Here is a 56565-nt window from a genome sequence, read left to right as displayed (position 1 = left end):
CGGATCGTCGATCCGGTCGCGCAGTTCAGCGTTCGCGATCGCGGCCCTGGCGGCTCGGTACTCCTCGGCCGTCAGGGATCGCCCGAGCTCGTCGAGCGTCCGCAGCACGAACCGTTGCGTGACGACGCGGCGGTTCAGCACGTCGAGCGCGGCGGCTTGCCGCCACACCTTGCGCTGCAGCCAGCGGGTGGCCGTTGGCAGGTCCCCGACGAGTTGGGCGCGCAGCGCGTCCCGCTCGGCGGCGAGCTCGACGAGCTGGGCGCGCAAATCGCTCAGCTAAGTATCGATGGAATCAGTCATGTTCTCACCTCCCCTCGTTCAGTGCAGGCGAGAGGGAGGTCGGCGACCAGCCGACGGGCGGCTGGTTCGAACGCGGCGGCGGTCAGCGCACCGTCGAGATCGGGCTCGTTGACTCTGACCAGCCGGTGACCGGCCGCAGCACCATCCGTGCACAGCCAACCGAGAGACAGCTCGTCAGGTGCGGCGAGCACCACCAACACGTTCGAGGTGGTGTGCCAGTCGACGACCAAGTCGGGATGCGCGATGGCGAAGTCGAGCGCGGCATGTGCCGCCTGGGCAACCTGTATCCCTGGCGCCAGATCGGCGCGGGTCACCAGGTAGAGGCGGCGGGGAGGAACCTAACGGTGTGGCATGAGTTCAATGGTAGCCCAAACCGGCCATCGTGCCGAGCCCCCCGATTCGGGGGCTTCAGTCCGCTCCGATCTCCGAAACGCAAGCGGCAGTGGGGAACTGGGGCGAAATATGACGATCGTATGAATCCTCCGTGCCAAATCCATTCCGAATGGCAGCATCTGGGTAGCCCCCACTGCCGATCGGGGGTGCGGATCTCGAAGGAGCCTCGATGAAGATGTCTTACGTCGCAGCCGCCGGCCTCTTGCTAGCCGGTGTCGTCGGTACGGTGCCCAATGCTGGTCCGGCCCAAGCAGATAGCTTGTCACAAGCGGACATTGATCACGTACTGGAGTTACACAACACCAAACGAGCCCAACACCACGCTCCGGCGCTGACATGGAGCGCCGAGGCCGCCGACTTCGCCCAGAAATGGGCGAACCGGTGCGAGTTCGAACATTCGCCGGACCGCAAGTACGGAGAGAACATCGCCTGGGGCTACCGCTCCTGGGACGAGGTGATGAAGGGGTGGGTCGACGACGAGGAACCCAAATACGACTACGACGCCGGCGAATTCTCCCCCGAGACCGGCCATTTCACACAGGTCGTATGGAAGGCAACCACCCAGATCGGCGTCGCCGTCGCCCAATGCCCCGACGGCCCGTTCTACGTGGCCGAATACTCACCCCCTGGCAACGTCCAAGGCCAGTTCAAGAAGAACGTCCTCCCCAAGTAACGACCCACTCACCACCGGGCTGACCGACCCCACTCGCACTTCGGCTCCCGGTGACTGTCGGGTGCGGCCAGGCCGAAAGTCTGGCCGTCAACCCGACCTCTAAGATCGACGGCAGCGAAGGGCGGGATATGCAGCGGCACATCGAGTTCGAACGACTACACAACTTTCGCGACCTCGGCGGCTACACCGCCGCCGACGGCCGAACGATCGCATGGGGCCGACTGTACCGATCCGACTCGCTAGGCAAGCTACGCGGCTCCGATTGGGACCGCTTCCTGGAGCTGGGTATCCGAACAGTCATCGACCTGCGCTATCCGTCAGAGATCGCGTCCAGAGGTGCGGTGCCGGAGCCGGAGCGGTTCACCTACGCCAACTTCAGCATCGAACACCGCCCCTACGACCAGGCGGCGATCGACCCCGCCGTCGACCCGTGGCGCTACCTCGCCGACAGATTCGCCGAGGTCGCCTCCGACGGTGTCGAAGAGATCCGCCAGGTGTTCGAAACTGTCGCCGACAGCGATGGACCGACGGTATTCCATTGCGCCGCAGGCAAAGACCGCACCGGCTTCATCGCAGCCATGGTGCTGTCCGCCCTCGACATCTCCGAAGACCAGATCCTGACCGACTTCGCCCTCACCGAACTCGCGACAGCACAGCTCATCGCCGAGTGGAAGGCCGCGAACCCGAACCGCGAACTCACCTGGCCCGGCTACGGCCGCGCCCCCGCCGCCGTCATGCGACTCGTCCTCGAAGACCTCACGGCAACCCACGAATCCACCTCGCGGTACCTCACCCGGAATGTCGGAATCGACCAGAAGGTCCTCGATCGGCTACGCGACCAGCTGTTGATCACCGGATAACCTTGCCCCGATGTACGTTCCGTGTTCGGTATTTCGGCGGACGCCGCTGGAGCGGGTCGACCAGGAGCTCGCGTGGTTGCCCGGTTTGCCGACTTGCCGGATGTGTTGGGGGCGTAGGATTTTCGGGGTTGTCTCCGTATGTGCACTGTTGTAGGTTCAACCGCCAGCACGGGGCTTTGCGTTTCAGCGGGCCCGGCTCGGAGAGGGAGTACCCGAGACAATGAACATCAAGCTTGCCGTTGCTGCCACGTTCGCCGTGTGTGCGGCTGCCGTCTGTAGCGCCGCGCCAGCGTCTGCCTTCCCGGTCAATTGGGGTGCTATTTCGTTTTCGCCGGCGTCCGGAAGGCTCGGCTACGCAACCAATTTCCCGAGCGAGGATGCCGCTGTTCAAACAGCGAAGGCGAATTGCACGGGTGCGATCCACAGCGCGGGCTCCGGCAACTACGCGGCCGGCGATTGCGTCACCCCGGTGACGTTCACAGAAGGATGTGCCGCGGTCGCGGAGAGCAATCTCATTTGGGTCAAAGTCCGCATCATGGGCTTCGGCAAGGGCGCAACGCCCGAGGAAGCGGAGCGCAACGCCGTCGCCGACGTGAACCGCGTTGCCCCTGGCACTGGAAGTGCAGGCGCGACAATCGCGCTCCGGATCTGCAACCGGCCCACTGACTGACCGACGCGCCCTCGCACCCCGGGCGGTTGACAGCCCACGAGTGGCACATGGCTGTGGCGAATCGCGAGAAGAGCTCTCCATGGTGTGCCACTCGTGGAAATCGTTCAGTGAGAGCCGGTGATGCGGAACCCTTTGGGCACCAAAAGCACTGCGATGACGGCGACGGTCGCGACGAGGGCGGCTGAGACGTAGGAGGTGGTGGTGAGGGCGACGTCGAAGGCGTGGCGGGCGGCCTCGAGGACTTGATCTCGGGTGGCGTTGTCCAGGCGGCCTGCCACATCGACGGCGCCGCCGATGGATTCCCTTGCGTCGTCGAGGTTTTCGCCATGCAGTGGGAGTCGATCCATGTTCTCGGTGAAGATGCGGGCGTGGATACTGCCGAGCAGGGCAACACCGAGGCCGATGCCTAGTTCGTAGTTGGTCTCCGAGACGGCACCCGCTTGTCCTGCGCGTTCCGGCGGGACGGCGGAGACGAGGACTGCGGCGGCCGCGGTGATCGCGAGGCCGTCGCCGATGCCGAAGGACGCGAGGACCAGCGCGATGACCGGGTAGGTGGTCGGCTCCGGGCTCAGTGCCAGCACGAGGAACCCGAGCGCGAGTGCGCCGAGGCCGATGGCGAGCACGGCGCGGACACCTAGGCGCTGCATCAATGCCGGTGTGGCGAGCGAGGCGACCAGCAGTGTCAATGCCGAAGGGAGCGTGCGCAAGCCGGCCTCGGAGGGCGAATAGCCGTGGACGTACTGCAACCACAGCGAGATCAGGAACAGCGCGGCGCCGATGGCGAGCATCGCGAGCAGGGTGGCGAGGGCGGCGGCGGTGAAGGCGCCGTTGCGGAACAGTCGCACGTCGAGAAGCGGGTCGTCGGCGACGAGTTGGCGGCGGGCGAACCACGCCAGCAGCAGCACGCCGAGCGCAAGCACGGTCCAGTCGATCGGTGCGGCGGAACCTTTGGCGACGTGCTTGATTCCCCATGCCACGCTGACGATTCCGGCGATGGACAGCACAGCGGCCAGCCAGTCGAGCGAACCGGATTGCGGTGCACGATATTCCGGCAACAGCCAGGCGCCGACCGCGACGGTGAGCACAACGATCGGAACGTTCAACCAGAACGCCGACGCCCAGCCGAACTGCTCGACGAGCACGCCGCCGACGATCGGCCCGATCGTCGCGCCGGCCCCCGCCACGGCAGCCCAGATGCCGATGGCGAGGGTGCGCTCGCGCGCGTCGGTGAAGATGTTCCTGATCAGCGACAGCGTGGACGGCATCACCATGGCGCCGCCGATGGCGAGCAGCACCCGGCCCACGATCAGCTGCCATGAGCTCTGCGCCGTAGCCGCTACCACCGAGGCCACGCCGAAGAGCACAAAACCCGCGAGGAACAACAGCTTTCGGCCGATGCGATCACCGACCGCCCCCGTGGTGATCAGCAAACCGCCGAGCACCAGCCCGTAAACATCGATGATCCACAGCTGTTCCAGCTGCCCGACCTGAAGATCGGCGATCAGCGACGGCAGCGCGACGTTCAGGATCGTGGCATCCATCGCCACCAACAGCAGGCTGGCGCACAGCACGGCGAGCATCACCCACCGCACACTCCCGATCGTCGGCACCACTTCGGTGTCGTCACTCATCCCGGCAACCTCGCAGCCATACCCTCTCCTCGCTCGCCGAACCCTCCCGACTCAGCATTCACCGCCCGCTGGCAAACAACAAGTAACCGCGGCCGGGCACCGGCCGGTGCCGAGCCGGACTCAGACCACGTTCTGCTCGATCAGGCGGCGAGCGGCACGATCGGTGCGATCGACCTCACCGGTCACCAGACGATCTTGAAGAATGCCACGCAGGCCGGAAACCAAGAGCGTGGCAACGACTTCCGGGTCGTCGATGCCTGCCGCACGGAGGCCGTCGGCGAGGGCGGCGACGAAGGTGCCGATCGCCCCGGTGGCATAGTCGGCGTACGGGCTGTGCTCGGCGCAGGCCGCGCCGAGCACCTGCAGCATCACCCGGACGCTGATCTGCCCCTCGCCTGCGGTGTTGGACCGCCAGAAATCCCACAGGCGGGCCCGCAACGCCGCGGCGTCCGCGATGTCGGCAAACACCGCAGCCAGCTCGGGCCGCTGCGTCGCCAACGCCTGGACCAGCAGTTCTTCCTTGGTCGTGAAGTAGTGGATCAGCATCCGTGAGCTGGTGCCGAGCTCGGCGGCGAGCGGGCGCAGCGACAGCTCCGCCAGGCCGTGGTCGGCGATATAGCGCACGACGGCGGCGAGCAGGTCGGCGCGTTTGGCGTGATCGAGGGGGCGAGCCATGAGTTGACTGTAGCGACCGCTACAGGTATTCATGACATCGTGACTGTAACAATCGCTTCAGAAATTCCGGACTCCGTCGTCGTCACCGGCTACGCGGCCACCACCTCGCTGGCCGACGACATGGACGAGACCTGGTCCGAGCTGCTGCGCGGACGCAGCGGAATCGGCGAACTGACAGACGATTTCGTCACCGAGTACCGGCTCCCGGTGCGCATCGGCGGCAAGCTGAAGTCGCATCCCGGCGCGCAGCTGACCCGGATCCAGCAGCGCAGGCTGTCCTACGTCGAACAGGTCGCGCTGGTGCTCGGCCGTGCGGTATGGCGCCATGCGGGCACCCCCGAACTGGACGGCGAGCGGCTCGCCGTCGCCATCGGCACCGGACTCGGCGGCGGCGACGCGCTGATCGACGCGGTCGACGCGATGCGAGCCCAGGGGTACCGCAAGGTGTCACCGCTGTCGGTGCCGATGGTGATGCCGAACGGCCCCGCCGCCACCGTCGGCCTCGAAATCGGCGCCAAGGCCGGTGTTTTCGCGCCGGTGTCGGCGTGCTCGTCGGGCTCGGAGGCGATCGCGCACGCCTGGCGGCTGATCCGGACCGGCGAGGCCGACGTCGTGGTGACCGGCGGCGTCGAGGGCCACATCCACGCGGTGCCCATCGCGAGCTTCGCCATGATGCGCGCGATGAGCACCCGCAACGACGAACCGGAGCGGGCCTCGCGGCCGTTCGATCGCGACAGGGACGGCTTCGTGTTCGGCGAAGCGGGCGCGCTCATGGTCCTCGAATCCGAGCGGCACGCCAAGGCCCGCGGCGCGACGATCCACGGCAGGGTGCTCGGCGCGGGCATCACCTCCGACGCCTATCACATCGTCGCCTCCGAACCCGAGGGCATCGGCGCGGCCCGGGCCATGCGTAAGGCGATCCAGACTGCGGGCCTTCAGGTTTCGGATATCCAGCACATCAACGCGCACGCGACGTCCACCTCGATCGGCGATGCCTCCGAGGCCAACGCGATCGCGGCCCTCGCCCCGGACGCCTCGGTCTATGCGCCGAAATCCGCACTGGGACATTCGATCGGCGCGGTCGGCGCGCTGGAGTCGCTCGTGACGATGCTGACGCTGCGCGACCAAATCGTGCCGCCCACCCTGAATCTCGACAACCGCGATCCGGAGATCGACCTCGACATCGTCACCGGCGCACCGCGCCGACAGCGCATCGACTACGCGCTGAACAATTCGTTCGGCTTCGGCGGCCACAATGTGGCGCTCGCGTTCGGCCGAGCCTGAGCACCACAGACCCCCCGCCACGCCCGCACCCGTCATCTGATTTCGTGAGGACATGGGTAACGCACCGGGCACACCACCGTCAGCCGCAGGCGCGCCGTCGACGGCGCCCGAATCCGGCCCGAAGACCGAGGACAGTGGACCGACCGCCTTCTACCTGCCGGATCCGGCAGACCCGCAACGGTTTCTCTCGACCGAACTCACCAGGGGTCCGTGGTCGCCCGACGCACAGCACGCAGGCCCGCCCTCCGCGCTGCTCGGTTACGCGATCGAGCGCTGCGAACCACGCGAGGGTTTCCAGGTCGGCCGGGTCGCGGTGGAAATCTTGGGCCCGGTCCCGCTGGCGCCGCTGACCGTACAGACCCGCGTCGCCCGTTCCGGTCGCAGCGTCGAACTGATCCAGGCGACGCTGTCCACGGATCGCGGCCCCGTGATGCAGGCCAACGCTTGGCGTTTCAAGCGCGCCGATCCGGAACTCGCACTCACCGAACAGATTCTGCCGACCGGCACCCGCCCCGGCATCGAGCACGCGCACGGCTCGACGCCGTTCCCGTCGACCCAGCCGGTCGGGTTCCACACCGGCATCGAATACCGTTTCATCACTGGATCTTTCGTCGATCCGGGCCCGGCGATCTGCTGGATCCGCCTGAAATACCCGATCGTCGCAGGCACCGACCCGAGCCCGCTGGAACGCACGCTCGCGGCGGCCGACTCCGGCAACGGCGTCAGCGCGGTGCTCGATTGGAGCAGCTACCTTTTCATCAACACCGATCTCACGGTGACCCTGCACCGCCAACCCGTTGGCGAATGGGTGTGCCTGGACGCGGTCACCTATCCCCAGCCGCACGGCATCGGCCTGGCCGAGTCCGCCCTCTTCGATGAAAAAGGTCCACTCGGCCGCAGCACCCAAACCTTGTACCTGGCCAACCGCTGACCCGATTCCTAGTGGCGCCGCTCCCAGCGCCACGCGAACTCACCCGCCGCGGGCGGCGGACCCGGCAGGTCACCGTGTGCGGCAAGACCGGCAACAAGCATGGCGAGCACGCGACGGCGTAATTCCGTGCTGCGCGTGGGATTCGGCAATGTGATCGCCGCGCACGACTCCAGGATCAGGGCGAGATCCTGCGCATTCACCTCGGGCCGCAACCGTCCGGTGGCGTGTGCGCGGCGGACGATCTCCTCGGTCACCTCGGCCGAATGCAGGACATCGGGCAGGAAGGACTCGTCCGGTGTGAACGTGCCTGCCAGATGAACCGTCAGCGAGTGCACGTCGGCGTCGACGATTCGGGAAAGGAAGTCGACCAGCGCCTGCCACCCATCCGAATCTTCCAGCGCCGCATCGGCTTCCAGGTTGTACCTGCGGAGACCGTCCTGGCACAGCGTGCGAAGCAGATCCTCCTTGCTCGGATAGCGGCGGTAGAGCGCACTGATCCCGACGCCCGCGCGTTCCGCGACGGCGGCGATCGGCGCGTTGGCATCGGCCAGGAAGACGGCGCGGGCGGCGTCCAGGATGAGGCCATCGTTACGCGCCGCCTGCGCCTTGCGACCGGGCAGGGCCTTCTGAGCTGGGATATCGGATGTCTTCGCCATGAATCGAGGATAGCACTTGAAACGGAATGATCCGTTCTGCTACGGTTTCAAACAGAACGAAGCATTCCGTTTCAAAAAGGAGCAACCCGATGACCACCATCACCCCCTTCCGCATCAACGTCGACCAGGCCGACCTCGACGACCTGCAGGATCGACTGGCGCGCACCAGGTGGGCGGATCAGATCCCGGGCTCGGGCGACACCTACGGCGTGAGCGTGGACCGGGTGCGGCACCTGGTGAACTACTGGCGCGACGGCTTCGACTGGCGCGAGGTCGAGGCGAAGCTCAACGCGTACCCGCAGTTCACAACTGAGATCGATGGGCAAAACATCCACTTCCTGCACGTGAAGTCCGACCGGGACAATGCCTTTCCGCTGATCCTCACGCACGGCTGGCCCGGCACCTTCGTCGAGTTCCTCGGCGTGATCGCACCACTCACGGCGGCGGGCTACGACCTGGTGATCCCCTCGGTGCCGGGGTACGGATTCTCCGGCACGACCACGGATGCCGGCTGGAACGACACCAGGATCGCCAAGGCATGGGCGGAACTGATGAGCAGGCTCGGCTACGAGAAGTACGGCGCCGTCGGCAACGACGGCGGTGCGCAGATCTCTCCCGAACTCGGCAGGGTGGATCCGGAACACGTGGTGGCCGTGCAGGTTTCGCAGGTGTACGCATTCCCCACCGGCGACCCGGCCGAGCTGGCCGACCTCACCGACGAGGAGGCGCAGTCACTGGCGACGCTCGATTGGTTCGTCAAGAACAAGATGGGCTTCAACATCCTGCAGTCCCAGCAGCCGCAGACCCTGGCCCACGCCATCATGGATTCGCCAGCGGGCCTGGTCGGCTGGAACGGCCAGCTGCTCGGACCCGACCTGGACGACGACTTCGTCCTGACCAACATCGCGATCCACTGGCTCACCGGCACGGCGGGCTCCGCGATTCGGCACTACTTCGAGAAGAGCCGGGCCGAGCAGCCGACCGGGCCGACCACGGTCCCGCTCGCATTGTCCGGGTCGGTCGGCGACTTCCACGGCATCCGCCGGTTCGCGGACCGGGATCACAGCAACATCGTGTCGTGGCGGACCCACGAGGTGTACACCCACTACCTGCACCACGTCGCGCCCGAGTTGATGGCGGACGAGATCACCGAGTTCTTCGGACAGTACCGGTAGTCGGCGGGCAGCCCTGGAGGCCGCGCATCCTTCCCAACTCCGGGGAGGAAGCGCGGCCTTCATGCGTTCCCACCGCCCTAAGCTGCGAAAACAGAAAGTTTCAGACTCCTATTGAAACGGAATGATCCGTTCTGATAGAGTTTCAAACAGAACGAGACATTCCGTTTCAAGAGGAGATCGACATGACCGCCATCCGCCCCTTCCGCATCGACGTCCCCCAGCAGCAGCTCGATGATCTGGCCGACCGGCTGCGCCGTGCCCTGTGGCCGGACGAGCTGCCCGGCGTCGGCGACTCCTACGGCGTGCCGAAGGGGCGCGTGCAGGCCCTCGCCGAGTACTGGCTGGACAGCTTCGATTGGCGGGCGCTCGAGGCGCGGTTGAACGCTTACCCGCAGTTCACCACGGAGATCGACGGCGAGGAGATCTACTTCCTGCACGTCCGCTCGGAGCGCGAGGACGCGACCCCGGTGATCCTGACGCACGGCTGGCCCGGCTCGGTGCTGGAATTCCTCGACATCATCGGCCCGCTCACCGCGCCTGCCTCGGCGGACGACCCGGCGTTCCACGTGGTGATCCCCGGCCTGCCCGGCGTCGGCTTCGGCGGCCCGACGCACAGCACCGGCTGGGACATGCATCGCGTCGCCAAGGCCTGGCTCGAGCTGATGACCAGGCTCGGCTACCAGCGCTTCGGTGCGATCGGCAACGACGGCGGCTCGATGGCCTCCCCCGAGATCGGCCGCCTTGCCCCCGACCGGGTGGTGGGTGTCCATGTGACGCAACTGTTCTCGTTCCCGTCCGGCGACCCGGCCGAGTTCGTCGACCTGTCCGCCGAGGACATGGCGGCCCTTGGCCACCTGCAGTGGTTCCAGGACAACAAGATGGCCTTCAACATCTTCTGCTCGCAGCAACCGCAGACGCTCGCCTATGCGCTCACCGACTCCCCGGTCGGCCTGTTGGGTTGGAACGCACAGCTTTTCGGTGAAAGCCTGGACCCGGATTTCGTCATCGGCAATGTCGCCCTCTACTGGCTGACCGGCACCGCAGCCTCCGCGGTCCGGTACTACTACGAGTCGGCGCACAGCACCGAAGCACCCGAGGGCCCGACCACGACACCCACCGCGGTGGCCCTGTTCAAGGGTGATTTCCAGACCATTCGCCGGTTCGCCGACCGCGACCACAAGAACATCGTCCGGTGGAACTCCTACGATCCGGGTCTGCCCACCGGCGGCCCGAACGACGCGTCCGGGCATTACGCCGCGCACCAGGCGCCGAAGCTCTACGTCGGCGATATCCGGGAGTTCTTCGCCCAGCTCGACTGAGGCTGCCAAGCGCAGGAAACGGCCCGCATCCAGCCACCGGATGCGGGCCGTTCGCATGCTCCGGACACCCGAGACAGTCTCTTATGTCATCGAGACGCACGGCCATGGTTCGTCTCGCTCTCCGCTGTTGTACTTAATTCATCAACAGCACAACAGCTTTCGACAAGGAGAGAAACACCATGAAAATCGCAGTCTTCGGAGCCACGAGCACGGTCGGTCGCCTGGTCGTCGAGCAGGCCCTCGCCGAGGGGCACGAGGTCACCGCTTTCACCCGCAGTGCGGCAAGCATCGGACAGCGGCACGAGCGGCTGCATGTCGTGGAAGGCGATGTGCTGGACACGCATTCGGTGGAACGGGCGGTGACAGGACAGGACGCGGTGCTCGTCTCGCTCGGCGCAGGCCGCAAGGGCGTGATCCGGGCCGAGGGCACCCGTGCGGTGATCGAGGCGATGAACCGGGCCGGGGTGAAGCGGCTGATCGTGCAGACGACCCTCGGGGTCGGCGACAGCAAGCCCAACCTGAACTTCGTGTGGAAGTACTTGATGTTCGGGATGCTGCTGCGGGCGGCCTACGCCGACCACGAACTGCAGGAGGTGTACGTCCAGGCCAGCGACCTGGACTGGACCATCGTGCGGCCGAGCGCCTTCACCGACGGACCGCGCACCCGCGCCTTCCGCCGCGGCTTCCCCGGCGACGAAAAGGGCCTGTCGCTGAAGATCTCCCGCGCCGACATCGCCGACTTCATGCTCGAACAGCTGAACGACACGACCTACCTCCGCAAGGCCCCCGGCATCTCCAACTAGGCGCCGGCCGTGTCACGGCACCAGCCGGACCGACCCCCGCGACCCACGCCCCGAACTCGGGTGCGTGGGTCGCTGTCGTTGCGGCGGTGCGTCAGACGTGCTCGTGCAGCACGCCCCAGGCAGGGAACGGATCCGCGTATTCGGCCCACGCGAGTGGGCCAGCGGCGAATTCCGCATCCGTGAGCAGCGCGCCGTCGAGCAATCCGCGCACCCGGTCCCGGTCGAGCTTGATGCCGATGAAGACAAGCTCTTGCCCGGCAGGCACTTCCAGCGACGACCACCACGCGGCGGGCTCGAAGACCAGGTTCGGCCCGGCCTGCGACCAGATGGCGGCCAGCTCGGCCCGGCTGGCGATCCAGCAGAAACCCTTGCTGCGCAACAACCCTCGCAGTTCGCCGAGCGCCGCGGCCAGGCGCTGCGGATGGAACGGACGATCGGCCGTGTAGGTGAGGCTGCGAATGCCGTACTCCTCGGTCTCGGGCGTATGCCCGCCTGCCAGTTCCTCCGCCCAGCCCGCCGCCTCGGCGGCGACCACCGGGTTGTAGCGCCCGGTGCCGAGCACCTCCGCCAATTCGACGACTCCGTTGGTGGTGCGCAACACCCGCGCCCGCGGATTGAGCCTGCGCACAGTCGCTTCCACCGCCCCCGCAGCCGCCGCACCGACCAGATCGGTCTTGTTCACCAGCAGCACATCGGCGAATTCCACCTGATCCACCAGCAAGTCGGCGATGGTGCGCGCATCGCCTTCGCCCGCTTGCAGATTCCGCTCGGCCAACGCCTGCCCCTTGGCTACTTCCGCGAGGAAGGTCGAGGCGTCGACCACCGTCACCATGGTGTCGAGACGTGCGATATCGCCGAGCTTGAACCCGTCTTCGAATTCCCAGTCGAAGGTCGCGGCGACCGGCATCGGCTCGGAAATGCCCGTCGACTCGATCACCAACTGATCGAACCGGCCCTCCCGTGCGAGCCTGCCCACCGCTTCGATCAGGTCCTCGCGCAGCGTGCAGCAGATGCAGCCGTTGGTCAGCTCGACCAGTTTTTCCTCGGTGCGGTCCAGATGCCCCTGTCCCGCGACGAGCGCGGCATCGATATTGACCTCGCTCATGTCGTTGACGATGACCGCGACCCTGCGGCCCTCCCGGTTGGCGAGGATGTGGTTGAGCAGCGTGGTCTTCCCCGCACCGAGGAAACCGGACAGCACGGTGACGGGAAGCAGGTCGGAGCTCAGTGGCGTCGTCATTCTTTAATGATAATGGTTTTCATTTAGGAGGGAGGCGCCGGGTTGCCGGTTGGCCATGGCCGCGCGGCCGGACGAACGTAGGGTCTGTGGTGTGAAACTCCTGCCATTGACCCCAGCGGGGCAGACTCCCGTCCGGGTGCTCACCATCGCCGGGACCGACTCCGGCGGCGGCGCCGGGATTCAGGCCGACACCCGCACCATCGCGCTCTGCGGGGCGCATGCCCTCGTCGCGGTCGCGGCGGTGACCGTGCAGAACTCGACGGGAGTCAGCGACTTCCACGAGATCCCGCCGCACATCGTGGCCGGCCAGGTGCGCTCCGTGACGACCGATATCGGAGTCGGCGCGGCCAAGACCGGCATGCTGGCCTCCACCGCCATCATCGAAGCGGTCGTCGATGTCTGCCGCGAGGTCGGCATCGGGCGCGACGGACAGATCCCGCTGATCGTCGACCCGGTGGCGGCCTCCATGCACGGCGACCCGCTGCTGCACGAGGAAGCGCTGGACGCGGTGCGGCACACCTTGATCCCGCTGGCCACCGTTGTCACGCCGAACCTCGACGAGGTCAGGCTGATCACCGGGATCGACGTCACCGACGACGCCTCCGCGCGCGAGGCCGCACGGGCACTGCACAAGCTCGGCCCGCAATGGGCGATCGTGAAGGGCGGACATCTCCGGTCCTCCGAGTACAGCACCGACCTGCTGTTCGACGGCGAAGAGTTCCTGGAATTCACCGCGCCGCGCATCAGCACCGGCAACGATCACGGCGGCGGCGACACCCTCGCCGCGGCGATCGCCTGCGCGCTGGCGAACGGGTACTCGGTGCCTGCGGCGGTGGAGTTCGCCAAGGAGTGGACCTACCGCTGCCTCGCCGCGTCCTACGACCTCGGCGCGGGGCACGGCCCGGTGTCACCACTGTGGCGGTTGCACGACAACTGAATTCGATCGCGCGTTCGGCGCCGCTGCGCGGGCCCATTTCTTGTCGGTGGGTCCTGAGACAATAAAGATGTCGCAAACGCAGTTGGCCGCAACGAAGCGGCACAGCAAGAACAGCGTCGTTCGAGTGGATGCGAGCACCGACCTCAGCGTCGTTTCAGTGTCGACCTGGCGACGCGGCGGTCGGTGGGGTTGCGCCGTTACTCGCCGGAGAAGGCAAGGCGCAGTGGCAGATCGGCATCGATGGTGATGCCGCTGAGCCTGGCGTTCGCTTGGGTGAGCGCCGAGATGGTCTCCGCGAGATAGGCGACGAACTTCTCGATCGGCATGGCATGCGGCTGCGCGCGATTCGCGCCGAGCCACCAGTCGGTGGCCGAGGCGACCGCGCCGAAGATCGAGTAGATGACGAGCTCGACCCCGTCCACCTCCACCGACTCGGCGCCGACGAGGTCGGCGAACAGATCCGCGGCCCGCTTGGCCGACTGCCGTGCGGATTGCAGCGCACGTTCGGAATCGTCGGACCGCTGCGCAAAGTGGCTGTGCAGCATGAACCGGAAGACGTTCGGGTGCTCCGACACCACGAGCACGTACTCGGCCGCGCCCCTGCGCACGAGCTCGCGCGCCGAATCGTTGGTCAGGTCGAAGCTGGAGATGATCTGCTCCCACAGCATGTCCTGCACCCGGTCGACGATGGCGTTGTAGAGGTCGGTCTTGTCCTCGAAATGCCGATAGAGCTTGGGTTTCGCCGCGCCGGCCTCCTTGGCGATATCGCCCATGCTGACCTCGGGGCCGAACGTGTCCAGCGCACGGAACGCCGCGTCGACGAACTCGGCGCGGACCTTCAGCCGGTGCTCACGCCACCGCTCGGTCCGTGCGTCGACGCGCTTGCGCGGTGCCTCGTCCAGTTTTCGCCCGCTGCGCATCACAATTCCGGATGCTACCTGCTACCAGCGGTACCGATGACCAGGTCCCGCCGTTGACATCGCCTGAGGCGTCGGACACACTCGGAAAAGTACACAGGACCGGCGGTATTGGATACATCCGGTTGGATCACCGCAGAGAGCTGGTGGGACGATGGCGTCCGCTATCCACACCCGGGTCTTGATCGTCGGCAGCGGCTTCTCCGGCCTCGGCATGGGCATTGCCCTCGACGCCGACGGCATCGACGACTACCTGATCGTGGAGAAGGCGGACGAGGTCGGCGGCACCTGGCGCGACAACACCTATCCCGGCTGCGCCTGCGACGTGCCGACCCTCCTGTACTCGTATTCCTATGAGACACGGACGGATTGGCGCCGACTGTTCTCCGGGCAGCAGGAGATCCTCGACTACGTGCGCGACATCGCCGACAAGTACCGGCTCCGTTCGCGTATTCGCTTCGGCCAGCGGATCGATCGCGGGTACTGGGACGACGCCGAGCGACGCTGGCATGTGCACAGCGCCGACGGGCAGGAATACATCGCACAGTTTCTCGTGTCCGCCGTTGGGGCGCTGCACATCCCGAATATCCCCGACTTCCGCGGCATCGCCGATTTCACCGGCGCCACGTTCCACTCGGCCGAATGGGACCACCAGGTCGAGTTGACCGGCAAACGGGTCGCGGTGATCGGAACAGGCGCAAGCGCAGTGCAGTTCGTGCCGGAGATCGTCGGCGACGTAGCACAGCTGCTGGTGTTCCAGCGCACCCCGCCGTGGGTGCTGCCGCGCGCGGATGTGGAGTTCTCCCCGCGGTTCAAGCGCGCACTGCGCCGGATTCCCGGTCTGCGCTTCGTCTTACGCAACGCCCTGTACTGGGGCGCCGAAGTCGGCGGGTTCGCGATGAACTGGCGGCCGGACCTGCTGAAGGTGCTCGAGCGGATGGGCAGGAGCCAGATCGAGCGGCAGATCGCCGATCCGGTGCTGCGGGCGCAGGTGACGCCGGACTACCGAGCAGGCTGCAAGCGATTGCTCGGCTCGGACACCTACTACCCCGCGCTCGCCGACCCCAAGACCGAGCTGGTCACCGCCCACATCGACCGGATCACCCCGCACGGCATCGTCACCGCCGACGGCGTCGAGCACGCCGTCGATGTGATCATCTACGGCACCGGCTTTCGCGTCATCGACTCCTATCAGAACCTCGCCATCGTCGGCCGCGGCGGCGTCGACCTGGCCGCACAGTGGGCCCGCGACGGCGTGCAGGCGCATCGCGGCGTCACCGTCGCCGACATGCCCAACGCATTCTTCCTGCTCGGGCCGAACACCGGGCTTGGCCACAATTCGATCATCTTCATGATCGAGGCGCAGATTCACTATGTGCGGCAGGCGATTCGGCAGCTCAAAGCGCAGGGCGCGGTCGCGTTGGCGCCGCGCCGCGCGGCACAGGACCGGTTCAACGCCAAGCTGCAGCACGGCTTGGCGCGCTCGGTGTGGAACACCGGCGGCTGCCAGAGCTGGTACCTGGACGAGCACGGCAACAATCGCACGATGTGGTCCGGTTTCACCTGGCAGTACTGGCTGCAGACCAGACGGCTGAACCCGGCCGAGTACGAATTCTTCGGTCCGGCACCGAGTTCGGCGACGCGACGCCCGCCGGTGGCGAAAGATTTTCCGGCGCAGACCTTTCCGACCGCGAAAAGCAATGGCAAGCCGACTCCGGCAACTCAGTAACCGAGGATGTTCAATGAAGAACTTCACAGACAAAGTCGCCGTGATCACCGGGGCGGGCTCCGGCATCGGCCGGGCGCTCGCGCTGGAACTCGCCAGGCGCGGCGCGCAGCTCGCGCTGTCCGACGTGAACACCGAGTCGGTCGCCGACACCGCGGGCCGCTGCGAAAAGCTCGGCGCCACGGCCATTCCGTACGAGCTGGACGTCGCGCAGCGAGCCGCGGTGTACGCGCACGCCGAGGACGTGCGCGGCGAATTCGGGCGGGTGAACCTGGTGATCAACAATGCCGGAGTCGCCCTCGCCGCCGACGTCGAGGACATGGCGTGGGACGACTTCGACTGGCTGATGAACATCAACTTCTGGGGTGTTGCGCACGGCACCAAGGCCTTTCTGCCCGACCTCATCGCCTCGGGTGACGGGCACATCGTCAATGTGTCCTCGGTGTTCGGCCTGATCGGCGTGCCATCCCAAAGCGCGTACAACGCGGCCAAATTCGCGGTGCGCGGGTTCACCGAGGCGCTGCGACAGGAACTGCGCATCGCCAGGCATCCGGTGGGCGTCACCTGCGTGCACCCCGGCGGGGTGAAGACGAATATCGCGGTGAACGCGCGCGGCATCGCCGACGACGTCGACATCGAGGCGGTGCGCCGCGGCTTCGACACGTTCACACTGACCCGCCCCGAGGCGGCAGCGAAGATCATTCTGCGCGGCGTGCAGCGCAACAGCGCCAGGGTGCTGATCGGCGCGGATGCCAGGGCCTTCGACCTGATTCCGCGCCTGCTCGGCCCGGCCTACGAGGACCTCGGCGTTCCGCTGTACCGGATGGGGAAGACCACGGCCGCGCGATTCGGCATTGCCCTGTAATCACCGGTAGCCGACCCCCGCGGTAACCACACCGTCCGCGCTGTTCGACGTCGTTGCCGTCTGCGCGGTCAGCGACGCGACGCCCGTGGCGGTACGGGCGCAGGCGGGATGAGCCGACCGGCCACGGTCCGCGAACCCGCCTGCTTGAGCCGGTGCAGGACCGGGCTCAGCTCGAAGCTGTGCACACCGTCGAGATCGGCCATCTCGACGGTGACATAACGGTAGAGGTCGGCGGCAGTATCGGCCCGAAGCACCGCGAAGAGGTTGAACGGCCCGGTAACCGCTGCGGCATAGACGGTTTCGGCGTGCTCGGTGATGGCGCGCCCCACCGAGTCGAGTCGCGCAGGCGCGACTCGGAGCCAGAGGAACGCGTTGAGTGCGGTGCCCTCCGCGGCCGGGGCGATGTCGAGGTCGAAGTACAGAATGTTCGCCGCTTGGAGAGCGGCGATGCGGCGCGTCACCCGGCCGATGCTCATGCCGGTGGACCGGGCAAGCACCGAGTAGCTGGTCCGCCCGTCGCGTGACAGCAGCTCGAGCAGGCCATGGTCCTCGTCGCGGAGCCGGAGCTCCGAATCGACGTATTCGCTTGGGACCAAGCCCGTTTCACCCTCCCGCTTGGCGAATTGCCGCCCACGCCAGTCGCGCACGTCCGCCTCGACGAAGCGATGCAGCACCATCGCCGCGGCGATATCGTGCACCGGCGCACTGCGCTGCAGCCGCTGCACCAGCAGGTCGTCGCGGTCCTGCTGGGTGCGCGGGTGCAGCGAGAAGGTCACCTCGGCGCCCGCCGCGGCGATGCTCACCCAGGCGGCATCGTCGCGCCGGGCCAGCGCCTCGGCCACCTGCATCGCGCCGTCGGGGCGGCAGCGCACCCGAATGATCCAGTCGTTCTCACCGATCGCACGGGAATCGACCGCGCCGATCACCCGCACCACCCCGTCTCGGCGCATCCGCCGGTAGCGGCGGGCGACGGTCTGCTCCGCGACACCCAGGTCGGCGGCCACCGTTGCGAACGGCACCCGGGGATCCAGCTGCAGCGCATGCACGATCTGCGCATCAACTCCGTCTAGGATGGAATTTTTGTCTAAATCGACAGTCACCACAAGGAGGAAATGTACGCCAAGCTCGAAGTCACGCGACCCACCGAGACGATTCTCCGGATACTCGACGCGGTCTCCCACCACCGACTTCGAGAGAGGACAACGGCTTTGCGTAAATGGCTGCCGCTGCTGACGGTGTGCCTCGGCACCTTCATGCTGCTGATCGACGTGACCATCGTGAACGTCGCACTACCGGACATGCGCAACGACTTGAACGCGTCGTTCGGCGCGCTGCAATGGGTCGTCGACGGCTACGCGCTCGCGATGGCGGCGCTGATGCTCGGCGCAGGCTCGATCGCCGACCTGGCCGGGCATCGGCGCACCTATCTCGCCGGGCTCGCCTTGTTCGCCGTCTCGTCGCTGGTCTGCGGACTCGCGCCGAATCCCACCGTCCTCATCGTGGCGCGGGTGGTGCAAGGCATCGGCGCAACCACCATGGCGTGCACCACCTTCGCGTTGCTGAACAACGCCTATTCCGGCCGGGATCAAGCTGCGGCATACGGGATCTGGGGCGCCGTCGCGGGCGGGTCGAGCGCCATCGGACCGATCATCGGCGGCCTGCTCACCGATCTCGCGTCGTGGCGGTGGATCTTCTTCGTCAACCTGCCGGTCAGCGCGATCGCCATCGCACTGAGCGTTTGGGTGCTGACCGATCAGGCGCACACAGCGCGCGGCCGGGTGGACGTGGCGGGCATGGCGACGTTCACCGTCAGCGCCGCGGCGGCGACCTACGCGCTGATCCGGGCCAACGAGCACGGGTGGTCGAACGCCCTCACCTGGTGGCTGCTGCTGGTCGCTGCCGCGGCGTTGATCGCGTTCCTGCTGGTCGAACGCGCTTCAGCGCACCCGATGCTCGACCTGGCCTTGCTGCGTGACCGCTCGTTCGTCGGCGTGCTCGTCGCCGCGGGCGCGTTGTTCTTCGCCGCGTTCAGCGCGCTGATGTACACCCAGATCTGGTTGCAGTCGGTCCTCGGGTTGACCGCGATCCAAGCGGGCGCGGTCGGACTTCCGTTGTCCGTCATGGCATTTCTGGTGTCCGGCGGCATCGGCCGGTTCCTGCACGGCGACAACCGCGGCCGGATCATCGGCGGCGGGCTGCTGGTGACCGGCGCGGGCGGGGTCATCGGCGCGCTGCTGGTGCACGACGAAGCCGGTTGGGCCGCACTGGTTCCCGGATTTCTGGCGATCGGCCTCGGCGTCGGCCTTGCCACCGCGACGCTGAGCTCGGCGGCGATGGCTGCGGTGCCGTGGCAGCGGGCAGGCATGGCCACCGGCGCGGTCAATACCGCGCAGCAACTGAGCTTCACGCTCGGAATCGCCACGCTGGGTAGCGTTTTCACGCTGCGGGCGGGCGCGGTGCTCGCCGATCACGGTGTGCCGGACGCGGATTCGGCAGCCCGTGCCGTCGGCGCAGGCCAGTCGGGCGTGCTGATGGGGCAGCTCTCCGCCGAGGCGCGGGCGGCGCTCGATACGGCGGTGCACGCCTCGTCCGCCGCCGGGGTGCAGGGCACCCTCGCGGTGAGCGGCGTCGTCGGACTGCTCGGCGGGGTGCTCGTGCTGCTGCTGATGCGGCCGGACCGCTCGGCGCAACCGATGGCCGAGAAGGTGGAACAGGTCCCCGCCTGATCAGGCTGCGATGCTGAGCGAGGCGGTCGGCCGCCTCGCTCAGCGACGGTCAGCGCTTCTTCGGATCGATGATGCTTTGTTCGGGGGTGGACTTGCTCTTTTTGTCCGCTCGCTTCTCTTTGAGCGATTTCCCGGATTTCTTCGACATCGAGCTGCGCGGAGACTTGTCGGACAAGCGTGGTCCTTTGCTCGCAGGACCTGAGCGGCCCCGATCCTCCGACCGTACGCCACCGCCGCCTGCACCGAGGCCGGTCGCCGCGGCCAGGCACACCCAGCAACCTCACAGCTTAGGCCCAGCTCCGCGACAACTCGATCATCGAGGCTGGTTCTCATGACCGAGACTGTGACCGTCGCGGCTGCGGAATTAGCCGAGACCGAGGGTACGCCCGTCCTTGACGTGGTGATACCCGTCTACAACGAAGAGGCCGACCTCGGCGTGTGCGTGCGCAGGCTGCACGCCTATCTGCGCAAAGGCTTCCCGTTTCCGGCCAGGATCACGGTCGCGGACAACGCAAGCACCGACGCCACCCTGGAGGTGGCCAAGCTGCTGGCGGGCGAGCTCGACGGCGTGCGCGTAGTGCACCTGGACAAGAAGGGACGCGGCCGGGCGCTGCGCGCGGTGTGGGAACGCTCCGACGCACAGGTGGTCGCGTACATGGACGTCGACCTGTCCACCGACTTGAACGCTTTGCTGCCACTGGTCGCACCGCTGATCACCGGACATTCGGACCTGGCGATCGGGACCAGGTTGAGCTCCTCCTCGCGGGTGGTGCGCGGACCGAAGCGGGAGTTCATCTCCCGCTGCTACAACCTGATTCTGAAAGCCTCACTGCAAGCGCACTTTTCGGATGCGCAGTGCGGATTCAAGGCAATGCGCAGCGAGGTGGCCCGCCAGCTGCTTCCGCTGGTACGCGACGGTGAATGGTTCTTCGACACCGAACTGCTCGTGCTGGCCGAGCGGGCCGGGCTGCGCATCCACGAGGTGCCGGTGGACTGGATCGACGACCCGGACAGCCGGGTCGACATCATCGACACCGCACGCAAGGACCTGCTCGGGATCGGCAGGCTCGGCCGCGCCCTTGCCACCGGCGCGCTGCCGCTCGAGGAGCTGCGGCGGGCAATCGGCCGCGAGCCGCTGGTGCCTGGCGTGCCGCTCGGCATGGTCGGGCAGGTGGTGCGGTTCGCGATCGTCGGCGTGCTGAGCACGCTCGCCTATCTGCTGCTTTACGTTGTGCTGCAATCGTTTACCAATCCACAGGTGGCGAACTTCCTCGCCCTGCTCGTCACCGCGGTGGCCAATACCGCGGCCAACCGGGCCTTCACCTTCGGTGTGCGTGGGTCGACCGGAGCGGTGTCGCATCAGTTCCAGGGCTTGGTGATCTTCGGCATCGGCCTGGTGCTGACCAGCGGGTCGCTGTTCACGCTGCATCATTGGGCGCCGGACGCGCCGGTGCACCTCGAGCTGTTCGTGCTCGTGCTGGCGAATCTGCTCGCCACGGTGCTGCGGTTCGTCGGCTTGCGCTGGGTCTTCCGGAACACCCCGAATCCGGCACGGCGGACGGCCGTTTCGGTGCAGGGTGAATCGGGCAGCATGGGCACCGAGCCCACAGCGGCGGATGTCGCGCTCGCGGATCGGGTCTCGGGGACAGACGGCGGCCTGCGATGACGGCAACGCTCACCGCACCGGCCTCGGCGCCGCCAGAACCGGCGGCCGCACGCAAGATCCGCTGGGAATACCCGGCATTGGCCGCGCTACTCATCGGCACCACGATCGCCTACCTGTGCAACCTGAGCGCGAACGGCTGGGCCAACTCGTTCTATTCCGCTGCGGTGCAGGCGGGTTCGGTGTCGTGGAAGGCATTCTTCTTCGGCTCGTCCGACGCGGCGAATTCGATCACCGTGGACAAGCCACCCGCCTCGCTCTGGTTGATGGAGCTGTCGGTGCGGGCGTTCGGGTTGAACAGCTGGAGCATCCTGGTGCCTGAGGTCCTGCTCGGCGTCGCCAGCGTCGCGCTGCTGTGGGCGACGGTGCGCAAGCCGTTCGGCCCTGCGGCCGGGCTGCTTGCCGGGCTGGTGCTGGCCGTGACTCCCGTTGCGGCGGTGATGTTCCGGTTCAACAATCCGGACGCGCTGCTGGTCTTCCTGATGGTCGCGGCCGTATGGGCGCTCTCGCGGGCGATCGAGGACGGCCGCTGGCGGTGGTTGGTGCTCACCGGCGTCTTCGTCGGATTCGGCTTTCTCACCAAACAGTTACAGGTGCTACTCGTGGTGCCACCGCTCGCGCTGGCGTATCTGATCGCAGGCCCGCCGAAGCTCGGCACTCGGCTGCTCCAGCTGTGCGCCGCCGGTGCGGCGATGGTGGGCGCGGCGGGCTGGTGGCTGCTCGCGGTGGAGCTGTGGCCCGCCTCGTCCCGGCCGTGGATCGGTGGGTCGCAGGACAATTCGATCCTGGAGCTGACGCTCGGCTACAACGGGCTCGGGCGGCTCAACGGCAACGAACGCGGCAGCGTCGGGATGGGCGGCGCCGATCTGCCCGCCGGCGGCAACGGCCTGTGGGGCAGTCCCGGCATCACCCGAATGTTCGAGCCGGAGCAGGGCGGTCAGGTCGCCTGGCTGATCCCGGCCGCGCTCGTGCTGCTGGTCGGTGGACTTCTGTTGCGCGGCAAGGCCGCCAGGACCGATCGGCAACGCGCGTCGCTGATCGTCTGGGGCGGTTGGCTGATTGCGACCGGTCTGACGTTCAGCTTCATGGCGGGGATCTTCCACCAGTACTACACGGTGGCATTGGCACCCGCGATCGCGGCGCTCGTCGGCGCGGGCACCGTGCTGCTGTGGCGCGAACGGCACCGACGGTGGGTGCGGGCCGTTCTCGCACTGGCAGTCGGCCTCACGACGGCGACGGCGTGGATGCTGTTGTCCCGCAGCGTGCATTGGCTGCCGTGGTTGCGCTGGACCGTGCTGATCGTCGGCGTGCTTGCGACGCTCGTCGTGCTGGTGCCCGCGCAGCGGAAGCTGGCCGTCGTCGCGGCAGTGGCCATCGCGTACACCGGTCTGGCCGGGCCGACCGCCTACGCGGTCGACGCCATTGCGACCCCGCATACGGGCGCGATTCCCACGGCGGGTCCGGATGTCGGGGGACGGTTCGGCAAGTTCGGCCGCCCGCCGGGGGCGGAAGGTCCGAATGGGCCCGGCGGCAACGCATTTCCCGTCGATGGCGCATTCCCCGGTGGCAACGCTCCCGATGGACGCAACGGTCCCGGTAGGCAGGGTGCGATGGCCGGGCACGAGATGGGCGCCGGCGGTGGCCTGCTCGGTGCGAGCAAGCCGAGCGACAAGATCGTTTCGCTGCTCGAGCAGAACGGTGGCGCCTACACCTGGGTCGCCGCGGCGATCGGCTCGAACAGCGCGGCCGGATACCAATTGGCCACCGAACTGCCGGTCATGCCCATCGGCGGTTTCAACGGCAGTGATCCCTCGCCGACCCTCGACCAGTTCAAACAATATGTGGCCGAAGGAAAGATCCACTATTTCATCGGCGGCAACCGTGGCGGGCACGGCGGTCCGGACGCGTCCGGCTCTTCACCCAGCTCCGCGATCTCCCAATGGGTGCAGCAGAACTACACCGCGATCGACGTGGACGGCGTCACCATGTACGACCTCACGTCCATCCGCTGAGCTCCCGCGATCCGCACCGACCCGCTCGGTGCGGATCGCGAGATGCGGTGGGTTACCTCGGTGCCGGCTTGCGGAACTGCTCGATCAGCGCCGCATAGTCGTCGCCGCCCCGTCCCTCGTCAACCGCGCGTCCTGCCAACGCCTGGGCAAGCCTTGGTAATTCGGCATTCACGCCGACCGCCTCGCTCTCTTCGACGAGGTGCGCCATCGCCGCCAGGTGCACGTCGAGGGTGGAGTCCTCGGCCGGGTAGGCGCCCGCATCGATCTGCGCCGCGGTCGCGGTGAGCCATCCGCTCATGGTGTGCAGTCCCTGAGTCAAGAACGGCGCGAGCGTTGTCGCGTCCACCTGAGCGGTGCCGAGAAGCGCAGCGCCGTGCAGGAATCCGTTAAGCACACTCCACATCAGGCTGAGCATGGCCATGTCGTACAGCGCGGACAGACCATGATCCGCGCCGAGGTGACTGGTGGCCGCACCCAGGCTGCCCAGCGTCTGCTCGTGTGCGTCGAAGGCCGCGCGCGGCCCGCTGTAGAGGAGCACCGCCTCGTCCGTGGCGATGGCGCTGGGAATGGCCAGGATCACGCCGTCGAGATAGGAGAACCCGTGCTGCGCCGCCCATTCGGCGGTCTCGCGGGCCTGCTGTGAGGTACCCGAGGTCAAGTTCACCACCACCCGCCCCACGAGATCGGCGCTGACCGGATCGAGCAGCGCGCGCACGGCCGGATAGTCGGTGACGCAGACGATCACCAGCGGACTTGCCGCGACCGCATCACGCAGCGTGGCGGCGAGCGTCGCGCCCTGTGCCGCAAGCTCTTCGGCTTTGGCGGCGGAACGGTTCCACACGGTAGTGCGGTGCCCGGCGGCGAGGAAAGCGCCGGCCAGCGCCTGACCCATCAGGCCGAGGCCGAGGACAGTCACCGCCTGGCGATCGGTGTCGGAGGACGAAGTCAGTTGTTCGGTCATGGCTGTATCGTCAACCTTGATACCGATATGAAGGTCAAGGAGCAGTGTGCGATGTTGATCGGGGAACTCAGCCGCCGCACCGGAGTCGGCACGCATCTGCTGCGCTACTACGAAGCGCAGGGCCTGCTCGAGCCGGTCCGCGGGGTCAACGGCTACCGCGAGTACACCGAGGACGCCGTGCTGTCGGTGACCCAGATCCGCGGCCTGCTCGACGCCGGACTGTCCACCGAGGACATCGGCATCCTGCTGCCCTGCTCCTACGGCACGGCCCCGGAAATCTATCCCTGCGACGAACTGCTCGATGTCCTCCGCGCCCGCCTGCACGGGCTCGACGAACGCATCGACGCGCTCACCCAGTCCCGCGAGGCGCTGCGCAGCTATATCGACGCCACCGAGGACGCGGCGGTCGGCGGGTTCGAAACCACCTCCTGACGCGAAAGATCCGCACCCACTTCGTGTTTCGAAGGTGATGCGGATCCTCGCCGATCAGGCCTACTTCGCCGGGTAGGTCGCGTCGAGCCATTCGGCGAACGTGGGACCAGCGAGGGCGGCGTGCGGGCCTGCCAGCAGTCCGCCGTTCTCGAAGGCCTCGCGGTCCGGGTTGTCCGCGCCGCTCGCCTCGATGATCTGTGCCGGGCCGCCGAGCTTCGCGGCGAGCAAGGTGGCCGCGCCTGCCATCGTTTCCGGTTGCGGGCCAGCGACTTCCGGGAAGGGGCCGTCGGTGTGCGCGGGTGCCGGGTTGACCGCGAGATCGACCAGCGCCTCGGCGACGGTGCGGGCGGCGACGAGCTGGGTCCGCATGGTCGGCAGGTAGGCGACGTCACCCTGGGTGCCCCACTGGGTCATCACCTCGACCAGCTCGTGGAACTGGGCGGCGCGCAGGATCTGCACGGGCAGTGGGCCTTTCGTGAGTTCCCGCTCGTGCGCCAGCTTGGCGGCGTTGTAGCCGGCCACGGAGGTGTCGATGCCGATGATGGACACGACGACCAGGCGCTGCACCCCGGCCCGCTGGCCTGCGTCGTGCAGGTTGCGTGCGGCGGCGGTGAAGAACTCGGTGGCGATGGTCTGATCGGCGGACGGGGTGCTGGCGGCGTCGATGACGACCTCGACGCCGGCGAGTGCCTCGACCAAGCCCGCGCCGGTCTCGATGTCCACACCGTTCTTGCGGGAGAAGGCCACCACCTCGTGGCCCTGTTCGGTGAGCACGTCCACCACGTGCTTGCCGAGCCGTCCGGTCGCGCCGGCCACCGCGATCTTCTTGGTCTTCGTCATGATTCCTGCTCCTCTGCGCTGCGTTTGTCCGCGTTCACAGAGGGGACGACGTAGGAGAGGAGAGTGTGACATCGTCGCCGAATCGACGTCCCAGAACTAGCTGACCAGGCCGAACAGTCGGATCGGGCCAGGGCCCACGATCGGCGCGCCGGTACCAGGCCCGTTGCTACGGCACCTGGTACCGGGACATCGTTTCTACCCCCGACCAAGGGCTACTTACCGGCAGCCCTCAGGGAGAAGACCACTTACATGCAGCCCTCGGGGAGCCAGCACTGCTTGCCGCCGCCGGCGCCCGACATGCTGGACGAACCACTGCCGATGGGGGCAGGAGAAGCCACCGGAGCCGAAACCTCGGCGCTGGTGGCGGGCTCCAGCGGAATCTCCGCCTGCGCGGTGGCCATGGGCAGCAGCGCTGCGCCGATCACCAGTGCGCCGACGGCGAGCCGCGAAAGATGCTTCATATTGGATGCTCCTTTTATTGAAGGTTGAGCCCGAGAGAACGGACTCACGCCATTCATCCGTAGCTATCTGCGGCCCGTTACGGAGGTAGCATAATTTTTCGATCAATTTCGGTTCACGAATAAATTATATGGCTACACGGTATTGGCGATGGCGCATCACAGAGCTCGACTGGTGCCCAAATCTGGCATCCTGCCCCTAATTACAGGGGCAACGGCTTGCCTCGCGGCCAGGTCGGCCATGCGGCCTCTTCGCGCCAAAATAGCGCCCGGGCGGTCACGGATAAAACGACAGGCGTCGTGCGAAACTATCCATTTATCAGAAATAGAAACGGACGCTGGAATTCGCGCCTGCACCGGCCCATGTCGGCGCCGAAGCTCTCCTCAGTCGAGCATCTGCAGCAGGCGTTCGTGTACCACGTTTCGCACATCGGGGCTGAGATTCTTTTGCTCGGTGAGCAATTCCAGCATGCGCAGGATCTGGATGGCCTCGACCCGTTGCGGCAGGCCCGGTTCCGCGGGGTCGAACCCGGCGCTGTCGAGAAACTCGGGCCAGGCGAGGGCCAAGACGCGCGCATCGGCGAAGCCGACCGACCAGGACCACCAGGCGGGGTCGAAGAGCGGGTCGGCCAGTCGGATGGATTCGAAATCGGTGAGACCGGTGATGTTTTCGCCGTCGGTGAGGACGTTCACCGGGGTGAAATCGCCGTGCGCGAGGACGGTGGGCCGATCGGCGAACAGGGTGGGGACGGCCTTGAGAATGCGCTCCAGCGCGCTGCGCTGTGCCGCGGTCAGCTCGGCGGTCACCTCGAGCGCCCAGGCGGCCGCACGGCGCGCCAGGCGGGTCGGACTCGCCCACAGATCGTCGAGCTGCAGCCCCGCGATCGGCAGGCGGCGGAAGGCGCGCAGCAGCGTGCCCATCTCGCCGGCGATGGCGGGGAATCGCGGCGTGCCGAGGCCGGTTTCGGCGCTCGCCGGAATCGGGACGCCGGGCAGGGCATCGAAGACGATCCACGCGGGATCGGCGTCGAGATCGAAGCGGCGGATGCGCGGAATCGCGATGCCACGCTTGGCGGCAGGCTCCAACAGCGTGTGCATGACGCGCAGCCTGCGCTCGGCGTCGTCCGGATCGCGGTAGCGCTGCAGGACCATTCGATCGCCGTCGGCGAGGGTGAGCAGATCGGTGCGGTTCTGGAAGCCCCACTCGGCGGGCGCGCTCTCGGCAATCGGCTGACCGAGGGTCTGCTCGAGCCCGCCGTACTCCGCACTGTCCATACGGCAGACCCTAAGGCAAGCGCGGGCGGTTTCGGACCGATCGAGGTCAGCGCACGATAACTGAAACATGTGCTCGTCGCCGGCGTGCGCGGCGACTGCGAAGGACGCGACGCGGTGTGCGGGCGAGCGCCGGGCGGTGCCCCCGACAATGGGGGGGTCGACAAGCTGAGCAAGCACTCAATACCGTGCAGCCATGAGCGTGGGCGATAACCGATTTCATGCCGCTGTCGGGGCATACATGCAGGCACTGATGACCGAGGAGCCCGCGGAAATCCATACTGCGCACGAAGAACTCATCGCGTCACTCGATGACGCGAGCGCCGAGATCCTGGTGCTCGGCAGCAAGGCCCTCGCTCCGTTGCTCGATCGGATTCCGCCAGGGGCGCGCGCACAGGTAGCGAACATGATCGGCGCGTACGTGCACACCGCGGCGGACGCCGTGGAGTGTGCACCGCTGATCCTCGCGAATCTCGCCAAGGCGCTCGACTACGCCAAACAGTTCGCCGAGCAATGGCAGGCCACGATGCAGGCCGAGCTGCCCGATCCGGAACAGACCGACACCGAGTGGGAGTGGCTGGAGCAATTCGGCGTGCAGCCGCTCATGGCCTGGTGGACGGTGGACATGTGGATATCGCCCGCGATCGCGATGCTGCAGCACAAGCAGGTCCGGAAGTTGTTCGGGCGCAACGGCCGCGAGCTGGTGCAGCAGCGCCACGATGCCCTCGGGGAGGCCTACGGCCGCTGGTGGAAGGAGCTGTCGTCCATGCTGCTGCTCCTCGACGACGAACCGCTGGTCGTCCTGCACCGCGAGTCGGGCACCGGATATCTCTTGTGCATGAACGGGATCGCCGACAACTTCCAGCTGCACACCCTGCTCGCCGACGCACTGATCGGCGGGGGTCATCTCCCCGGCGACCCACCCTCGGCCGAGGCGGTCGCGATGTGCCGCGACGCCACCGGGCAGGTGCTCACCACCGGCGCGTTCAATCTCGTTGCCCCCGACGGTTCCTGGATCTGGAACGAGGGAACACCGTCCGATATCCCGGTGGTCGACGGCACCAGGCTGCTCGTCCTGGATCCGCCTCCGTATGAGCGCAATTGGCCCGCCGGCCGGTATTTCCCTTTCGTGCCTGCCGATCTGGCGCTCGAGCGGGTACTCACCGACGCGGAGGTGGCGCAGTGGCTGGCGCACGTCCGACCGCCGGACACCCCAGCCGGGATGGACAGGGTGATGCTGACCCAGATGTCGATCGCTCCAGCGCACACCACCCTGCCGCCGTCGAGCCGACCGGACGGCGATCCGACCAGCCCGCACTGATCCTCAGCGCGGCGCGTTGAGAGCCGCGTGCAGTGTTGCCGCCCACTGGTGCACGATCTGCTTGCGTCGCGTGGAGTCGTCGGTGAGCACGTCGGCAAGGCCGAGCCCACGCGCCATGTCCAAGGTGGCCTGGACGAGATGGTGGGCGACCGGATCCGAGTCGTCGACACCGAGCGCCTCTACCGCGCGCCGATGCGAGATCCGCCCGAACTTGGCCTCCAGCGGCACGATTCGCTCCCGCAGGGCAGGATCGGCGGCCGCGTGCGTCCACACCTGCAGCGCCGCCTTGAACAGCGGGCTGGTGTAGGACTCGACCAGGCCAGCCACCACGGCCTCGGTACGCGCGCTACCACTGGCCAGGGCGGCGACCGCGATCGCCTCGTCCCTGGCCCGCTGGTCCCTGCTGTCGAACATGTACTCGAGCGCGGCGGTGATCAGGTCCTCCCTGGTCGGGAAGTGATGCTGCGCCGCGCCACGCGACACCCCGGCCCGTTCGGCGACGACCGCGACCGTCGCTGCCGCCCAGCCGGTTTCGGCGAGACAGTCGATGGTCGCCTCCAGCAGACGCTGCCTGGTGGCTCGGCTGCGGTCCTGCTTGGGTTCGTGGGGTGTGGCCATGGGGTTATTCTGCCCAGCTCGGCGGGCGACGTTGCAGGAAGGCCGTCATGCCTTCGCGCACCTCGTCGGTGCCGAAGAAGCTCGCCGACCGGTGCGCCAGCTCCTCGGCGGACCGCTCGAACTCGGCAAGCATGGCCGCGTTCGCCAGCCGCTTGCTCTCGGCCAGGCCCTGCGGGGCGCTCTTGCGCAGCTCGGCGCGCAGCCGTGCCACCTCGGCCACCGGATCCGCCGCGCCGGTGGTGATCAGGCCGATCTGCTCGGCCACGGCCGCGTCGAACTTCTCGCCGGTCAGGAAGTACCTGCTGGCCGCCCGCGAGGTCAGGCGCGGCAACAGGGTCAGCGAAATGATGAACGGGGCCAACCCGATCCGCGCCTCGGTGAGGGCGAAGCTACTCGTCGGCCCGGCCACCGCGAGATCGCAGGCGCCGACGATGCCCATGCCGCCCGCCCGCACGTTGCCGTCGATCTGCGCGATCACCGGCTTCGGGCAGACGAGCAGGCGGCGAAGTACGCCGACGAAGACACGGGTGCGGTCGTCGGCGGCCACCGCGGGATCGGCGTTGCTCGCCTCACTGAGGTCTGCGCCGGCGCAGAAGGTATTCCCGGTGTGCGCCAGCACGATTCCCCGTACCGCAGGATCGGCGGCCGCGTCGTCGAGACCTTGCAGGAGCTCGGCGACCAGCTTGGACGACAGCGCGTTGCGGTTGTGCGGTGAATCGAGCGTGAGCGTCGCGAAACCGTCCGCCACCTCGTAGCGGACGAACGGACCCGTCACCGTGTCGGTCATCGGCGGCCTCTCAGTAGGACTTGGGCAGGCCCAGCGAGTACTGGGCGACGAAGTTCAGCACCATTTCGCGGCTGACCGGCGCGATCCGGCCGATACGCGACGCGGCGAGCATGGCGGCCAGGCCGTATTCCTTGGTCAGGCCAGCGCCGCCGTGCGTCTGGATCGCCTGGTCGAGCGCCTTGATACTCGCCTCGGCCGCCGCGTATTTCGCCATGTTGGCGGCCTCGGCGGCACCCATCTCGTCACCGTTGTCGTAGAGCGTCGCGGCCTTGCGCATCATCAGCTTGGCCAGCTCCAGCTCGATCTTCACCTGCGCGAGCGGATGCGAAATGCCTTGGTGCGCACCGATCGGCGTCTTCCACACGGTGCGTTCCTTGGCGTACTCCACTGCGCGATCGATGGCGTAGCGGCCGAGACCGATCGCCATCGCCGCACCCATCACCCGTTCCGGATTGAGGCCGGCGAACAGTTGCATGAGCGCCGCGTCCTCCTTGCCGACCAGCGCGTTCGCCGGCAGCCGTACGTCATCGAGGAACAGCGTGAACTGATGGTCCGGCTCGATGATGTCCATTTCCTGTGGTGTCTTGTGGAAGCCTTCGGCATCGGTCGGCACGATGAACAGGGCGGGCTTGAGCTTGCCGGTCTTGTGGTCCTCGGTGCGCGACACGATCAGCACGGCCTCGGCCTGGTCGACGCCGGAGATGAAGATCTTGCGGCCGTTGAGGATCCAGTCCTCGCCGTCCCTGCGCGAGGTGGTGGTGATCTGGTGCGAGTTGGAGCCCGCGTCCGGCTCGGTGATGCCGAAGACCATCTTCCCGCTGCCGTCGCCGAGCTTGGGCAGCCACTGCTGCTTCTGCTCATCGGTGCCGTACTTGGTGAGGATGGTGCCGCAGATGGCCGGGGAGACGACCATGAGCAACAGCCCTGCGCCCTGGGCGGAGAGCTCCTCCATCACCAGCGCCAGCTCGTACAGACCTGCCCCGCCGCCACCGTACTCCTCGGGCAGGTTCACCCCGAGGAAGCCGAGTTTGCCTGCCTCGTCCCACAATTCGGTGAGCGGCTCGTTGGCGCGGGCCTTGGGCAGCACATAGTCGCGGTAGTTGTACTTCGCGGCGAGCGCGGCGACCGCGGCCCGTAGCGCCTGCTGCTCTTCGGTTTCGATGAAACTCATTTGTTCTCCTGGGTTTCCGTGGCCGCTACGGGCTCGACGACAGCTAGGACGGCACCGACCTCGACCTGCTGGCCGACGGTGACGTTGACGGCACTGAGCACACCGTCTGCGGGCGCGGCGATGGTGTGCTCCATCTTCATCGCCTCCAACCACAGGATGGGTTGGCCCTGGGCGACGCTACTGCCGACCTCGGCCCCGAGCCGAATCACGCTGCCGGGCATGGGCGCAAGCAGTGAACCGGTGGCCACCTGGTCGGCGGGATCGCTGAAGCGCGGCAGCTTGCGCACGCTGACCGGGCCGAGCGGCGAGTCGACACAGATCAGGTCGTCGTAGCGGGCGACGGCGAAATGCCTTCGGACCGAGCCGCGTTCGCCGGGGACGGCGAGGGTGACCCGATGCTGCGTCGCTTCGACGAGTTCGAGACCCTCGTGCCCGTCCACCGAGAGGACACCGCGGGTGAAGCGGTAGCCGACATCATGGGTCCCGCTGGTGCGGCTCTCGAACAGCTTGTGCGTCGACTGTGAGGGCAGGTTGCGCCAGCCGCTCGGCAATCCGCCGCCGACCCTGGCCGTGCTGCGGTTCGCCGCGGCGTCGGCCAGTGCTGCGGCCACGATGGACAGCGCCTCGTCGGACTCGGACGCCAAAGGCGCGGCGAGGGTGGCCAATCCGTGGGTGTCGAAGAAGGCGGTGTCGGTGTCGCCCGCCAGGAACGCCGGGTGGCGCAGCACCCGGACCAACAGGTCGCGGTTGGTCACCAGGCCGTGGATCTCGGCGCGATGCAGCGCGGTGGCGAGCAGTCGCGCTGCCGCGTCCCTGGTTTCGGCGTACGAGATGACCTTGGCCAGCATCGGGTCGTAGTGCACGCCGACCACCGAGCCGTCCACCACACCGGTGTCCAGCCGGACTCCCGGCCGGTCGAGCAGATCGAATTCGGCGAGCACCGAGGGGATGTACAGGCGGTGGACGGTGCCGCTCTGCGGCTGCCAGTCGTGCGCCGGATCTTCCGCGTAGAGCCGGACCTCGATCGAATGCCCGTGCAGCGCAGGCGGTTCGGCGGCCAACGCGCCGCCGGCGGCGACATCGAGTTGCAGGGCAACCAGATCGAGCCCGGTGGTGCACTCGGTCACCGGGTGTTCCACCTGGAGCCGGGTGTTCATCTCCAGGAAGAAGAAGTCGCCGCGCTCATCGGCGAGGAACTCCACCGTGCCCGCGCCGGTATAGCCGATCGCGCCCGCGGCAAGCCTGGCCGCCTCGAACAGCCGCTCGCGCATGCCGTCGGTGCGTTCGACCAGCGGTGACGGCGCCTCCTCGACCACCTTCTGGTGGCGACGCTGGATGGAACACTCGCGCTCGCCGACGGCCCAGACCGTGCCGTGCGCATCGGCCATCACCTGAACCTCGATGTGGCGGCCGGTCTCGAGGTAACGCTCGCAGAACACCGTCGGATCGCCGAACGCGGATTCCGCTTCGCGCCGTGCGCCTTCGATCTGCGCGTCGAGCTCGCCGAGGCTGCGCACCACCCGCATGCCGCGTCCGCCACCACCGGCGGATGCCTTGATCAGCACGGGCAGCTGTGCTTCGGTGACCTCGTCCGGATCGAGCTCCGCGAGGACGGGGACACCGGCGGCATCCATCATCTTCTTCGAGGCGACCTTCGAGCCCATCTGTTCGATGGCCTCGATCGGCGGGCCGATCCACACCAGCCCGGCCGCGAGCACCGCGCGGGCGAAATCGGCGTTCTCGGAAAGGAATCCGTAGCCAGGGTGGATCGCGTCGGCACCGGTGGCCAGTGCGGCCTCGATGACGAGTTCGCCACGCAGGTACGTCTCCGCTGGCGTATTGCCCGGCAGCCGGACGGCAGCGTCGGCCTCGGCCACATGCGGCGCGGCGGCATCAGCGTCGGAGTAGACCGCGACAGTGCCGAGACCCATCCGACGGCAGGTAGCGAAGACTCGACGCGCGATCTCGCCACGGTTGGCGACCAGAACACTCGAAATCGGCATGTCCCGCCCTCACATTCGGAAGACGCCGAAGCCATCGGCGCCTTTGATCGGGGCATTGTGAATGGCCGACAAGGACATTCCCAACACCGTGCGGGTATCGCGGGGATCGATGACACCGTCGTCGTACAGCCGCCCCGACATGAACATGGCCAGCGACTCCGCCTCGATCTGCGCCTCGATCATGGCGCGCATCCCGGCGTCGGCCTCCTCGTTGAACGGCTGCCCCTTGGCCTCGGCCGCGGCCCTGCCGACGATCGAGATGACGCCGGCCAGTTGCGCGCCGCCCATGACGGCGGATTTCGCACTCGGCCAGGCGAAGACGAAGCGCGGATCGTAGGCGCGCCCGCACATGCCGTAGTGCCCTGCGCCGTAGGAGGCGCCCATCAGCACCGAGATGTGCGGCACCTTCGAATTGGAGACTGCGTTGATCATCATCGCGCCGTGCTTGATGATGCCCTTCTGCTCGTACTCCTTGCCGACCATGTAGCCGGTGGTGTTGTGCAGGAACAACAGTGGCGTATTCGACTTGTTGGCCAGCTGGATGAACTGGGTCGCCTTCTGCGACTCCTCGGAGAAAAGCACGCCGCGGGCGTTGGCAAGGATGCCGATCGGATACCCGTGCAGTTCAGCCCATCCGGTGACCAGGCTGCTGCCGTAGAGCGGCTTGAACTCGTCGAAATCGGAGCCGTCGACGATGCGCGCGATCACCTCGCGCGGATCGAACGGGATCTTGAGATCGGAGGGGACGATGCCGAGCAGGTCCTCCGGGTCGTACCGCGGCTCGATGACCTCGGCGCGGGGCGCGGGCCCCTGCTTGCGCCAGTTGAGCCGCTTGACGATGGCGCGGCCGAGGCGGATCGCGTCCTGCTCGTCGACCGCGTAGTAGTCCGCCAGACCCGAGACCCGGGCGTGCATGTCGGCGCCGCCGAGCGATTCGTCGTCGGACTCCTCACCGGTGGCCATCTTGACCAGCGGTGGGCCGCCGAGGAATACCTTGGAGCGTTCCTTGATCATCACCACGTGGTCGGACATGCCCGGGATGTACGCGCCGCCCGCGGTCGAGTTGCCGAAGACGAGCGCGATGGTCGGAATGCCCGCGGCCGAGGCCTGAGTGAGATCGCGGAACATCCGGCCGCCGGGGACGAAGACTTCCTTCTGCGTCGGCAGATCCGCGCCGCCGGATTCGACGAGTGAGATCACCGGCAGCCGGTTCTCTCGGACGATGTCGTTGATGCGCAACGTCTTTCGCAGCGTCCACGGGTTCGAGGTGCCGCCGCGCACGGTCGGATCGGGCGCGACGATCATGCACTCGACACCCTCGACGATCCCGATGCCTGCGATAGTGCTTGCGCCGACGTGGAATTCGCTGCCCCAGCCCGCCAGCGGGCAGAGCTCGAGGAACGGCGAGTCCTCGTCGATGAGCAACTCGACGCGCTCGCGCGCGGTCAGCTTGCCGCGCTTGCGGTGCCGAGCCAGCTTCTCCGGCCCGCCACCCTCGATGGCCTTGGCGAATTCGCCCTCCACCTCGGTCAGCTTGGCTGTCATGGCTTCCGCCGCGGCGGCGTACTCCGGCGCCGCGGTATCGAGGGTGCTCCGTAGTGTCGTCAAGACTGGTACCCCAATCGCTTTGCGGCTAGGCCGGTCAGGATCTCGGTGGTGCCGCCACCGATGCCGAGGATGCGCATGTCGCGGTACTGGCGTTCCACCTCGGACTCACGCATGTAGCCGAGCCCACCGAACAGCTGGACCGCCTGATTGGCGACCCACTCGCCCGCTTCGACCGCGGTGTTCTTGGCGAAGCAGACCTCGGCGATCAGGTCGGTCTCGCCGTTCGCGCTGCGCTGGGCCACATCCCGGGTGTAGACGCGGGCCACGTCGATGCGCCGCGCCATCTCGGTGACCGTGTTCTGCACGGCCTGCCTGCTGATCAGCGGGCGGCCGAAGGTTTCCCGGCTGCGCACCCAGTCCAGGGTGAGGTCGAGGCAGCGCTGCGCGCTCGAATACGCCTGCACGGCAAGGCCGACGCGCTCGCTGACGAAGGCGCCCGCGATCTGGAAGAAGCCGGAATTCTCCGGGCCGACCAGGTTCGCCGCGGGCACCCGCACATCCACGTACGACAGTTCCGCGGTGTCGGAGGCCAGCCAGCCCATCTTGTCGAGCTTGCGGCTGACCGTGAAGCCCGGCGTGCCCTTCTCCACCACGAGCAGCGAAATCCCGCTGGAGCCAGGCCCGCCCGTGCGCACCGCGGTGACCACGTAGTCGGCGCGGCAGGCGGAGGTGATGAAGGTCTTGGCGCCGTTGACGAGGTAGTGGTCGCCGTCGCGGCGCGCGGTGGTGGTGAGGTGGCCGACGTCGGAACCGCCGCCGGGTTCGGTGATGGCCAGCGAGCCGATCTTCTCCCCGGCCAGGGTCGGGCGCACCCAGCGTTCGATGTGGTCGGCGTTGCCGGAGGCGATCATGTGCGGCACCGCGATACCGCAGGTGAACAGCGACGCGAACAGGCCGCCGGAGCACCCGGCCTGGTGCATCTCTTCGCAGACGATCATCGCGTCGATGCCGTCACCGCCGGAACCACCTGCGGATTCCGGGAATTGGATGCCGAGCAGGCCGAGCGCGCCCGCCTTCTTGTGCAGTTCACGCGGGATCTCGCCGTCGCGCTCCCACGCATCCAGGTAGGGCAGCACGTCACGCTCTGCGAAACCCCGTACCGTGGCACGCAATTCGCGCCGCTCGGGGGTGTTCCACGGACTCACGTGGTTCATGGCAACAACTCCAATGGAATGTCGAGATGACGAGACCGCAGCCATTCGCCGAGCCCCTTGGCCTGCGGATCGAAGCGCGCCTGATAGGCGACGCCTTGTCCGAGTAGGCCTTCGATGATGAAGTTCACGGCACGCAGATTGGGCAGCACATGCCTGGTCACCGTCAGCGGAGCGGCCTCGGGCAACAACTCCTTGACCCGTGCGACGGTCAACGTGTGCACCAGCCACCGCCACTGCGCGTCGGTGCGGACCCACACCCCGACGTTGGCATTGCCGCCCTTGTCGCCGCTGCGGGCGAGGGCGACCGCGCCGAGCGGTGCACGCCGAGTTTCCCCGGCGGACAACGGTTCAGGCAGCGCAGGCTCGGCGACCTCGACCAGTGTCAGCGTGTCCGTGGACGGCGCGACATCGACGCGCGAACCGTCCGGCAGCACCGCGACGTGCGGCACCTCGGTCGCCTCGACATAGCCGGGGGTGTAGACGCCGTAGGGTCCACCGTTGCCGGGCAACGTGGTGAAGCTGCAGCCCGGGTAACTGGCCAGTGCCAGTTCGACCGCGACGTTGGAGAAGGCGCGTCCGACCTTGTTCGGATCCGGATCCCGGACCACGCAGCGCAAGAGGGCGCTGGCCTGTTCCTCGGTGTCGGCATCCTGGCGGTCGAGCCGCGCGAGCGTCCAGTCGAGCTCCGCGGGCTTGGTCGGCAGCCAGGACTCCAGCTGCCGTTGCGCCAGTGCGGCTTTCGCTTCGATATCGAGCCCGGTGAGGATGAATTCCATCTCGTTGCGGAAGCCGCCGAGCGTATTCAGCGAAACCTTCAGCTGCGCGGGCGGCGCCTCACCGACGACGCCGCTGATCAGCACTCGATCGGGACCATCCGACGCGAGCCGGATCGAGTCGAGGCGCGCGGTGACGTCCGGTCCGGCATAGCGCGCGCCCTGGATCTCGTACATGAGCTGGGCTTCGACGGTGTCCACCGTGACCGCGCCGCCGGTGCCGTCGTGCTTGGTGATGACGCTGCTTCCGTCCCTGCGGATTTCGGCGATCGGAAAGCCAGGCCTGCCCAGATCGGCGAGCTCGGTGAAGAACGCGAAGTTGCCGCCGGTGGCCTGCGTGCTGCACTCGATGACGTGCCCGGCCACCACCGCGCCCGCGAGGGCGTCGTAATCGGTACGGCCCCAACCGAAGTGAGCCGCCGCAGGGCCGACGATCACCGAGGCGTCGGTGACCCGGCCGGTGACAACGATGTCGGCGCCCGCGTTGAGGCATTCGACGATGCCCCACGCGCCGAGGTAGGCGTTGGCGGTGAGGGGCGCACCGAGGCCGAGTTCGCCTGCGCGAGCGACCAAATCGTCGCCCTCGACGTGCCCGATCTTTGCGTCGAGGCCGAGATCGGCGGCCACCTTGCGCAGCTTCTCCGCGAGCCCGGCGGGATTGAGCCCGCCCGCGTTCGTGACGATCTGGACGTTGCGCTCCAGCGCGAGACCGAGGCAGTCCTCGATTTGTTTGACGAAGGTCTTGGCGTAACCGAGGCTCGGATCCTTCATCCGGTCGCGGCCGAGGATCAGCATGGTGAGCTCGGCGAGATAGTCGCCGGTGAGCACGTCGAGGTGCCCGCCTTCGAGCATCTCGCGCATCGCCCCGAATCGGTCGCCGTAGAACCCGGAACAGTTGCCGACGCGCAGCACTTCCGGGTCGGCGGACAGCGTACTCATCAGTGGGTAAGCCTCCTGTGCGATGGCCTGGCGAACTCAGCATCACACCGTATTCCGAAAAAAGCAAGCACGCGTGCTTGTTAATGGCGTGTGGTTCAGATCACTGCGCTATAGCCGAAAAATAGGCGCAAAGCGGGCAGAGCACAATGGCACGGTGCCCACCGATGTCACCGTGATCCTGCTGTTCGCCCTCGCCGGATTCCTGCTCGGCGGCGCCTACACAACCTGGAAAACCGCCCGCCCGCTGTCCATCGGACTCGCAGTCTGCGCAGCACTGGCCATAGCCGGCGGTGCTGCCTGGTGGATCGGAAGCTGACCCGCTACCCCACCTCGTACAGCGCGAATCTTACGAGCACCCGCGCGGCCAAAAAATTTCAGCCTTCGGAGAGCCGGAAGATCCGCAGGTCCTCTGGGACTCCGCTCAGTGGTGCGGCAAAGAAGCTGCGGCGGTACGGCTTCACCGCGTAGCCGAGCTCCGTGAGGGTCTCGGGTCGCAACGCCTCCAGCGTCGCCTCGGACAGCATGGTGTTGCCGTTGCCGCCCGCTTCCATCACGCGCGCCGCGATGGTGACGTCGACGCCGAGCCAGTCGCCGCCGATCTCCCTCGGCGAACCGGTGTGCAGCCCGATCCGCATCTGCGGGCGGTAGTCGCGCACCTTGACGTCGACCAGGTTGCGCTTGGCATTGATCGCGGCACGGACCGCGCGTTCGGCCGAGGGGAACACGGCCATCACGCCGTCGCCCATCCGCTTGACCACCTGACCGCCGCGTTCGGCGATCGGCGGCTCGATGGCCTTCGCGACCCTGCGCAGCAGTTCCAGCGTCGCCTCGTCGCCCGCGGAGAGGGACCAGCTGGAGAACGCCACCAGATCGGTGAACATCACAGTTACCTCTGCGTTACCTTTGCCGCGGCCGACGCGCTCCAGCATGGCCTGCCAGACCTGCAGCGCGCCGAAGCCGATCTCCCTGGCCGCGCTCGGAGTGTCACCGACCAGTTTGTCGGCGGCGCGGGCCACCGCACGGGCGCCGCCGGGGCCCGAAACCGACAGTGGATCACCGAAAGACGGGTCACCGGGGAGCTGCTCACGCGCCTTGCGGAGCACGCCGATCAGATCCGATCGGTTGTTCGCGACATTCATCAGCGAGGAGAGCTGACCCTTGCGCAGTCCAGCCCCCGATCGCCGGAGGGGTCCGTCGCCATCGACGGGCACCAGCGGGATGGTGACCTCGGGGGGGATGCCGTCGTTGTCTTCCGGCTCCGACCCTGGCGCAGCACCGCCGGAAGGTGTTTCGCTCACGCCCAGAGGGTATCTCAGCCGACCTGCGGCTGGCGGATCACTGATCATGGCCACCTGCTACCTCCCGACGGACGAAGCGGGCACATCATTGGGGCCGCGGATAGATAACGAGCTGGTTGCTGGCCCCGACTCTACTCGCGGATTTCACGCCGACACAGCGGCATATTTCACAGTTTCCGCAGTATTCACATGAGCCATCAGCCCGCAATAATGCCGCCCTCCCACAACACCACCGGCCCGGTGTGAAAGGGGAATTCACACCGGGCCGGTGGTCACACCGTCCGCCGGGCAGTGGCGGGGCGGTGCAGGGGGCGCGCGATCCTCCCGACAAGGTCGGCGCCCACAACCCGAGTGGCGAGGGAAGGCAACTCGGGTGGTCTGGTTTTACGCGTCGCGCTGGTTGATCATGATCAGCGCGGCGCCGTAGACGATCGCGACGAAGGCGACGAAGTACAGCAGGCTGCCCCACGGACCCCAGTGCCAGTTGGCGCCCGACTCCGAGACGCTGAGAAAGTGGCTGGCGTTCTGGAAGGGCAGGAACGGCCCGACGTTGCGGCCGAAGCTACCGAAGGCGCCGAGCAGCGGCTCGATCAGCAGCGACCACAGCACGATCAGCGAGATCGCCGCCGCGGACTGCCGGACCAGGACGCCGACACCGATGGCGACCGCGATCATCAGGAACGCGTAGATCGGAATGCCGTAGACGGCACGCCATTGCCCGTCCAGGTCGAGGTTCGCGCCCGGCGCCGATCCACCGATGGCCTTGGCGACGCCGACGGCGACGAAGGCGAGCACCGTGGTGAGCACGGCACTGAACCCGCCGACCAGCAAGGTCTTGGTGGTCAGCACCTTGATCCGATTCGGCACGGCCTGGAACGTCGTCCGGATGACCCCGAAGCGGTATTCGCTGGTCACCGTCAACGCGGCCATGATCATCAGGACCATCACGCCGAAGCCGACAACGCCGGAGGTCGCAGTGCTCACATCCAGGGTCGGCGTGCCCTGCGTCGGCTCATCGCCGGAGGACTTCACCACGAGGGAGAACAGCGCGGCCAGGCCGATGCCGAGCACAACCACGATGGCCGAGCACCACCACGGCGACTTGGTCGAGGTGAGCTTGATTCGTTCTGCTGCCAGCACGCCCATCAGAGCGCACCTCCCATCACCTGATCGAAGCCTTCGCCGTGGTACTGCACGGCGCCACCGGTCATCCGCATGAACGCCTCCTCGAGCGAGGCACGCTGCGGCGCGAGCTCGAACAGGGTGATGTCGTTGGCGCCTGCCAGCTTGCCGACCGCGTCACTGGTCACGCCAGCCACGACGAGCGCGGGGCCGTCCTGGCCTGATCCGTCTTCCTTGACCGTCATGCCGTTGGAGGTGAGCACGCTGCGCAGCTGGTCGAGCTGGGGGCTGCGCACCCGCACCGACTGCTCGGAGGCGCGCTCGATGAATTCCTGGGTGGTCGAATCGGAGATCAGCTGGCCGCGCCCGATCACCACGAGGTGCTCGGCGGTCTGCGCCATCTCCGAGAGCAGGTGGCTGGAGACCAGCACCGTGCGGCCCTCGGCGGCCAGTCGCTGCATGAACCGGCGGATCCACAGGATGCCCTCCGGGTCGAGGCCGTTGACCGGCTCGTCGAACAGCAGCACCTGCGGGTCGCCGAGCAGCGCGCCGGCCAGGCCGAGCCGCTGGGACATGCCGAGGGAGAAACCGCCAGCGGCCTTGCCTGCCACCTCGGACAGGCCGACCAGCCGCAGCACGTCCTCCACCCGCGACTTGGGGATGTCGTTGGAGGCGGCCATCCACTCGAGGTGGGCGCGCGCCGAACGATTCGGGTGCACCCACTTCGCGTCGAGCAGCGCGCCGACGGTACGCAAGGGATGGTCCAGTTCTCGGTACGGCTTGCCTTGAATGAGTGCGGTTCCCGCGGTGGGCTTGTCCAGCCCGAGGATCATCCGCATCGTCGTCGACTTACCGGCGCCGTTCGGGCCAAGGAACCCTGTCACCTGTCCTGGACGAACGGTGAAGGAGAGATCCTGAACCGCAACGGTCTGCCCGTAGTGCTTGGTCAGCCCTCTCAGCTCGATCATGGTGACCAGCATTCCGGAAAACTCCGCGCTGCGCGTCACTACAAAGTTTCGTGTCTCCTCATCCCTGAGGATGACCGCACCCCCTGCCTACCCCGACCGAGACCCTGACCAAAGGCGGACCGCCCCCTGAGCGGCCGCCTTTCGACAATCGCCCAGGTCAGCGGGCGGGCGAGGACGCCTGTGCCCAGAAGCGCTTGGGAATTCGCCCCGCCTCGCGCGCCAGATAGCCCGCGCGCACGGCGGCCGCCATGGCCGCGGCCATCACTTCGGGTCGACGGGCTCTGGTCACCGCGGTGGCGAGCAGGACCGCCGAGCAGCCGAGCTCCATGGCGAGGGCGGCGTCACTGGCGGTGCCGATGCCCGCGTCCAGAATGACGGGGACCTTCGCCTCCGCGACGATCATCTCGATGTTGTGCGGGTTGCCGATGCCGAGGCCGGTGCCGATCGGCGCCCCGAGCGGCATCACCGCGACGCAGCCCGCGTCCTCGAGCCGACGCGCCAGGATCGGGTCGTCCGTGGTGTAGGGCAGCACGACGAAACCGTCGTCGACCAACTGCTCTGCGGCGGTGAGCAATTCGATCGGATCGGGCAGCAGGGTCCGGTCGTCGGCGACCACCTCCAGCTTGACCCAGTCGGTGCCGAGCGCCTCGCGGGCCAGCTGCGCGGTGAGCACCGCCTCCGCGGCGGTGCGACACCCCGCGGTGTTGGGCAGCGGCGCGATGTCGAGGCGCTTCAACAGATCGAGCACGCCGGTGCCGCCCGCGGCGTCGACCCGGCGCATGGCGACCGTCGTGAGCTCGGTGCCGGAGGCGACCAGCGCCTCCTCGAGCACGGCAAGGTTGTCCGCGCCACCGGTGCCCATGATGAGCCGAGAACCGAACTCCCGGTCCGCGATCCGCAGCGGCGCGTAATCCTCAGCCACCCTGGACCGCCGTCAGCACCTCGATCTGCCACCCGCGCCCGACCGGCTCGTCCCAGCGGGACTTCGGGAACACCGCGCCGTCCACCGCGAGCGCGATGCCCTGCGACGGCAGCTCCAGCCTGCTGAGCAGCTCACGCACCGTGAGGGTTTCGGCGAACTCGTGATCGGTGCCGTTCACGGTGACGCCGATGGGGATGGATGTCGAAGTCATCGAATACCTCCTGCGGATGACAAGGGCGACGACGGGTGCGCCGTCGAGAAACGTTGCGGGTCGGCGGGTTCCGCCTCGGGCAACGGTGTTCCGGCGAGCTGGGCGAGCACCGCGTCCACGGTGAGCGGCATGGTCAGCATGCCGTTGCGGCCGTGGCCGGTGGCGGCCAGCACCCGGTCGGTCAGCGGGCCGAGCAGGGGCAGGTTGTCCGGGGTGCCCGGTCGCGAGCCCGCGTTGGCCTCGGCCAGCTCGTATTCGCCGATGCCGGGAAAGATCGCCTCGGCGTCGGCGATCAGGTCACGGACACCGGCGACGGTCACCGCGGTGTCGAAACCTGCCTCGTATTGTGTTGCGCCGACCACGATTCCGTCGGCGCGGGGCACCAGGTACACCGCGCGTCCGTGCACCCTGGCCCGGACCACCCGGCTCGGGGCAGGGGCAACGCCTGGGCGGGCGCGCAAGCGCAAGATCTCGCCCTTGACCGGGCGGACCGGCAGCCCAGGCCACAGCCGGGCGACGGCCGCACCGGCGGCGAGGACGATCCGATCGTGCGGGAGCGCGTCCAGCGCGTCCACCGATTCGGCATGGAACCGCACGCCCGCCGTCTCCGCCGCCTGGCGCAGCGCGGCGAGCAAGCGGCGATTGTCGATCGCGGGTTCGGGCGCGTGCAGCCCGGCCCGCACCGTACGCGCGAGCATCGGCTCCAGCGCGCGCACGCCTGCCCGGTCGACGACCTGGAGTTCGTGACCACGGCCACCGACCCAGTCGGCGACGGTGCGCAGATCGGCGGCGTCGGCCGCGTCCAGCGCGACGGTCAATGTCGAGTCGGCGACGAAGACCGAGACACCCGAGGCCTTTTCGAGCCTGGCGGCGAAATCGGGCCAGCGCGCCAGCGATGCGGCGCCGAACGCGAGCACCAGGTCCTCCCCCGGCCAGCCCTCGGACAACGGCGCGAGCATGCCACCCGCGACCCAGGAGGCGCCGGTGCCGACGGCCGGATCGAACAGGCTGACCGACCAACCCGCCTCGGCGGCCCGCCAGGCCACACCGAGGCCGATGACGCCGCCACCGACGACGGCCAGTGTCCGCATTCGCTCCACCTGCCTCTCACGCCGCCGTTCGCATCACCACGTTAGCGCGGCTACGGTCGAGGGCGTGCAACCCTCCCACCCCCATCGACCCGCATCGCCACGGGAGCGCTTGGCCACCGCTCGGCTCTATCTCTGCACCGACGCCCGACGGGAGAAGGGCGATCTCGCCAGGTTCGCGGAAGCCGCGCTCGCGGGTGGAGTCGACATCATCCAGCTCAGAGACAAGGGTTCGCCCGGCGAGGCGAAGTTCGGCCCGCTGGAAGCGCGCGCCGAGTTGGGCGCGCTAGCCGAGCTCAAGGCGGCGGCCCGCAGGCACGGCGCGCTGGTCGCGGTGAACGATCGCGCCGATATCGCGCTCGCCGCAGGCGCCGACATCCTGCACCTCGGGCAGGGTGACCTGCCGCCCTGGTACGCGCGCCGCATCCTCGGACCGGACGTGGTGATCGGGCGCTCCACCCACAACCGGGCACAGGCCGGGCTCGCCGCGATCGACGAACACATCGATTACTTCTGCACCGGACCGGTGTACGCGACCCCGACCAAGCCGGGCAGGCAGGCCGCAGGCATCGAGTTGGTCCGATCCACCGCGGACGCCCATCCGACCAGGCCGTGGTTCGCGATCGGCGGCATCGACCTGGAAAACCTGCCGGATGCGCTGGCGGCGGGCGCGGATCGCATCGTCGTGGTGCGCGCGATCACCGAGGCGAACGACCCGCAGACCGCGGCACGCGAACTGAAATCGGTGCTGCTCGCGAATTCCTCGTGAGCGAGCGAACCTCGTCAGGACAGCACTTGGCCTCGGGTGAGCGAGAGCACCGAATCGACGGAAGCGCCGTTGTGCGACGCGGCGTCGGGATCGACGATCCGGACGCAGTCGCCTGGCCCGTCGGGATCGGTGTGCAGCCAGAAGAATCCTTGGTCGGCGAGGTCGACCGTGCGCGGCAGTGCGGCGGCGACGGCGCGGTCGGACTCGAGCTCGTCGGGGCAGACGCGGGCGGGGGCGGCGCGCAACGCGGGCCATGCCGCGGCGAACCCCGGGTGCAGCAGCCTGGCATCGACCTCGGCCTCCGGAATCCAGGCGAGCTCGGAGCTCTCCCGGTTTCGGCTGGTCGGCAGGGTCGTCACGGCGTCGGCGACCACCGTGGTGTAGGTCCACCCGCTCGGGACGGACGCGGTCACCCGCTCGCTGCGCACCCGAACATCGGCGGGGTTGATGCCCGCTTCCTCCCACGCCTCACGCACCGCGGCATGCACCGGCGTCTCGTGGCTGTCGCGGGCGCCGCCGGGCAGCGCCCAGGTGCCGCCCTGATGACTCCACGGCGCGCGATGCTGCATCAGCACCGCGGATCCGCCGTCCGCGAGCGGGGCACGCAGCAGCAGTCCGGCGGCGCCGAACCGGCCCCACCGCCGCAATCCATCGGGGTCGCGCGACCAGCCGTCACCGTCACCACGCATTCGCACCCATCCTCATCCAGCAACTCGGGTGCCACGTCACACTGCCAATCAGGGGTGTTTCACACGCCGCGGCACCACTACGACCACAATAAACTCCGCGACAACTAGCACAGCGCGATCGGCTATCCGGTCGATCCCGTCGAGAAATCCGCGAATGCGGCCCAGACTGGGGAGGTGGACATGGCTCGGACCGAGCAGACGACGGCAATGCTTCAGCCGTCAGAGACCGCCGAGCCAGGCGCAAGGGACAGCCCCGCTGTCCTGCGCAGCATGGTCCTACGCGAACAGCTCGACCCGACCAGGTTGCGGCTGTTCGCCAAGTCCTCGCCGGGGCGGTTGATCGCGATCGGGCTGTTGCTCATCGGGCTGTGCGTGGCCGCCGGGTGGGTGACCGCCGCGACGGTGGGCGAGCGGCAGCAAGCACTGGACGTCCTGCTCGACGACACCGAACCGGACGCGTATTCGGCGCACCGCCTCTATACGTCGTTGTCCATCGCCGACGCGGCGGCGAGCACCGCGTTCATCGCGGGTGGGCTGGAGCCGCAGTCGGTCCGCGATCGGTACAGCCAGGCGATCGGCGAGGCCGCCGCGGAATTGGTCGGCCAGTCCGGACGCGCCGCCGGACCCATCGCCGTTGGCGTCGACAGCGCGGATACCCAGTTGCGCACCGGAATTGCCACCAGCCTGCCGGTGTACACGGGGGTGGTGGAGACCGCGCGGACGAACAATCGCAGCGGATATCCGGTCGGCGCCGCCTATCTCAGCGAAGCGTCGAACCAGATGCAGACGACGGTGCTGCCGATGGCCGAAGAGCTGCAGAACCGTCGCTCGGCGGCGGTGACCGAAGCACAGCGCAACCACGTCCGGCCGCCGTGGACCGCCATCGTGCTGTTGCTCGTCACCGCGGCGGCACTGGTGTGGGGCCAGATCGATTTGGCGAAGCGCTGGCGGCGCGTGCTCAATCCCGGGCTGCTCCTCGCCTCGGGCGCGGTGCTGATGTTGTTGGCGTGGACGGTGATCGCGGGATCGGTGTCGGCCGCGTCGATGATCCACGGCCGCGACGACGGCGCGGTGCCCGCCTCCCGGCTGACCGAGAGCCGGATCCTGGCGCAGCAGGCGCGTTCGGCGGAGACGTTGAAACTGGTGAGCCGGGACGCGACCGGCGACTACGACCGGACCTACGACGCGAACATCGCCCGCCTCGCCGAATTGCTCGGCGGTTACCCGAAGTCCGCGCCCGCCGCCGAGGACGTGCGCAATGCCATTCCTGCGCTTGGCCGTTGGCGGGTCGCGCATCAGCGGATGAACGACACACTGGCACGCGGCGACTACAACGGCGCGGCGACGGTGGCGACCGGCCCTGGCGCCGCGGATGCCGCCGCGCAAGTGGACGCATTGGACAAAGCATTGGAGCAAGGCATCAACAAGACACGGGACACGTTGCGCGACAACATCTCCCGGGCGGCACGAGCACTCGACTTCATGGCCCCCGGCGCGCTGGTGCTCGGCATCACCGCCGCGGGCTGCGTCGGCATCGGGCTCTGGCCTCGGCTGCGGGAGTACCGGTGAGACCGGGGCGCGCCCTGCTGGCCATCGCGATCGCCGCCGTGGCGCTGGTCGGCGGCTGCACCAACGAGGCGCCATCCGGGCTGCCTGCCAAGACAGTCAAGTACACCGATCCCCCGCTGCCCGCCAAAGCCATTCCGGTGTTGACGGATTCGCCGATCCCGACACCGGCCGGCCAGCAGTGCGGCGACCCGACGGCCAGCCTGCGCCCGGCAGGCGGCGGCCCAGCGGCCCGGGGGCTCGCGATCGACGCGATCCGCGCCCGCGGCCGACTGGTGGTCGGCTTGGACGCGGGCAGCAACCTGTTCAGCTTCCGCGATCCGATCACCGGCACCATCGTCGGTTTCGACGCCGACATCGCCAGGGAGATCGCCCGCGACCTGCTCGGCAGCCCTGACCTGATCGAATGGCGCAGCCTCGGCTCAGCCGACCGGGAAAACGCACTACAGAACCGCACCGTCGACATCGTCGCGAAAACCATGACGATCACCTGCGAACGGCGGCAGAAGGTGACCTTCTCCACCGTGTACCTGCGGGCCAATCAACGCGTGCTTGCGATGAAGAACTCCGGCATCGACAGCATCGCCGACCTGGCAGGCAAGCGGGTGTGCATCGTGCGCGGCACCACGTCGCTCGACCACATCCGGCACGATCAACCCGCCGCGACCGTCCTCACCGTGCCGACCTGGGCCGACTGCCTGGTCGTCTTGCAGCAGCGCCAGGTCGACGCGGTCAGCACCGACGACTCCATCCTGGCCGGGCTCGCCGCGCAGGACCCCTACACCCAGGTCGTCGGCGACAGCATCAGCGTCGAGCCGTACGGCATCGGCATCTCCCAGGGCAACGACGACCTCGTGCGCTTCGTGAACGGCACCCTCGACCGCATCCGCAACGACGGCACCTGGAATCGCATCTACCAGCGGTGGCTGTCGGTCCTCGGCCCGTCGCCGGGGCCGCCCGCACCGAATTATCTGGACTGACGGCAGATGAACACAGCTGACGACGATCCGACCCCCGACCAGGACGACACCCCGACGCCGCCGAATGCGCGAGGCAGGCATCCGGCCACGGCGCACACGGAGCTCGCCAGGGGCTGGCGTGGGCCGAGCGCGACGCCGCCGTCGGCCTCGGCGGAAACCGTTGTCGGCGCGTGGCGTACCGACTCCGAACCGGATTCGGCGGCGACGATGCGGACCTCGGGCCGCAGCGTGCGCACGGCGCGGTCCCGGCCGACCGTGCGCAAGCTCGGCGGTGGGCTGGTGCCCATCCCGACGGTCACGCCGTCCGATCCGCGCGCCGCCGTGCTGTCCGATCCTGTTGTCTCCGAAGGCAAACGGTTCTGCTGGCGGTGCGGCAATCCGGTCGGCCGGGCCAGCGCCACCCGGCCTGCGGTGACCGCGGGCACCTGCGAAACCTGCGGTGCCGCTTATGATTTCCGGCCTTCGCTGCACGAGGGCGACATCGTCTCCGCGCAGTACGAGGTCCAGGGCTGTATCGCGCACGGCGGGCTCGGCTGGATCTATCTGGCGATCGACCGCAATGTCAGCGATCGCTGGGTGGTGCTGAAGGGCCTGCTGCACACCGGCGACGCCGAGGCGCAAGCCGTCGCCGTCGCCGAGCGCCAATTCCTCGCCGAGGTGGCACATCCCAGCATCGTCAAGATCCACAACTTCGTCGAGCACACCGACGACGACGGTGCGCCGATCGGCTACATCGTCATGGAGTACGTCGGCGGCCGGTCGCTGCGCGACATCCTCAACTCCTACGAGCGGCCGCACCGGATGCCGGTGGCCGAGGCGATCGCGTACCTGCTCGAGATCCTGCCCGCGCTGGACTATCTGCATTCGATCGGGTTGACCTACAACGATCTCAAGCCCGACAACATCATGGTCACCGAAGACCAGGTGAAGCTGATCGACCTCGGCGCGGTCGCCACCATCGAGTCGTACGGAAATCTCTACGGCACCAGAGGATTCCAGGCGCCGGAAATCGCGAAGACCGGGCCGACCGTCGCCTCCGACATCTACACCGTCGGACGCACCCTTGCCGTGCTCACCGTCGAGATGCCGATGGAACAGGGACGGTATCTCGACGGCATTCCCGATCCGGCGGACCATCCGGTGCTGGCGCGCTACGAATTCTTCCATCGGCTGCTGCTCTGCGCGACCGACCCGGATCCCGAACGTCGATTCCCCACCGCCCGCGCCATGTCCGCGCAGCTGTCCGGCGTGCTGCGGGAAATTCTGGCGATGGAGACCGCGACCGAACATCCGCAGCTGTCGACGGTATTCAGCCCGCCGCGGGCCAGCTTCGGCACCGAGGAACTGATCAGCCAGACCGACGCCTACGCCGACGGTCACGCCCGCAGCAAGCAGCTCAACGCGCGGGATGTGGTTGCGGCGCTGCCCGTCCCGTTGATCGACGCGGCGGACCCGTCCGCACCGCTGCTTGCCTCGACCGTCCACCCCGAACCTGCGCGGTCGCTGGAGGCGCTGCGGGCCGCCCGAGAGCGCGCCGGGGCCGACCCCGACACTGCGTCCGAGACACTGGATCTGGAGATGACGCTGGCCGAGGCGCGAATGCGGCTCGACCTCGGCGAGTCAGCGGCGGTGCTCGATCTACTGTCCCGGCTGCCCGAAAACGATTGGCGCGTCAGCTGGTTCCGCGGACTGGCCCAGCTGCTCGACCTCGAGTACGAAAAGGCGTTCGCCCTCTTCGACGATGTGCTGCAAGTGCTGCCCGGCGAAATCGGGCCCAAACTGGCGCTGGCCGCGACAGCGGAACTCGTCCTGCAGAACTGGGATTCACCGGACCCGGAACAGTGGCGAGACTATGCGGAAAAGTTCTACGCCACGGTATGGCGCACCGACCGTGCGGTGGTGAGCGCCGCGTTCGGCCTCGCCAGGCAGCTCGCCGCGGCCGACCGGGTGGTCGACGCCGTGCACGCCCTCGACGAAGTACCCGCCGCCTCACGGCATTTCACCACCGCGCGGATGACGGCGGTGCTCCTATTGCTCACCGCGTCACCGGTGGCCGACCTCGACGAGTCGACACTGCACGTCACCGCATCCCGAGTCCAGAGCCTCCCGACCGGCGAAGGCAGAGCCGTCCAGATGCGCGTTCTCGTGCTCGGCGCCGCACTGGCCTGGCTGCAAGCCGGCAACACCCCGAAACGCCCCGACGCCAGCCTGTTCGGCGCGCCGTTCACCGAACGCGAGCTCCGCGCGGGCACCGAGGCAGGCCTGCGCGCCCTGGCCCGCAGCGCCCCAGGACGCAACCACCGCTACGCCCTGGTCGACCTGGCAAACACCATCCGCGCCAAAACCTGGGTCTGACACCCTCACGAAAACCTCATGATCACTCCGGCATCCTCTCTACCGGATCGAGTTCGCACCGAACCCACCCGGCCCACCGCATGCCACCTGCCCAGCCTGCCCTCGGCTGACCCAGGTCACCGCCACCGGACTGCCCTCCGGCAAGGCATGCGGCGGCTGGAAACGGTCAGTGCGCAGCCGTTCCGGCGGCAGGTCCCGCCCGGTCGGTCTTTCCCCGCCGACCGGGCGCTCCCCCGCCTCTCCGAGTTTTTGGCCAGACCTAGGTGTGCGGCGAGGAACGTTTGGCGGCCGGCTGGGTATTGGTGGAGTTGGCCCATGCCCGGCGAGCTACCCATGTACTCGCGAAATAAGTTGTTGGCGTGTGGGTTTGCCGGGGTCATGCTGATTCGGCGACTACCTGGCTGGCGGCTCTGGCTATTGCGAGTTCCTCGTTTGTCGGGACGACGAGGACTGTGACTTCTGCGCCTGGTGGTGAGATGCGGCGGGCGGAGCGGTCTTTCGCGGTGTTGGCGGTCGGGTCGACCTCGATGCCGAAGCGGGACAGGCCGGCCAGGGCGTCGGCGCGGACCTGGGGGCTGTTTTCGCCGACGCCCGCGGTGAAGGTGATCGCGTCTACGCCGCCCAGGTCGATCAGGTAGGCGCCGAGGTAGCGGCGGAGGCGGTGGATGTAGACGTTGTAGGCGAGTTCGGCTGCGGTGTCGCCGTTGTCGATGAGGCGCTGCAACTCGCGGAAGTCGTTGACGCCGGACAGGCCCTTGATGCCGGAGTCGCGGTTCAGCAGGGTGTCGACCTGGTCGATGTCCAGGTGGGCGGAGCGCACCAGATGCGCGACGATGCCGGGATCGATGTCACCGGACCTGGTGCCCATCACCAGACCCTCCAGCGGGGTCAGGCCCATCGTGGTGTCGACCGCGTTGCCGCCGCGGATCGCGGAGGCCGAGGCGCCGTTACCAAGGTGGAAGACAATCTGATTCAGTTCCGCCGGGTCGCGGCCGAGCAGCTCGGCGACCTGGCCGGAGACGTATTCGTGCGAGGTGCCGTGGAAGCCGTACTTCCGAATGCCGTGCGCGGCGGCTACTTTCGCGTCGATGGCGTAGGTCTTGGCGGCGTCGGGCAGGCCGTGGAAGAACGCGGTGTCGAACACGGCGACCTGCGGCACGTCCGGCAGCAAGGCCCGTGCGCTCTCGATGCCCGCCACGTTCGCCGGATTGTGCAGCGGGGCAAGCGAAGACAGGTCCGAGATGGCGGCGACCACGTCGTCGTCGATGAGCGTCGGCCGGTAGAAGACCTCGCCGCCGTGCACCACCCGGTGCCCGACCGCGTGCACGCCCGCTTCGGCAAGGTCGTGCCCGGTGTCGGCGAACATCTGGAAGACCAGCCGCAGCCCGGCCGTGTGATCAACGATCGGGCCGCGATGCTCGGTGGTTTTCCCGTCGGCGTGATGCTCGATCCCGCCGTCGGCCTCACCGATCCGCTCGACGATGCCGGACGCGGTCACCACGCCCGATTCCGGGTCGAGGAGTTGGTATTTGATGGAGGAGGAGCCGGAATTGATCACCAGCACCTGGTCGTCGGCCGCCGCAGTCATCATGCCTCCTGTGTCCCGCGGATCGCCGTCGTCCGGCGACCCCGCACTCTCTCAGCAACCATGGCCGCACGGCCACTGTTCCGGCCGGAATACCGCTGTGTCGCGAAAGACACCGTCATTCGCCCTGCGCCTGGATCGCCGTGATCGCCACCGTATTGACGATGTCGGCGACCAGCGCACCGCGGGACAGATCGTTGACCGGCTTACGCAGCCCCTGCAGCACCGGGCCTATGGCAATCGCACCCGCGCTGCGCTGCACCGCCTTGTAGGTGTTGTTGCCGGTATTGAGGTCGGGAAACACGAACACCGTTGCCCGGCCTGCCACCTCGGAATCGGGCAGCTTGGTGGTGGCCACGGTCGGCTCGATCGCCGCGTCGTACTGGATCGGGCCCTCCACCGGCAGTTCCGGCGCGCGCTCGCGCACCAGCTTCGTCGCCACCCGCACCTTGTCCACATCGGCGCCGCTGCCGGATTCGCCGGTCGAATAGGACAGCATCGCGATCCGCGGTTCGATGCCGAACCGGGACGCCGTGGCCGCCGAGGAGATCGCGATATCGGCCAGCTGCTCCGAGGTCGGATCCGGGACCACCGCGCAGTCACCGTAGGCGAGCACCCGGTCGGCCAGGCACATGAGGAACACGCTCGACACGGTGGACACGCCAGGCACCGTCTTGATGATCTCGAAGGACGGCCGGATGGTGTGCGCGGTGGTGTGCGCGGCACCGGACACCATGCCGTCGGCGATGCCCTTGTAGACCATCATGGTGCCGAAATACGAGATGTCGGACATGGTTTCGCGGGCCCGCTCCACGGTCATGCCCTTGTGCTTGCGGAGTTCGGTGTACTCCTTGGCGAATTCGTCCAAGTAGCCGGAGGTGCGTGGATCGAGCACCTGTGCGGCCGAGATGTCGACGCCGAGTTCGGCGGCACGGGCCCGCACGGCCGACTCGTCACCGAGGATGACCAGGTCGGCGATCTTGCGCTGCAGCACCCGTCCCGCCGCGCGCAGGATCCGGTCGTCGTCGCCCTCGGGCAGCACGATGCACTTGCGGTCGGCCCTGGCGCGCTCGATGAGCTGATACTCGAACATCTGCGGCGTCACCACGGAGGTGAGCGGAACCTCGATGCGCCGCAACAACTCCGCGGCGTCGACATGCTCCTCCATCAGCGCGAGCGCGGTGTCGACCTTGCGTGGGCTGCCCGCCGACATCCGGCCCCTGGTGCGGTAGGCGGCGCTCGCGGCGTCGTAGGTGCCGAGTTCGGTGGTGAGGATCGGCAGCTTCGGCTTCAACCCGGTCATCAGCCTGGCCACCGCGGGATGCGGCAGCATGCCACCGTTCATGATGATGCCCGACAGCGACGGAAAGCCGTCCGCCTCATGGGCGTTCACGACACCGAGCAGCACGTCGGACCGGTCACCCGGCGCGATCACCACGACGCCGTCGACCAAGCGCTCCAAGATGTGTTCGACCGTCATGCCGCCGACCATGATCTTCAGCGCCTCGCGCTGCAGCAATTCCTGTTCGCCGCTGTACATTTCGCCGTCGATGGCGCTGCACAGTTCGGCCATCGTCGGCGCGATCAGCAGCGGCACCTCGGGCAGCGTCCAGGACGGGACGTCGAATCCGCTGAGTGCGGAACGGATCTCGTCGAGCTTGGCCGGGTCACAGCGGTTGGCGATGATCGCGGCCAACTGCGCGTGTTCGAGGGCGAGTTCGCTGGCGCACAGCTCGGCGAGATGCTTCACCTCGGTCGGGGTGCGGCCGGAGCCGCGCAGCACGAGCAGCACCGGCGCGCCGAGGTTCACCGCGATCCTGGCGTTGAAGCGCAGTTCGCTCGGGCTGGCCACATCGGTGTAGTCGCTGCCGACGATCACCACCGCGTCGCACACCTTCGCGACGTCGTGGAAGCGCATCACGATCTCGCTGATCGCGGCGTCCGGGTCGGCGTGCACCTGCTCGTAGGTGACGCCGGTGGCCTGCGCGTAGTCGATGTCGGCGGTGCTGTGCTCGAGCAACAGCTCGAGGATGTAGTCGGGTTCGGTGGTCGACCGGGTGATCGGGCGGAACACACCCACCCGTGCGGTGGTCGCGCACAACATCTGCAGCACCCCGAGTGCCACCGTCGACTTGCCGGTGTCCCCCTCTGGCGAGGCGATGTACACGGTGGATGAAGCGTGATCGGCCATGGTTCAGAGCTTAGTGAACAACCGGCAATCAGGACGCCCCCGCGAGACCGTCGTCACCCACGGTCGTCGGTTGCGGCAACAGGATCGGCCGACTCGTCATCGCTGCGCCCGGCGACCGGGGTTCGCACGGGTCTCCGGCACCACCGATCGCCGATATAGTCCCGGGCATGGCTCAGCAGTTTCCGACCCGGCAATGGGGTTCACGCACGACCGCAGTTTCCCGCGGCGCGAACAAGTTCGCCGCGACCAAGCCCGGCTCCTGGCTGATCCGCAAGCTCACCCCGCTGGATCGCGCGGTGCTGGAGCGCACCGACGCCAAGTACACCGTGCTCGGCCCGATCGGCGCGCCGCTGATCCTGTTGACCACCATCGGGCGCAAGTCCGGCCAGCCGCGCACCCAGCCGCTGCTGCACGTGCACGACGGCGACGTGCTGTACGTCATCGGCAGCAACTTCGGTCAGGAACACCACCCGGCCTGGACCGCCAACCTGCTGGCCAACCCCGCCGCGACCGTCACCATCGCCGGCCAGCGACTCCCGGTCAACGCCACCCTGGTCGACGACGCCGACAAGGACGCCGTCTTCGCCCGCTTCGTCGACATCACCGGCGCCTACGCCGCCTACCGCGACCGCACCACCCGCAACCTCCGCATCTTCGCCCTCCGCCGGGTCTAGTCAGCACAAACGCCGACGCCGCACCGCCGAAAAGGCGGTGCGGCGTCGGTGTTTCAGCCACACGTCGGTGCGGCGCACCCGAGGTCAGGCGAGGGCGCGCAGGCGGGGACCGAGGTCGCGCTGGAAGAGGTCGAGGAAGCGGCGCTGGTCGTGGCCGGGGGCGTGGAAGACCAGGTGGTTGAGGCCTGCGTCGAGGTAGGGCTTGATCTGGTCGACGGCCTGGTCGGGGTCGCTGGCGACGATCCAGCGCTTGGCGATCTGCTCGATCGGCAGCGCGTCGGCGGCGGCTTCCATCTCGATCGGGTCGGTGATGCTGTGCTTCTGCTCGGCGGTCAGGCTCAGCGGGGCCCAGAAGCGGGTGTTCTCCAGTGCCAGTTCGGGATCGGTGTCGTAGGAGATCTTGATCTCGATCATCCTGTCGATGTCGTCGACGGTGCGGCCTGCCTTCGCGGCGCCCTCCGCGACGGCGGGCATCAGCTTCTCGGTGTAGAGGTCCATGCCCTTGCCCGAGGTGCAGATGAAGCCGTCACCCGCGCGGCCCGCGTAGCGCGCGACCAGCGGTCCGCCCGCGGCGACATAGACCGGGATGCCGCCCTTGGGCACGTCGTAGATGGAGGCGCCGACGGTGCGGTAGTACTGCCCGTCGAAGTCGACCCGATCGCCGGTCCACAGCGCGCGCATCAGCTCGACCGACTCCCGCAGCCGCGCGAAACGCTCCTTGAATTCCGGCCATTCGCCGGTGTATCCGGTGGCGATCTCGTTGAGCGCCTCACCGGAGCCGACACCGAGCATGACCCGGTCCGGGTACAGACAGCCCATGGTCGCGAACGCCTGGGCGATCACCGCGGGGTTGTACCGGAAGGTGGGGGTGAGCACCGAGGTGCCGAGCTGGATCCGCTTGGTGCGCTCGCCGACCGCGGCCATCCAGGCCAGCGAGAACGGCGCATGCCCGCCCTTGTGCCGCCACGGCTGGAAGTGATCGCTCACGGTCGCGCTGTCGAGGCCGTGTTCCTCGGCGAGCACCGCGATTTCCACCAGTTCCCGCGGTCCGAACTGTTCCGCCGACGCCTTGTATCCGAGTTTGAGGTCACCCATGTGCGCCACTCCTGTCGCTTCGCTGCACACCTGTGCGGGCGGTCCCGCACACCGTTGTCCGCCGCAGACACGCCGCGGTCCCGTCTCGCTACAACCGCCGCCGGTGCGCGGACGTTCCCGCGTCGCGGCGATCGCATGAGCTCTGTCCGCGCGCGTCACACGGCCGTCTCCGACCATAGTCAGCGCGGCTCCGCGGTGCGCGAAGGGTCGCATCGCGTCGGCCCGCCGTCGAATACCTTCGCGCCGACCATCGTCAACGACGCCCTCCGGTGTGCGAAGGGTCGCATCGACTCGGTCCTACCCCACGGACTCCGTCGGATAGCGGACAATTGTCTGGTGACCGAAGCTGAACCGATCCTGTCCTATCTCACCGACATGGACGGGGTGCTGGTCCACGAGGACCACCTGGTGCCCGGCGCCGACGAGTTCCTCGCCGAGCTGCGCGCCAACGCGACCCCGTTCCTGGTGCTGACCAACAACTCGATCCGCACCCCGCGCGACCTGCAGGCCAGGCTGCGCCACACCGGCCTGGACATTCCGGAAGAGGCGATCTGGACCTCGGCGCTGGCTACCGCCACCTTCCTGAACGAGCAGCGGCCCAACGGAACCGCGTACGTGGTCGGCGAATCCGGCCTCACCACCGCGCTGCACGAGATCGGCTACGTGCTCACCGACAGCGAACCCGACTACGTGGTGCTCGGCGAGACCCGCAACTACTCCTTCGAGGCGATCACCACCGCGATCCGCCTGATCGAGCGCGGCGCGAGCTTCATCGCGACCAACCCGGACCCGACCGGCCCGTCTCGCGACGGATCACTGCCCGCCACCGGTTCGGTGGCCGCGCTGATCACCCGTGCCACCGGGCGCGACCCGTACTACGTCGGCAAACCCAACCCGCTGATGATGCGGTCGGCGCTGCGGCGGATCGGCGCGCACTCGCAGTCGACGGTGATGATCGGCGACCGGATGGACACCGACGTCATCTCCGGGCTGGAAGCCGGGATGCGCACGATCCTGGTCACCACGGGCATCTCCACCCGCTCGTCGGTCGAGGCGTATCCCTACCGCCCGACGATGGTGCTCGATTCCGTTGCCGATCTCGTCGGCCGGACCAAAGCGCCTTTCGCGGACTGATTTTCGAGCGTCTGCTGTCGGCTCGCCCGGTGCGCAAGGCCTAGTGCGAGCAATGCACAAACCCCCTGTCGAGCAATTCGACAGGGGGTTGCGGGGTTCGGGTTACTTGCCGTGCGAGCCCGGGG

53 protein-coding genes (1 of these 53 only partly in view) are annotated in these 56565 nt (G+C 67.8%); 23 read left to right on the top strand and 30 right to left on the bottom strand.

The annotated features are described in order from the left end of the window. Both NA11_RS26915 and NA11_RS26910 read right to left on the bottom strand, forming a co-directional pair. Window positions 1–267 carry the 5' portion of a hypothetical protein gene (locus NA11_RS26915; protein WP_069164795.1) on the bottom strand. It extends 12 nt beyond the left edge of the window, so the window shows 267 of its 279 coding nt (coding positions 1–267); the start codon lies at window positions 265–267; the stop codon falls past the left edge of the window. Window positions 268–296: 29 nt separating this feature from the next. Beyond that, window positions 297–614: a hypothetical protein gene (locus NA11_RS26910; RefSeq protein WP_069164794.1), complete on the bottom strand. Its 318-nt coding sequence runs from the start codon at window positions 612–614 to the stop codon at window positions 297–299. A gap of 248 nt (window positions 615–862) precedes the next feature. Between NA11_RS26910 and NA11_RS26905 the strand changes: the two genes are divergently transcribed. The 3 genes from NA11_RS26905 (at window position 863) to NA11_RS26895 (ending at window position 2896) form a co-directional block, all read left to right on the top strand. After that, window positions 863–1366 (top strand): CAP family protein, encoded by a 504-nt coding sequence (locus tag NA11_RS26905; protein WP_084655097.1) that lies wholly within the window; start codon window positions 863–865, stop codon window positions 1364–1366. Window positions 1367–1494: 128 nt separating this feature from the next. Then, window positions 1495–2226: a tyrosine-protein phosphatase gene (locus NA11_RS26900; protein WP_069164793.1), complete on the top strand. Its 732-nt coding sequence runs from the start codon at window positions 1495–1497 to the stop codon at window positions 2224–2226. A 220-nt stretch (window positions 2227–2446) separates the two neighbouring features. Then, window positions 2447–2896, top strand: coding sequence for a DUF4189 domain-containing protein (locus NA11_RS26895; protein ID WP_069164792.1), 450 nt, complete (start codon window positions 2447–2449; stop codon window positions 2894–2896). A gap of 104 nt (window positions 2897–3000) precedes the next feature. On the opposite strand, the gene NA11_RS26890 is transcribed toward NA11_RS26895, so the two are convergent. Beyond that, window positions 3001–4527: an MFS transporter gene (locus tag NA11_RS26890; RefSeq protein WP_069164791.1), complete on the bottom strand. Its 1527-nt coding sequence runs from the start codon at window positions 4525–4527 to the stop codon at window positions 3001–3003. Window positions 4528–4647: 120 nt separating this feature from the next. Further along, entirely contained in the window at window positions 4648–5202 is a 555-nt protein-coding gene (locus NA11_RS26885) for a TetR family transcriptional regulator (protein WP_069164790.1), read from the bottom strand. 39 nt (window positions 5203–5241) lie between these two features. Here NA11_RS26885 and NA11_RS26880 point away from each other — a divergent pair, with 39 nt between their 5' ends. Further along, window positions 5242–6486 (top strand): KasA/KasB family beta-ketoacyl-ACP synthase, encoded by a 1245-nt coding sequence (locus NA11_RS26880; RefSeq protein ID WP_069164789.1) that lies wholly within the window; start codon window positions 5242–5244, stop codon window positions 6484–6486. 52 nt (window positions 6487–6538) lie between these two features. Then, window positions 6539–7417 carry a thioesterase family protein gene (locus NA11_RS26875; protein ID WP_084655096.1) on the top strand — a complete coding sequence of 293 codons (879 nt, stop codon included), beginning with the start codon at window positions 6539–6541 and terminating at the stop codon, window positions 7415–7417. 8 nt (window positions 7418–7425) lie between these two features. Here NA11_RS26875 and NA11_RS26870 read toward each other — a convergent pair whose 3' ends face one another. After that, entirely contained in the window at window positions 7426–8073 is a 648-nt protein-coding gene (locus tag NA11_RS26870; protein ID WP_069164788.1) for a TetR/AcrR family transcriptional regulator, read from the bottom strand. A gap of 89 nt (window positions 8074–8162) precedes the next feature. Here NA11_RS26870 and NA11_RS26865 point away from each other — a divergent pair, with 89 nt between their 5' ends. The 3 genes from NA11_RS26865 to NA11_RS26855 all read left to right on the top strand — a co-directional run bounded on the left by NA11_RS26865 (window position 8163) and on the right by NA11_RS26855 (window position 11370). After that, window positions 8163–9248 carry an epoxide hydrolase family protein gene (locus NA11_RS26865; protein ID WP_069164787.1) on the top strand — a complete coding sequence of 362 codons (1086 nt, stop codon included), beginning with the start codon at window positions 8163–8165 and terminating at the stop codon, window positions 9246–9248. A 182-nt stretch (window positions 9249–9430) separates the two neighbouring features. Next, the gene (locus tag NA11_RS26860; RefSeq protein ID WP_069164786.1) at window positions 9431–10567 is read left to right on the top strand and encodes an epoxide hydrolase family protein; all 1137 of its coding nucleotides are present in this window, start codon (window positions 9431–9433) and stop codon (window positions 10565–10567) included. Window positions 10568–10746: 179 nt separating this feature from the next. Further along, window positions 10747–11370, top strand: coding sequence for an NAD(P)-dependent oxidoreductase (locus NA11_RS26855; protein ID WP_069164785.1), 624 nt, complete (start codon window positions 10747–10749; stop codon window positions 11368–11370). A 91-nt stretch (window positions 11371–11461) separates the two neighbouring features. On the opposite strand, the gene NA11_RS26850 is transcribed toward NA11_RS26855, so the two are convergent. Further along, window positions 11462–12610, bottom strand: coding sequence for a GTP-binding protein (locus NA11_RS26850; protein WP_069164784.1), 1149 nt, complete (start codon window positions 12608–12610; stop codon window positions 11462–11464). A gap of 91 nt (window positions 12611–12701) precedes the next feature. Here NA11_RS26850 and thiD point away from each other — a divergent pair, with 91 nt between their 5' ends. After that, window positions 12702–13547: a bifunctional hydroxymethylpyrimidine kinase/phosphomethylpyrimidine kinase gene (gene thiD / locus NA11_RS26845; RefSeq protein WP_069164783.1), complete on the top strand. Its 846-nt coding sequence runs from the start codon at window positions 12702–12704 to the stop codon at window positions 13545–13547. 197 nt (window positions 13548–13744) lie between these two features. Here the strand turns inward: thiD and NA11_RS26840 are convergent, their stop codons facing one another. Next, on the bottom strand, window positions 13745–14467 hold the full coding sequence (locus NA11_RS26840) for a TetR/AcrR family transcriptional regulator (RefSeq protein WP_069164782.1): 723 nt from the start codon (window positions 14465–14467) through the stop codon (window positions 13745–13747). A gap of 151 nt (window positions 14468–14618) precedes the next feature. Here NA11_RS26840 and NA11_RS26835 point away from each other — a divergent pair, with 151 nt between their 5' ends. Together NA11_RS26835 and NA11_RS26830 are read left to right on the top strand one after the other, a co-directional pair. After that, window positions 14619–16193, top strand: coding sequence for a flavin-containing monooxygenase (locus NA11_RS26835; protein ID WP_069164781.1), 1575 nt, complete (start codon window positions 14619–14621; stop codon window positions 16191–16193). A gap of 13 nt (window positions 16194–16206) precedes the next feature. Further along, window positions 16207–17055, top strand: coding sequence for an SDR family NAD(P)-dependent oxidoreductase (locus NA11_RS26830; protein WP_069164780.1), 849 nt, complete (start codon window positions 16207–16209; stop codon window positions 17053–17055). A 68-nt stretch (window positions 17056–17123) separates the two neighbouring features. Here the strand turns inward: NA11_RS26830 and NA11_RS46395 are convergent, their stop codons facing one another. Further along, a complete protein-coding gene (locus NA11_RS46395) occupies window positions 17124–18155 on the bottom strand; it encodes an Lrp/AsnC family transcriptional regulator (RefSeq protein WP_281197105.1) in 1032 nt (343 codons plus the stop codon). Window positions 18156–18167: 12 nt separating this feature from the next. Here NA11_RS46395 and NA11_RS26820 point away from each other — a divergent pair, with 12 nt between their 5' ends. Next, window positions 18168–19781, top strand: a complete 1614-nt coding sequence (locus tag NA11_RS26820) for an MFS transporter (RefSeq protein WP_245746192.1) — start codon at window positions 18168–18170, stop codon at window positions 19779–19781. A 49-nt stretch (window positions 19782–19830) separates the two neighbouring features. Here NA11_RS26820 and NA11_RS47085 read toward each other — a convergent pair whose 3' ends face one another. Beyond that, complete coding sequence (locus NA11_RS47085; RefSeq protein ID WP_281197104.1) at window positions 19831–19956, bottom strand: hypothetical protein; 126 nt, start codon at window positions 19954–19956, stop codon at window positions 19831–19833. Window positions 19957–20112: 156 nt separating this feature from the next. On the opposite strand from NA11_RS47085, the gene NA11_RS26815 reads away from it, so the two are divergent. Both NA11_RS26815 and NA11_RS26810 read left to right on the top strand, forming a co-directional pair. After that, window positions 20113–21447: a bifunctional glycosyltransferase family 2/GtrA family protein gene (locus tag NA11_RS26815; RefSeq protein ID WP_245746191.1), complete on the top strand. Its 1335-nt coding sequence runs from the start codon at window positions 20113–20115 to the stop codon at window positions 21445–21447. Further along, window positions 21444–23456, top strand: coding sequence for a glycosyltransferase family 39 protein (locus NA11_RS26810; RefSeq protein ID WP_069164778.1), 2013 nt, complete (start codon window positions 21444–21446; stop codon window positions 23454–23456). Before NA11_RS26815 ends, NA11_RS26810 begins: the two co-directional genes overlap by 4 nt. 52 nt (window positions 23457–23508) lie before the next feature. Here the strand turns inward: NA11_RS26810 and NA11_RS26805 are convergent, their stop codons facing one another. Further along, window positions 23509–24417 (bottom strand): NAD(P)-dependent oxidoreductase, encoded by a 909-nt coding sequence (locus tag NA11_RS26805; RefSeq protein ID WP_069164777.1) that lies wholly within the window; start codon window positions 24415–24417, stop codon window positions 23509–23511. A 51-nt stretch (window positions 24418–24468) separates the two neighbouring features. On the opposite strand from NA11_RS26805, the gene NA11_RS26800 reads away from it, so the two are divergent. Continuing rightward, complete coding sequence (locus NA11_RS26800; RefSeq protein WP_069164830.1) at window positions 24469–24849, top strand: MerR family transcriptional regulator; 381 nt, start codon at window positions 24469–24471, stop codon at window positions 24847–24849. A gap of 60 nt (window positions 24850–24909) precedes the next feature. On the opposite strand, the gene NA11_RS26795 is transcribed toward NA11_RS26800, so the two are convergent. The 3 genes from NA11_RS26795 to NA11_RS26785 form a co-directional block, all read right to left on the bottom strand. Next, the gene (locus NA11_RS26795) at window positions 24910–25689 is read right to left on the bottom strand and encodes an SDR family oxidoreductase (protein ID WP_069164776.1); all 780 of its coding nucleotides are present in this window, start codon (window positions 25687–25689) and stop codon (window positions 24910–24912) included. Between the two features lie 245 nt (window positions 25690–25934). Then, on the bottom strand, window positions 25935–26150 hold the full coding sequence (locus NA11_RS26790) for a hypothetical protein (RefSeq protein ID WP_069164775.1): 216 nt from the start codon (window positions 26148–26150) through the stop codon (window positions 25935–25937). A 381-nt stretch (window positions 26151–26531) separates the two neighbouring features. After that, window positions 26532–27422 carry a phosphotransferase family protein gene (locus NA11_RS26785; RefSeq protein ID WP_069164774.1) on the bottom strand — a complete coding sequence of 297 codons (891 nt, stop codon included), beginning with the start codon at window positions 27420–27422 and terminating at the stop codon, window positions 26532–26534. 193 nt (window positions 27423–27615) lie between these two features. On the opposite strand from NA11_RS26785, the gene NA11_RS26780 reads away from it, so the two are divergent. Continuing rightward, on the top strand, window positions 27616–28740 hold the full coding sequence (locus NA11_RS26780) for a hypothetical protein (RefSeq protein WP_141717860.1): 1125 nt from the start codon (window positions 27616–27618) through the stop codon (window positions 28738–28740). Window positions 28741–28743: 3 nt separating this feature from the next. Here the strand turns inward: NA11_RS26780 and NA11_RS26775 are convergent, their stop codons facing one another. Genes NA11_RS26775 through NA11_RS26745 form a run of 7 tightly spaced genes read right to left on the bottom strand, consistent with a single transcriptional unit; the run spans window position 28744 to window position 37793 of the window. Then, entirely contained in the window at window positions 28744–29358 is a 615-nt protein-coding gene (locus NA11_RS26775) for a TetR/AcrR family transcriptional regulator (protein WP_069164772.1), read from the bottom strand. Between the two features lie 4 nt (window positions 29359–29362). Further along, on the bottom strand, window positions 29363–30145 hold the full coding sequence (locus tag NA11_RS26770) for an enoyl-CoA hydratase family protein (protein ID WP_174567736.1): 783 nt from the start codon (window positions 30143–30145) through the stop codon (window positions 29363–29365). 10 nt (window positions 30146–30155) lie between these two features. Further along, window positions 30156–31316, bottom strand: coding sequence for an acyl-CoA dehydrogenase family protein (locus NA11_RS26765; protein ID WP_069164771.1), 1161 nt, complete (start codon window positions 31314–31316; stop codon window positions 30156–30158). Beyond that, complete coding sequence (locus NA11_RS26760; protein ID WP_069164770.1) at window positions 31313–33319, bottom strand: acetyl/propionyl/methylcrotonyl-CoA carboxylase subunit alpha; 2007 nt, start codon at window positions 33317–33319, stop codon at window positions 31313–31315. Before NA11_RS26760 ends, NA11_RS26765 begins: the two co-directional genes overlap by 4 nt. 9 nt (window positions 33320–33328) lie before the next feature. Next, on the bottom strand, window positions 33329–34927 hold the full coding sequence (locus NA11_RS26755) for an acyl-CoA carboxylase subunit beta (RefSeq protein WP_069164769.1): 1599 nt from the start codon (window positions 34925–34927) through the stop codon (window positions 33329–33331). Next, on the bottom strand, window positions 34924–36072 hold the full coding sequence (locus tag NA11_RS26750) for an acyl-CoA dehydrogenase family protein (protein ID WP_069164828.1): 1149 nt from the start codon (window positions 36070–36072) through the stop codon (window positions 34924–34926). Before NA11_RS26750 ends, NA11_RS26755 begins: the two co-directional genes overlap by 4 nt. 5 nt (window positions 36073–36077) lie before the next feature. Further along, complete coding sequence (locus NA11_RS26745; RefSeq protein ID WP_069164768.1) at window positions 36078–37793, bottom strand: acyclic terpene utilization AtuA family protein; 1716 nt, start codon at window positions 37791–37793, stop codon at window positions 36078–36080. A gap of 154 nt (window positions 37794–37947) precedes the next feature. Between NA11_RS26745 and NA11_RS45845 the strand changes: the two genes are divergently transcribed. Then, on the top strand, window positions 37948–38109 hold the full coding sequence (locus NA11_RS45845; RefSeq protein ID WP_167837738.1) for a CG2302 family histidine operon protein: 162 nt from the start codon (window positions 37948–37950) through the stop codon (window positions 38107–38109). A gap of 58 nt (window positions 38110–38167) precedes the next feature. On the opposite strand, the gene NA11_RS26740 is transcribed toward NA11_RS45845, so the two are convergent. The 6 genes from NA11_RS26740 to thiO all read right to left on the bottom strand — a co-directional run bounded on the left by NA11_RS26740 (window position 38168) and on the right by thiO (window position 43405). Beyond that, complete coding sequence (locus NA11_RS26740) at window positions 38168–39091, bottom strand: adenylate/guanylate cyclase domain-containing protein (RefSeq protein ID WP_174567735.1); 924 nt, start codon at window positions 39089–39091, stop codon at window positions 38168–38170. A 384-nt stretch (window positions 39092–39475) separates the two neighbouring features. Next, window positions 39476–40237 (bottom strand): ABC-2 transporter permease family protein, encoded by a 762-nt coding sequence (locus NA11_RS26735; protein WP_069164767.1) that lies wholly within the window; start codon window positions 40235–40237, stop codon window positions 39476–39478. Then, complete coding sequence (locus NA11_RS26730; protein WP_069164826.1) at window positions 40237–41181, bottom strand: ABC transporter ATP-binding protein; 945 nt, start codon at window positions 41179–41181, stop codon at window positions 40237–40239. The genes NA11_RS26735 and NA11_RS26730 overlap by 1 nt, the downstream gene beginning before the upstream one ends. Before the next feature lie 157 nt (window positions 41182–41338). Further along, complete coding sequence (locus tag NA11_RS26725; RefSeq protein WP_069164766.1) at window positions 41339–42103, bottom strand: thiazole synthase; 765 nt, start codon at window positions 42101–42103, stop codon at window positions 41339–41341. After that, window positions 42096–42314, bottom strand: a complete 219-nt coding sequence (gene thiS, locus NA11_RS26720) for a sulfur carrier protein ThiS (protein ID WP_069164765.1) — start codon at window positions 42312–42314, stop codon at window positions 42096–42098. The genes NA11_RS26725 and thiS overlap by 8 nt, the downstream gene beginning before the upstream one ends. Further along, window positions 42311–43405 (bottom strand): glycine oxidase ThiO, encoded by a 1095-nt coding sequence (gene thiO, locus NA11_RS26715; protein WP_069164764.1) that lies wholly within the window; start codon window positions 43403–43405, stop codon window positions 42311–42313. The genes thiS and thiO overlap by 4 nt, the downstream gene beginning before the upstream one ends. 64 nt (window positions 43406–43469) lie before the next feature. Between thiO and thiE the strand changes: the two genes are divergently transcribed. Further along, complete coding sequence (gene thiE / locus NA11_RS26710; protein ID WP_069164763.1) at window positions 43470–44171, top strand: thiamine phosphate synthase; 702 nt, start codon at window positions 43470–43472, stop codon at window positions 44169–44171. Window positions 44172–44185: 14 nt separating this feature from the next. On the opposite strand, the gene NA11_RS26705 is transcribed toward thiE, so the two are convergent. Beyond that, entirely contained in the window at window positions 44186–44860 is a 675-nt protein-coding gene (locus NA11_RS26705; RefSeq protein WP_069164762.1) for an NUDIX hydrolase, read from the bottom strand. A gap of 180 nt (window positions 44861–45040) precedes the next feature. On the opposite strand from NA11_RS26705, the gene NA11_RS26700 reads away from it, so the two are divergent. Genes NA11_RS26700 through NA11_RS26690 form a run of 3 tightly spaced genes read left to right on the top strand, consistent with a single transcriptional unit; the run spans window position 45041 to window position 49761 of the window. After that, a complete protein-coding gene (locus tag NA11_RS26700; protein ID WP_069164825.1) occupies window positions 45041–46429 on the top strand; it encodes a GlnX family signal transduction membrane protein in 1389 nt (462 codons plus the stop codon). Next, window positions 46426–47406: a glutamate ABC transporter substrate-binding protein gene (locus tag NA11_RS26695; RefSeq protein WP_069164761.1), complete on the top strand. Its 981-nt coding sequence runs from the start codon at window positions 46426–46428 to the stop codon at window positions 47404–47406. Before NA11_RS26700 ends, NA11_RS26695 begins: the two co-directional genes overlap by 4 nt. Window positions 47407–47412: 6 nt before the next feature. Further along, entirely contained in the window at window positions 47413–49761 is a 2349-nt protein-coding gene (locus NA11_RS26690) for a serine/threonine-protein kinase PknG (RefSeq protein WP_069164760.1), read from the top strand. Window positions 49762–50137: 376 nt separating this feature from the next. On the opposite strand, the gene NA11_RS26685 is transcribed toward NA11_RS26690, so the two are convergent. Further along, the gene (locus NA11_RS26685) at window positions 50138–51349 is read right to left on the bottom strand and encodes an acetate kinase (RefSeq protein WP_069164824.1); all 1212 of its coding nucleotides are present in this window, start codon (window positions 51347–51349) and stop codon (window positions 50138–50140) included. Window positions 51350–51464: 115 nt separating this feature from the next. Next, a complete protein-coding gene (gene pta / locus NA11_RS26680; protein WP_069164759.1) occupies window positions 51465–53537 on the bottom strand; it encodes a phosphate acetyltransferase in 2073 nt (690 codons plus the stop codon). A 167-nt stretch (window positions 53538–53704) separates the two neighbouring features. On the opposite strand from pta, the gene NA11_RS26675 reads away from it, so the two are divergent. Further along, window positions 53705–54211, top strand: coding sequence for a nitroreductase family deazaflavin-dependent oxidoreductase (locus tag NA11_RS26675; RefSeq protein ID WP_069164758.1), 507 nt, complete (start codon window positions 53705–53707; stop codon window positions 54209–54211). Between the two features lie 84 nt (window positions 54212–54295). Here the strand turns inward: NA11_RS26675 and fgd are convergent, their stop codons facing one another. After that, entirely contained in the window at window positions 54296–55306 is a 1011-nt protein-coding gene (gene fgd, locus NA11_RS26670) for a glucose-6-phosphate dehydrogenase (coenzyme-F420) (RefSeq protein WP_069164757.1), read from the bottom strand. A gap of 375 nt (window positions 55307–55681) precedes the next feature. On the opposite strand from fgd, the gene NA11_RS26665 reads away from it, so the two are divergent. Then, on the top strand, window positions 55682–56440 hold the full coding sequence (locus NA11_RS26665) for an HAD-IIA family hydrolase (protein WP_069164823.1): 759 nt from the start codon (window positions 55682–55684) through the stop codon (window positions 56438–56440). Window positions 56441–56565: the final 125 nt, after the last annotated feature.

Origin of the sequence: Nocardia altamirensis NBRC 108246 (assembly GCF_001612685.1) — a bacterium.
Lineage (GTDB): Bacteria > Actinomycetota > Actinomycetes > Mycobacteriales > Mycobacteriaceae > Nocardia > Nocardia altamirensis.
This window is presented reverse-complemented; position numbering and strand designations above follow the sequence as displayed.

Excerpts from the sequence above, each read along its gene's own strand:
- NA11_RS26905 (WP_084655097.1), top strand. The coding sequence starts at position 863 with ATGAAGATGTCTTACGTCGCAGCCGCCGGCCTCTTGCTAGCCGGTGTC.
- NA11_RS26900 (WP_069164793.1), top strand. The coding sequence starts at position 1,495 with ATGCAGCGGCACATCGAGTTCGAACGACTACACAACTTTCGCGACCTC.
- NA11_RS26895 (WP_069164792.1), top strand. The coding sequence starts at position 2,447 with ATGAACATCAAGCTTGCCGTTGCTGCCACGTTCGCCGTGTGTGCGGCT.
- NA11_RS26890 (WP_069164791.1), bottom strand. The coding sequence starts at position 4,527 with ATGAGTGACGACACCGAAGTGGTGCCGACGATCGGGAGTGTGCGGTGG.
- NA11_RS26885 (WP_069164790.1), bottom strand. The coding sequence starts at position 5,202 with ATGGCTCGCCCCCTCGATCACGCCAAACGCGCCGACCTGCTCGCCGCC.
- NA11_RS26875 (WP_084655096.1), top strand. The coding sequence starts at position 6,539 with ATGGGTAACGCACCGGGCACACCACCGTCAGCCGCAGGCGCGCCGTCG.
- NA11_RS26870 (WP_069164788.1), bottom strand. The coding sequence starts at position 8,073 with ATGGCGAAGACATCCGATATCCCAGCTCAGAAGGCCCTGCCCGGTCGC.
- NA11_RS26865 (WP_069164787.1), top strand. The coding sequence starts at position 8,163 with ATGACCACCATCACCCCCTTCCGCATCAACGTCGACCAGGCCGACCTC.
- NA11_RS26860 (WP_069164786.1), top strand. The coding sequence starts at position 9,431 with ATGACCGCCATCCGCCCCTTCCGCATCGACGTCCCCCAGCAGCAGCTC.
- NA11_RS26855 (WP_069164785.1), top strand. The coding sequence starts at position 10,747 with ATGAAAATCGCAGTCTTCGGAGCCACGAGCACGGTCGGTCGCCTGGTC.
- NA11_RS26850 (WP_069164784.1), bottom strand. The coding sequence starts at position 12,610 with ATGACGACGCCACTGAGCTCCGACCTGCTTCCCGTCACCGTGCTGTCC.
- NA11_RS26840 (WP_069164782.1), bottom strand. The coding sequence starts at position 14,467 with ATGCGCAGCGGGCGAAAACTGGACGAGGCACCGCGCAAGCGCGTCGAC.
- NA11_RS26835 (WP_069164781.1), top strand. The coding sequence starts at position 14,619 with ATGGCGTCCGCTATCCACACCCGGGTCTTGATCGTCGGCAGCGGCTTC.
- NA11_RS26830 (WP_069164780.1), top strand. The coding sequence starts at position 16,207 with ATGAAGAACTTCACAGACAAAGTCGCCGTGATCACCGGGGCGGGCTCC.
- NA11_RS26820 (WP_245746192.1), top strand. The coding sequence starts at position 18,168 with ATGTACGCCAAGCTCGAAGTCACGCGACCCACCGAGACGATTCTCCGG.
- NA11_RS26815 (WP_245746191.1), top strand. The coding sequence starts at position 20,113 with ATGACCGAGACTGTGACCGTCGCGGCTGCGGAATTAGCCGAGACCGAG.
- NA11_RS26810 (WP_069164778.1), top strand. The coding sequence starts at position 21,444 with ATGACGGCAACGCTCACCGCACCGGCCTCGGCGCCGCCAGAACCGGCG.
- NA11_RS26805 (WP_069164777.1), bottom strand. The coding sequence starts at position 24,417 with ATGACCGAACAACTGACTTCGTCCTCCGACACCGATCGCCAGGCGGTG.
- NA11_RS26800 (WP_069164830.1), top strand. The coding sequence starts at position 24,469 with ATGTTGATCGGGGAACTCAGCCGCCGCACCGGAGTCGGCACGCATCTG.
- NA11_RS26795 (WP_069164776.1), bottom strand. The coding sequence starts at position 25,689 with ATGACGAAGACCAAGAAGATCGCGGTGGCCGGCGCGACCGGACGGCTC.
- NA11_RS26790 (WP_069164775.1), bottom strand. The coding sequence starts at position 26,150 with ATGAAGCATCTTTCGCGGCTCGCCGTCGGCGCACTGGTGATCGGCGCA.
- NA11_RS26785 (WP_069164774.1), bottom strand. The coding sequence starts at position 27,422 with ATGGACAGTGCGGAGTACGGCGGGCTCGAGCAGACCCTCGGTCAGCCG.
- NA11_RS26780 (WP_141717860.1), top strand. The coding sequence starts at position 27,616 with ATGAGCGTGGGCGATAACCGATTTCATGCCGCTGTCGGGGCATACATG.
- NA11_RS26775 (WP_069164772.1), bottom strand. The coding sequence starts at position 29,358 with ATGGCCACACCCCACGAACCCAAGCAGGACCGCAGCCGAGCCACCAGG.
- NA11_RS26770 (WP_174567736.1), bottom strand. The coding sequence starts at position 30,145 with ATGACCGACACGGTGACGGGTCCGTTCGTCCGCTACGAGGTGGCGGAC.
- NA11_RS26765 (WP_069164771.1), bottom strand. The coding sequence starts at position 31,316 with ATGAGTTTCATCGAAACCGAAGAGCAGCAGGCGCTACGGGCCGCGGTC.
- NA11_RS26760 (WP_069164770.1), bottom strand. The coding sequence starts at position 33,319 with ATGCCGATTTCGAGTGTTCTGGTCGCCAACCGTGGCGAGATCGCGCGT.
- NA11_RS26745 (WP_069164768.1), bottom strand. The coding sequence starts at position 37,793 with ATGAGTACGCTGTCCGCCGACCCGGAAGTGCTGCGCGTCGGCAACTGT.
- NA11_RS26735 (WP_069164767.1), bottom strand. The coding sequence starts at position 40,237 with ATGGGCGTGCTGGCAGCAGAACGAATCAAGCTCACCTCGACCAAGTCG.
- NA11_RS26730 (WP_069164826.1), bottom strand. The coding sequence starts at position 41,181 with ATGATCGAGCTGAGAGGGCTGACCAAGCACTACGGGCAGACCGTTGCG.
- thiS (WP_069164765.1), bottom strand. The coding sequence starts at position 42,314 with ATGACTTCGACATCCATCCCCATCGGCGTCACCGTGAACGGCACCGAT.
- thiO (WP_069164764.1), bottom strand. The coding sequence starts at position 43,405 with ATGCGGACACTGGCCGTCGTCGGTGGCGGCGTCATCGGCCTCGGTGTG.
- NA11_RS26705 (WP_069164762.1), bottom strand. The coding sequence starts at position 44,860 with ATGCGTGGTGACGGTGACGGCTGGTCGCGCGACCCCGATGGATTGCGG.
- NA11_RS26700 (WP_069164825.1), top strand. The coding sequence starts at position 45,041 with ATGGCTCGGACCGAGCAGACGACGGCAATGCTTCAGCCGTCAGAGACC.
- NA11_RS26690 (WP_069164760.1), top strand. The coding sequence starts at position 47,413 with ATGAACACAGCTGACGACGATCCGACCCCCGACCAGGACGACACCCCG.
- NA11_RS26685 (WP_069164824.1), bottom strand. The coding sequence starts at position 51,349 with ATGACTGCGGCGGCCGACGACCAGGTGCTGGTGATCAATTCCGGCTCC.
- pta (WP_069164759.1), bottom strand. The coding sequence starts at position 53,537 with ATGGCCGATCACGCTTCATCCACCGTGTACATCGCCTCGCCAGAGGGG.
- NA11_RS26675 (WP_069164758.1), top strand. The coding sequence starts at position 53,705 with ATGGCTCAGCAGTTTCCGACCCGGCAATGGGGTTCACGCACGACCGCA.
- fgd (WP_069164757.1), bottom strand. The coding sequence starts at position 55,306 with ATGGGTGACCTCAAACTCGGATACAAGGCGTCGGCGGAACAGTTCGGA.
- NA11_RS26665 (WP_069164823.1), top strand. The coding sequence starts at position 55,682 with ATGGACGGGGTGCTGGTCCACGAGGACCACCTGGTGCCCGGCGCCGAC.